Consider the following 53828-nt stretch of genomic DNA (forward strand, 5'->3'; position numbering starts at 1 on the left):
GCCAGGGCCGAACGCCCATAGCCGAAAGTCGGGGGGAACACCACACACTTAACAGGCGTCTCCGCGCACGGAACGCCGCACCCCACCTATTCGGGGAATACTCCATACCTCTCCACATGGGCTGCAAGGCCCAGCGTGTGCTCGCGCACCAGGCGTTCGGCGAGGTCGGCGTCACGCCGTTCCAGCGCCTCGATGATTGCTCCATGCTCGCGCATCGAGGTCTCCAGACGGCGTTCCTGCCTGACGGAAACCGCGCGGATGGCGCGCATGTGGAGGATCAGGTTCTGCGTCATGTCGACGATCAGCTGGCAACCTCCCAGCCGGATCAGTGCGCCATGGAAAGCCAGATTGGCCTGCGAATATTCATGGACATGCGCGCCAGCCTCGGCGCCGTCCTCATGGCCGAACTCGTCGAACAGGCGCCGCAGGGCCTGCAGGTCCTTGGCTCCCGCCCGGCCGCAAGCCAAACGTGCGGCCATGCTCTCGAGAGCGGCCCAGACCGTGATCATGTCGAGGATCTCGGTCTTCTTCTTGCGCACCACGAAAATGCCGCGCCGAGGCACCGACCGAACGAAGCCTTCCTGCTCAAGAAGGGTGATCGCCTCGCGGATGGGCGTGCGGCTGACGCCGAGATCCTGCGACAAGCGACGCTCGTCGAGCCGGATCTCCGTCGGGTGACCGTAGATATCCATCTCCATGATCGCCTTCTTCAAGGCGTCGTAAGCCAGCACGCGAAGGCTGACATTGACGCCCAAGGGTTCGACATGAAGTTTTGGTTGTACGAGCTCTTGCACGGGATTCCCTGGAAGAGTGCGCCGCCTGCAGAACAGGTAGGGGTCCGAAGGCCGCGATGCCAACCGTCTACTGTATGCCACCCGGGCGCGCAACGAACTTCTGGCATGGGATCGGTCGGGCCAGCGGCATCCACGGAGGGAAAGATGTCGATGGGAAGACATAAGCGGGGCGCGAATGAACCGCGCCCCGCCATTGTTATTGATGACGCTCAGGTGCTGGCGCCATGCTCGACGCCGTCGGCATCACTACGCCCGCGAACGCGATCCATAACGTAGCTGTACATCGGCCATACCAGCATGATCAGAGCCAAGGTCACGATCGTGCCGACCAGCCAGTTCGAGTAGAACACGGTCAGGTCGCCCTCGGAGACCAGCATGGCCTGCCGGAAAGCCGCCTCCGCCTGATCGCCGAGCACGAGCGCGAGCACGAGCGGAGCGAGCGGGTAGTTCAGCTTCTTGAACAGGTAGCCGATGACGCCGAAGCCGAGCATGTAGACGATGTCCAGGGATGCGTTGGCGACGGTGTACGCACCGACCGCGCAGATCACGAGAATGACCGGCGCAATGATCGAGAAGGGGATCTTCAGGATCGCCGCGAACCACGGAACGGTCGTCAGCACCACGATCAGTCCGACGAGGTTGGACAGGTACAGCGAGGCGATGAGACCCCAGACGAAGTCCTTCTGCTCGATGAACAGGAGCGGACCCGGCTGCAGACCCCAGATCAGGAGGCCGCCCAGAAGCACCGCCGCAGTGGGCGAGCCCGGAATGCCGAGCGTGAGCATGGGCAGAAGGGCCGCCGTGCCGGCCGCATGTGCCGCCGTCTCGGGAGCCACGACACCCTCCATCTCGCCATTGCCGAAGTTGCGCCCGTTCTTCGAGAACTTCTTGGCCAGGCCATAGCTCATGAAGGATGCGGGCGTTGCGCCGCCGGGCGTAATGCCCATCCAGCAGCCCACGAGGGCACCGCGAAGAGCAGTGGCCCAGTACTTCGGCAGCTGCGCCCAGGTCTGGAACACGACCTTGGCGTTGATCTTCGCCGACTTGCCGCGGAACGCGAGGCCTTCCTCCATGGTCAGAAGGATTTCGCCGACACCGAACAGGCCGATGACCGCAACCAGGAAGTCGAAGCCACGCAGCAGCTCAACGGAGTCAAACGTCAGGCGAAGCTGTCCCGTGACGGTATCGATGCCCACCGTTGCCAGCGCGAAGCCAAGCATCATGGCCGCGATGACCTTCGAGGGCGGCTCCTTGCCCATGCCCACGAAGGAGCAGAACGTCAGGAGGTAGACCGCGAAGAACTCGGCCGGACCGAACCGCAGCGCGAACTGGGCAATGATCGGCGCCATGAACGTGATGAGGAGGACGGCCACGAAGGCGCCAAAGAAGGACGAGGTGAAGGCCGCCGTCAGCGCCTCACCCGCTCTTCCTTTTTGCGCCATTGGATGGCCGTCGAACGTTGTCGCCACCGACCATGGTTCGCCTGGAATGTTGAACAGGATCGACGTGATGGCGCCGCCGAACAGCGCGCCCCAGTAGATCGAGGACAACATGATGATCGCCGACACGGGCGACATCGCAAAGGTCAGCGGCAGCAGGATTGCCACCCCGTTTGCGCCGCCAAGACCCGGAAGAACGCCCACGAATACGCCAAGAATGACGCCGATCACCATGTAGAGAATGTTCATCGGGTCCGCTGCTACCGCGAACCCCCCGAACAGTGACATTAAGCTGTCAACCACTTGCCCCTCCCAACAGGCGCACGCCGATCAGGCGCCGCCCCCTTACTTTCTTGTTCATTAGAAAAGGCAGACCGCGCGCAGCCAGGGCCGCGCGGCGGCTGCCGCGCCCTCAGTAGCCCAGCATGATCTCGAGCGGCCCCTTCGGCAGAGGCAGCAGGAACCAGATCTCGAACATGAAGAACAGGAAGACCGGAACACCGACGGCAACCGGTGCGATGATCATCGGCGAATATTTGCCGAGCCAGTACATGAAGAAGGCGATGAACAGCGCCGAGGACACGTAGATGCCCAGATAGTCGATCAGCAGAACGTAGATGACCGTCGGGATGAAGACCTTGAGCACCGACTTGAAGCCCGTCTTCTCGACGAAGTTCGAGCGGTCGGGTGTCTTGGTTACGATGTTCATCACGAAGGTGATGGCCGACGCGATGAACATCAGCGCGCCGATATAGAACGGGAAGTACCCGGACTCCGGCCCATCTCCTGCCCAGCCAATGCCGATCCGGTGGCTGTCCCACATCACGACCGTGCCAAGCGCCATCAGCGCAAGGGCGACGATCTGGTCGATCAGGCGAACCGACACCGTATACTCGTGCGGATCATGCCCGGCTTCGGGCTGCGCACCTTCCTCATGAACGCTCATTCTAGATCCTCCGTCCGTTGACCGGACTCGTTGTGGGCGCAAACCGCACCGCATGCCGCTTGGAGGTGTGGCCCGGAGCAAGGCGGACACCGCCCCCTGCCCTCTGGCCAGATCCCGCAAGTGGTCCTGCGAGAATCCGCCCAGCCGGATTCCCACATCACGCAGTTCCTCAAATCTTGATCAAAAGGTCCGGACGGCGCGACGCGGCTCCGGACATGCCCCTGTATCCAGGAAGCCGTTTTCCGATCTGCCAGGTATCCCGGCAGCAATTTCTTGTTCTTGGACCCGCACCGGGAGCTTCTCTATTGCAAGCTCCCTTTGCGGATCTGGATGCCCCTTGTCCCTTCGCCTGCAACGGGCGGGAGGGGGTTGTGAGTTGGCGCCCCTTGGAAGGGGCGCCAGCCACGTCTTACTTCTTGGCCATGAAGCCGGCCTTCGTCATCAGGTCGCTGTGCGTGGTTTCGGCCTTCGTCAGCCAAGCCTCGAATTCCGGGCCCTTCAGGCGGGTGGTGTTGAACGCACCACGCTCCATGAACTCTTTCCATTCCGGGGTCGCGACAACCTGCTCGAAGAGGTTGTTGTAGTAGGCAACCTGCTCATCATTCGCCGATTTGGCGGTGAAGATGCCACGAAGCATGGTGTATTCGACGTCCAGGCCGCCCGACTTGCAGGTGGGGATGTCGGACCAGGACTTACCCTCGGCAACCGGCTCCTTGTACGGCATCGGCTGGTGATCGAACACGCAGAGCGGGCGCAGCTGACCTGCGCGCCACTGGGACACGGCCTCGATGGGGTTGTTGACGGTCGAGGTCACGTGGTTGCCGACGAGCTGAGCCGCCACGTCGCCGCCGCCCTTGTAGGGAACGTAGACAAACTTGCCGCCGGTCGCCTGCTCGATCGCAGCCGTGATGATCTGGTCTTCCTGCTTGGAGCCCGTGCCGCCCATCTTGAACTGGGTCTTGCCCTCCTTGAGAGCCGTCACGAAGTCCCCGGTGGTCTGGTACGGCGAGGATCCGTTCACCCACAGCACGAACTGGTCGAGCGCCAGCATGCCGACGGGCTTGATGTCCTTCCAGGAGAAGGGAACGCCGGTTGCCATCGGGGTCGTGAAGACGTTCGAGAGCGTGATGACGATCTTGTGGGGATCCTTCGCGCCCTTCATCTCCAGGAAGCCTTCGGCGCCAGCGCCGCCCGACTTGTTGATGACGACCAGCGACTGCTTCATCAGGCTGTGCTTCTGGATGACACCCTGAAGCATGCGCGCCATCTGGTCGGCGCCGCCGCCGGTGCCTGCAGGCACGACGAACTCGACGGTCTTCGTGGGCTCCCAGGCGGCGGAAGCCGAAATGGGGGACAAGGCCAAGCCCGCGGCGCAAGCAGCCATAAACCCGCGCGCAATCAGCCCGTTGAATGAAATCATAGCGTTTCTCTCCCGGACGGTTCGCGTTTGTTTTGCGTCAAGCGCGGAGCGAACTCGTCGTTAGTGGAGCAGACCCCTTGCTGCTCATTCCGGGAGTATACGAAAGGCCTACTGGAACGCAACAGCTGCGCATGGCTGGTATGCACTATTTCATAGCTGGCATACGGTATATCAGCGCGCTTGAGAGACGAACCTACTCTGAAGCGGGCGTTCTACGGGCGCAAAAATCCGCCCGTAGAACAGTAGGTTAGCGGGCGCGGAGCCTACGCTGCGCCAATCTGACGCATTAAATCATCACTTTGAGGACGATCTTGCCGATGTGGCGATTGCTCTCCATCAACGCATGGGCCTCGGAGGCCTGATCCAGAGCGAAGCTGGCGAAGATCCGGCTTTCGATGCGGCGCTCGGCAAGCAGCGGCCAGACCTTTTCCCGAAGCTGGGCTGCAATGGCAGCCTTGTCCGCGACCGGCCGGGAGCGAAGGGTGGACGCGGTCAGCGTCAGCCGCTTCAGCATGACCGGGAAGAAGTTGAGCGCGATCTTCGGGCTCTGGAGGAAGGCAATGGAGACATGGCGGCCTTCCGTTGCCATGACCGAGATTGTGCGCGGAATGTAATCGCCGCCCACCATGTCGAGAACGACATCGACGCCGCGCCCGCCCGTTTCAGCCTTGATGACCTCGACGAAGTCCTCTTCCTTGTAGTTGATCGCCCGGTCGGCACCGGCTTCGACGCAGGCGGCGCACTTCTCCGCGCTGCCCGCCGTTGTGAAGACGCGCGCCCCGAATGCCTTGGCGAGCGGGATCGCCGTCATGCCGATTCCGGATGACCCTCCATGGACCAGGAAGGTCTCGCCTTCCTTCAATCGACCCCGATCGAAGACATTGCTCCATACCGTGAAGAAGGTTTCGGGCAGGACGGCACCTTCCTCGAACGACAACCCCTCCGGGATGGGCAGCACCTGTGGCACGGGAGCCGTCGCGTATTCAGCATATCCTCCGCCTGCCAGAAGAGCGCAGACCCTGTCGCCGACCGCATATTCGGTGACGCCTTCCCCAAGTGCCGCGATGGTGCCGGCCACTTCCAGGCCCGGAATATCGGTTGCGCCGGGCGGTGGCTCATACTTGCCGAGACGCTGAAGCACGTCGGGCCGGTTGATGCCGGCCGCATGAACCTTGATCAGCACCTCGCCGGAAGCGGGGGTGGGCACCGGCCTCTGCGCAGTGCGCAAGACCTCTGGTCCGCCGGGCTCGGCGATCTCGATGGCCGTCATGGTGGTAGGCAGCGCCATGATGTTGCTCCTTTGTGGTCGTCGCCTCGTCCGCTACAGCGAAAATCGCCGAGAGGAAACCGGACTGAAAGAACCGTGTCGGAGACCAGCAAGCCTGCGCAGCCGTGTCCGGCCAGTCGGATGGCCCGCGATGAAGGTTTCGGTTGCGGTCCGGCTCCGCCCCATCTATATCCCGCACCGCTGGTGACGGAGTGTAGCGCAGTCTGGTAGCGCACCACGTTCGGGACGTGGGGGTCGCAGGTTCAAATCCTGCCACTCCGACCAGCCAAATCTCTGGCCCGACAGAGTTTTTTCTGAGCACCGATCCGGCAGCAAAGATTGGGGGACTGGATCCCTCTCCCCCCACTGTATTTCATGTGCTGAGCTGCTCAGGAAAGTGCGCGAAAGCCTAGTCGTCGTGGCAAGAAACAGGCCGCACCGGGCTCGGCGAGCAGCTATTCATTCCGGATGGTCGGGAACGACGGTCTTGCGCTCACGTTGGCACCTCACACAGTGGAGACCAACAGCATGTTCATGCGCGTCGACAAACTGCAGGCCGAACTGCCTGCACCCAAACGTGCCGACCCCAATGCGGCCGCTGCGCTACAGGAACTGCTGGGCGGGAAATACGGCGAGATGTCCACGCTCGGGAACTACATGTTCCAGAGCTTCAATTTCCGTTCAAAGGAAAAGCTTCGTCCGTTCTACAGCCTGGTGGCCTCCATCACCGCCGAGGAGCTGGGCCACGTCGAGCTCGTCTCAAATGGCGTTGCGATGCTTGCGAACGGGCCGGACAAGAAGAACGGCGACGCAGGTGATGGCGGCGACATCTCCGGTGCGCCTTTCGAGGATATGAAGGACATCCGCAACGCCGCGGCATTCCTGTCCGCCGGGGGCGGAGCCATGCCGGTCAATTCGAACGGCGTGTCGTGGAACAACGACTTCATAACCACGACCGGTAACGTCATCGTCGACCTGTTGCACAACTTCCACCTGGAATGCGGTGCTCGGCTGCACAAGCTGCGCGTCTACGAGACACTGACGGATCCGACCGGACGCGAGGTCTGCGGCTATCTGCTTGTTCGCGGCTCGGTACACGCCCACGCCTATGCGCTTGCCTTGAAGAAGATCACGGGCGTTGACCTCGACAAGTTCCTGCCGACCCCGAATATCCCTCTCAGCAAGATCCCCGAGTGCCAGAAGTACCTGGATGAGGGCTCCCATCGCCGCCTCTACACGTTCAGCCCGAACGACTACAAGGAGATGGCAGGTATCTGGGGCAACGGCGAAGTCGCGCTTCCCGACGATCCGCCGGGCGAACTGGAGGTGATCGATGGCCATCCCGATGGCGGCAAGATCCACCAGCTGACCGGCGTGCCTTCGGCATTCACCCCCGATTATGCTCCCGAGGAGATGTTCGAGATCGCGCAGAAGCTCTACAAAGCTTCTCGCTGATCCAAGGGCTCGTGGCACGCCCCGGTAGACTTGGGCGTGCCACTAAGTCGGGGATCCCCATGGTGCGGCAGCATTCCGAGACGGTGGATCGGACGCCTGAACTGCTGACGTGGGGGCCGTGCCCTGCTGCCCTGGAAGACCTTCAACGCCCGCCGACGGGATGAAGCGCTGATCTGTTCGCACTCGCCCTGCCTCTAGTGACCGCTGAAAACCAGCGTTCGAACAGGAAGTATGAGTGCTTGCATGCGCAAGATCATCGCGTGAACCACAGCGGTGGCATCGACTGCATGCAAGGCAAGTCCCCGGGCGGCGCTGGTTTCGGGTGACGCGATTGTCTCGTGGTTGCTGGAATAGGCGTTGGCGATGCAGCTGCTGCCCGGCGTCACGCCATCCAGCCCTCCCGCATAAAGAGGCTCCAGGAAGACCAGGATGGTTCCCGGCCGCGTGACTTGTTGCGCATCGATCAATTGCTCTCCGCCCCGGAACTGGCCTGCGGCAATGAAGTCCTGGACGACCGTCACGACCATCGGAATGACGGTCCACGGCTTCGAGATGCAGGTGACCTCGGCCAGCATGCCGACCTCCATGACCTGCGCTTCAATCTGGCCGAAGCCGGCTTGTATGGCGGCCCGCCCCGCTCCTTCGGGAATGAGTATGCCGGCCGGTCGCATGAAGGGGTTGACCACGTCGCCAACCCGCAAGGTGAACTGTTCCATTCGTCCGGAAACGCCCGCGCGTACGACGGTCTTCGTCAGCTCGACCTCAGCCTGGGCAAGGGCCGCTTCGGCGCTGGCCTTCTGTGCGGGCAAGAGCGACGAGATCCGGGCTTCTGCGGCGGCCTTTCCGGCAGTTGCGGCGGCGATGGCGCCCTGCCTGCCTTCGACCTGTCGCTGAAGCCGCTCGATGTCGCGCGTCGCAACGATCCCGGAACCTCGGCGCCCGAGCTCCTGCTTGGTTTGCAATTCTTCGAGGTCCTGCGCATAGGCGCTCTGCGCCTCCTGGATCTTGCCGGACGCTGCCAGAACGTCGGTGCGCGCGACCACGAAAGCCGCCTCTGTCTCGGCGATGCGGCGGCGCGCGGTTTCGGCCTCGGCTTCTTGCGTCGTACTGTCGAGACGAAAGATCGGCTGGCCTTGTTGCACGGTGTCGGAGATGCCGACGAACACTTCCGCAACGCGCCCGCTGGCCTCCGGCACAATGGCGACGGTCCTGAAATACAACGTGGCGCTGGTCGTCGAGGGGTGATTGTAGAAGATGACGGTGATGAGCCCGACCGTCAGCATGACACAGGCCGTTATGCCCCACCGCAATTCGAACCAGACCGAGTAGAGCGTGATCTCTCGACCAATGCGCTTGCCCTGCGCAAACCGCCTGTAGAGGAAATCGGGCAGGATCGTCAGGACGGAGCAGAGGAGAAGCTCCAGCATCGCTCAACTCCTTCCGTCAGCGGGCAGATGCACTGGTGCGATATGCCCGTGCGCGACCTCGGGCTGCTGTTCGACCGGGGCGCCGGCGGCGGGCACATCATCCGCGCCCCGGCCGGGAGAAATGCCTGCCAGCCTCTCGAGAGAGCCCGCCATCCGGCTCAGTGCGCCGCCGAAATCCGGAATGTCGATCAGCGCGAGCAACAGGCCGATGACCCAGAAGAGGTGCACGTGAGTGAACAGCGACAACAGGCCCAGTACTGCAACCACTTCGAACTGCAGCTTCTTGGACTTGTGAGCCATCCGTTCAGGAAGCGAGTGCAGCCTCAGAAACAGGAGGCCAGCTGCCATGACGATGAGGAGCAGGCCCACTCCCGCTCCTACCATCAAGGCGTCGGTCTCACCGCTGGGGGTGATGAAGAACGGCAGATGATGTGGCGCGGACGTGTGAAGCGACGCTGCCAAGCTGGCCTCCATAGGAAGACACGAGCATGATCGATCAAGTTCTCTGGCAGCCGCCTACTGGCGAGGCGCAGGCCATATTCACACAATCGACCTAAATTCAGCCAAGCACAAGCTAGTACACGAAGTAATTGAGCATCCTCATCGCGCGCCGCTTTGCCCAAGGCTCTGTTGACTGGCACATCCGCCGCCGGTCGCCGTCACTCACCGAAGCACGGCCCAACAGGCAGGTGATCCCGAGCTCCATGGGAAGTTTGCGGGTCGACTTGGCACTCGCATTGTGAAAACAAAAGGCGAACGACTTCAGGAGTCACCGATGCCCCGCGATACCCTTTTTTTCGCTCAATCCTTCCGCGTGGACGGGCGCAAGCTGTTAGCCAGTACACCGGAGAAGCACAAATCGGCGGAGAAGGCGGTGATCTCGGCGGAAAGGATGTCGGCCTCGAAGATCGGAGCCGTAGCCTTTCAGGTCACCGGCGACCCGGACGGCGAGTTCGACGCCCCCGTCGTCCTGTTCAAGGCTGGGAGGTTGCCGTCAGATCTCGATGAGGCGGAGGTCATCGGGGAACCGTGACGCCGAGCGCGGTTCCGCCAGCACACGCCGTGCTTGTGCTCCGGCAAAGCTTTCCAGCCATTATGCCTGTTCAGTCTGTGCGAACGGCGTCCGCTGTCGTGACCGGCGGAGTTCAGGAAGCAGCAGGTTATGAGCAAAGGTCCGCAGAGGCGGGGTGGTCGTGTGCCGACCGCCTTTCCCTTGCCCTATTTGGTGATGATCCGTCGCGTCCGCACCACCCGATCGGGGTGCGCGTGCTCCACATGGACCTTCACCACTTCGGGTCTCGCGAGACGCCGGCTGTACCATGAGTTCCGCTCGTAATAGGCTGCACCCTTGTAGCCTTCCGAGTGCCTGAACCCGTCCTTGATGTAGGGATCGGGATACGCCCTCTGACCGCAATACGTGTCCGGGCAGAACTCGTCGTAGACTTCCTGGACAACGTAGACTTCATGCGCCTGCGACGCGGTTACACCCATCGCGCCGAACATGAGCGCTGCTCCAAGACCGACAGTGACGTGGCGTGACATTGGCTTTCCCGTGCTGCGTGCAGACAGAAGAAAATAGATCGAGGAGCCGCATGGTTCCAAGCTCTATCTGGCAGCCCGCGCCTATCCATGGCGAGCCACCTGATCCCGTTTGCATAGCCTGCTGCCGCTTCCTCGCAGCGCTGCGCCTCTCCTGCCCACGCGGAACAGCAGGGAACGATCAAGGCGTTCGGATGCTTGATCAGCCTCCTCGTTCATAGTCGCGGGAGCTGATCTTGTTTTTCTTCTTCTCGAACCGAGCAGGATGCCTGCCCTCGCTTCTTGTTTCGCTCGGGGTTACGGCCCTCCTCGTTTTCCTGTTCGCGTGGTAGACTTCAGCAGAAGCTCGAAGACAGGCCTGCCGGACCGAGAGGACAAGGCTCTTGCTGAAGCGTGCCGCCATCCTTCTCGCCGTGCTGTGCTCCTTTGTCAGCCCGGTTCATGCCTCCGCACTTCACGGGTTCACGGTAATCGATGTTCCCGCCGGCGACCGGTTGAACGTCCGGGCAGGACCCGGCACAGGCCATAAAGTTCAGGCGGCCTACCGAAACGGTGCCCTGCTCAGCCTCACCGGTAAATGCACCAGCCTGAAGCTGGACGATCTCGCCGGCATGGATGCAGCCCGAAAATTCAGGAGCATCCGGGCTGCATGGTGCGAGGTCTGGCACGACCCGAAGGGCGACGGGAAGTTCGTGACCGGATGGGCGAAGGGCCGGTTCCTCTACCCGCATTGAAGCGGACGCACCCCCTTTCCAGCCGGTGATCTCTTTAAGTCGAGGTGCGTACACATCCGGATGTATGAAACGCACCACAGTGGCGCCGGAGAATGGGCGAAAGACGGAAGCGTTTTTCGATTTGCCGTAGCGGGCGAGCCTGCAAGCGCCCTATCCTGCTGTCGCGGGTGCGGGAGCGGCAGGATGCACAGGGTTACGGGGCGCAGCCCCAAGGGAAATATTGTGGCGGCTGTCGTGGAGGGTCGCGAGAAGGCTCTTCACAAGGCCGATGAGTTCATCGAGGACGGGTTCTCGGACATCAAGGTCGGTCGCCTCGATGAGACGGAACTCTCGCTGAAAGAGTTCCGCAACATGGCCGACAGCGACAGCCTCGCTGCCGCGCCACCGGAAAGCCGCTGACAGCTCAAAGAGAAGTGATTCCATAAGGCTTCTCGGCTCGCGAGAAGCCTCAAAACCGGCCTTGTCCGTCACCATATCCATGGTCATGGACAAGGCTTTTCTCATTGCGCCAAGCATGGCTGCCGCAGAAGGCAGCGCCTCTGAGTGGGCGTGGACCGAGGATGGCCGTGGATGGCGCGACGCACAGGGCGCCTATGTCGAAGCGCGTTGCAATCTCGGCAACCTGGCCTCCTTGCCTCGCGGCGCGCGGCTTTACCTCGGCCAAGGCTGGAACAGAATACCAGGCTGCGAGGACTTGCGTGACCATGCCCGCGACCTGGGGCTTGTGCTGGTCGACCCAAGCGGCCGCCGTGGGTTGTCTCCCTCCATTCGGCGCGCGCCCGGCCTGACCCGAGTGCCGGCTACCCGGCGCCGTATCGCGAGATAGCCTGAAGGCGGGCTTGCCCCCGAGCAGGTCGGGCACCAGATCTTACCATCGAGGACGACCTCGATCCCAGCAGACAACCCCCAGGGACGACCCTGCCGGACCCAGGAGGTCTGACATGGCATGGCTCGTTCTCGTTGCTGCTGGTCTTCTCGAAATCGGATGGGCCATCGGCCTGAAGCACACCGCCGGTTTTACCCGGCTCCTTCCCACCATGCTTACGCTTCTGAGCATGGTGGCGAGCATCGCACTCCTCGGTCTCGCGCTGAAGACCCTGCCGCTCGGCACAGCCTATGCGATCTGGACGGGGATCGGCGCTCTGGGCACTGTGGTGATCGGCATCCTCTTCTTCGGTGAGGACGCGAGCCCGCCGCGCCTGCTGTGCGTTGCCCTCATCCTGATCGGCTTAGTCGGCCTGAAGGTCACGTCCCCGCATTAGGCGAGCTTGCCGGGGGGTGCGGCGGTCGTTCAGGGTGCAGCCCGGCACCACAAGGCATCCGCCATTCATGACCGACACCATCCCGTTCGACCGCTCCCATCCCGGCCATTACGGATGCTGCATCACGCTTTCGCCCCTGGTGCGCCGGGTGGTGGCGAACAATCCCGGTCCCATGACCTTTACCGGCACCGTGACGCATCTGATCGGGCGCGGAGAGGTCACGGTTCTGGACCCGGGGCCGGATGATCCGGATCATATCTCCGCCCTGCTGGATGCAACGGCCGGGGAGCGGATCACGCGCATCCTGATCACGCACACGCATCGCGACCACATAGACGCCGTGGAAGCACTGCGCGCCTTCACCGGTGCCGAAGTTGCGGGCTGCAGTCCGGACCCGGCGTCTGCGAACGGCGGATACCGTCCCGATCTGATCTTGTCCGACGGAGATATGATCGGGGGAAGAGACTGGACGCTGGAAGCCGTGGCGACGCCCGGCCACGCCCCAAATCACCTCTGCTTCGCGCTTCGGGACGAGAACGCCCTGTTTAGCGGAGACCACGTGATGGCCTGGTCAACCACCGTGGTCATCCCGCCGGCGGGCTCCATGCGCGACTATCGCGCCTCCCTCCTCAGGCTGCTTTCGCGCCCGGAACGGGTCTACTACCCGGCTCACGGGCCGAGCCTCGCAGACGGGCCAGATTTCGTGCATTTGCTGCTCGCTCATCGGGAGCGCCGGGAGGCCCAGATACTTGAAGCGCTAAGCGGCGACGCAGCCAGCGCTGAAGATCTTGTTCTGCAGCTTTATTCCGGCCTGGGTCCGGACCTCAGGGGCGCAGCGGCCCTTTCGGTGCTCGCCCACCTGGAGGAGTTGCACCAGCGCGGCCTTGTCCGGCAAAGCCCCGACGGGGACGGCGTGCGTTACATGCTGGCCTAGCCCAAGGCTGCCGCGAGGTCCTTCAGGAAGCCGAGCACCCGCGACGCATTCGTCTCGAAATCACGATTGCCCCAGCGCGAGGCCGATCTTACGTCCACCCGTGATCCTTCGGGTGCGGAACGGATGCGGATGACGACGTCCTGCGAGATGCGGATGACGGGCGTCGTTGCCACCGCTTCGATGCGCCATCCGTCCGCTGTCGCCCAAGCGCCGAGCACGCGCCAGTGCTTCTTCTGCACAAGATCGAGCGCGACGGAGTAGACCTCCTCGGGCGGATTTGTCACCTGCAGAGGTGCGACGTCTGGATAGGACTGGATCTGGATTGCGGCATTGCCGGCGGGATATTCCACGCTGTTGTCGCGAGGTCCGCGTTCCCCGGCGGCCAGGCCGAAGCGGGGAGGATCGGAGGGGTCCGTCGTGATGTCGGCGATGGCCGGCACCGACCAGTTGACCGCGACGAAGGCCGCAGGACCCGCGAGGACCAACAGCCCTGCCAGCGCCCCGGCGATAGCGGAACCCGCTCCCCGGCTGCCGTGCAGCCAGATCCATGCGAACGCCATCACCGCCAGAAGGATCGCCAGGAACGCGAGGATCCCGCCCGAAGCCAGCGCCGCCATGCTGGCCAGCGGCTCCAGTTTCCCGGAGCGCTGCACAAGGAGTGCGATCACGGCGACGGCGAGCGAAAACACGCCGAGCCGGCGCGACCAGGAGGCAAGGGGCGTATATGGCTCGGTGGACATCATGACCGGGAGGCTTTTCGGCCATCCGCGTTGAACCGGCAAGGGCGTTCCGGGGTTGCGGGCTGCCCTGCCGGATGATTAACCCGACGCACGAACGGCGATGAGGAAGATGCGGATGGAACGGTACGTCACGCTGCCCGGCGGCGAGAAGGTCGCGGCGCTGGGGCAAGGCACCTGGTTCATGGGCGAAAGGCGCGACCGCCATGCAGACGAGGTCGCCGCCATCCGGCTCGGGGTCGAGCTTGGCATGACGCTCGTCGACACCGCCGAGATGTATGGCGACGGCGGCGCGGAGCTGATGCTGGGCGAAGCGCTGGACGGCATCCGCGACGAGGTGTTCCTCGTCAGCAAGGTCTACCCCCAGAACGCAGGCTTCAAGGGCGTGCAGGCCGCATGCGAACGCAGCCTGAAGCGCATGAAGACGGACCGCATCGACCTCTATCTGCTGCATTGGCGCGGCGGCACCCCCTTTGAGGAGACGGTGCGCGGCTTCGAGGCGCTGCAGGAGGACGGTAAGATCCGCAACTGGGGCGTCAGCAATATGGACACCGACGACATGGAGGAATTGCTGGAGGCGCAGGGCGGCGAGAACTGCACCGTCAACCAGATCCTCTACAACCTGACGCGGCGCGGACCCGAATACGATCTCCTGCCCTTCCAGCAGAAGACGGAGATCCCAATCATGGCCTACAGCCCCATCGAGCAGGGCCGCCTGCCGCGCACGGGGGCGCTGGCCGAGATCGGCGCGAAGCACGGCGTCGATCCTTTCACCATCGCGCTCGCCTGGCTGCTTCGCCGCCCGGACGTCATCGCGATCCCCAAGGCTACCAATCCGGACCATGTGCGGACGAACCGCGCGGCGGCCGATATCGTTCTGGACGCCGAGGACCTCGCCGCCCTCGACAAGGCCTTCCCGCCGCCGACGCGCAAGCGTCCGCTCGAGATGCTTTAAGGATGAGCCAGCAGGTCCGCATTCAAAGACTTGGACACCGCGGCGACGGCGTGGCCGAGACGCCCGACGGAGAGCTCTTCATCTTCGGCGCCCTGCCGGGAGAGCTTGTCGAGGCCGAACGGACCGGCCGCGACCGGGCGCAACTTCGCGCGGTTCTCGAAGCTGGCCCGGATCGCGTGGAGGCGTTCGATCCGGACGCTCCGATGTGCGGAGGCTGCGGCCTGCGTCACATGGCGGTGCCTGCGCAGCTGCGCTGGAAGCGTGAGCTTGTGATCGAGAACCTGCGCGGCACGGGCATCACGGCCGAGGTCGAGCCCTGCGTGGATGCACACGGCGAAGGCCGCAGGCGGGCGACCTTCCACGCCCGCGTGGGTGCGGACCGCGTGCTGCGCGTCGGGTTCACGGAGCCCCGCGCCCATGCGGTGGTTGATCTGGCGGAGCATGACTGCCCGGTGATGTCGCCAGCGCTGAAGACCGCCGTGGAGCCGGTGCGCGTGCTCGCGGCGATCCTCACCGAACTCGGCAAGCCGGTGGATGCGCTGGTCACCGCAACCGTTTCGGGATTGGAAATCGACCTGCGCGGCCCGGGGCGCCTGCCGGAGAACCTGCGTCTTGCCCTGACCCGGAAGGCAGGCCAGCTCGGCCTCGCGCGGCTGTCGCTGCACGGCGACACGGTCATCGAGTTCAAGGCGCCCGTTGTGCGCTTCGGCAATGTGGAGGTGGCGATACCCCCCGGCGGCTTCCTGCAGGCCACTTCGGCCGGCGAAGAGGCGATGGTGCAGCGGGTAGTGGAAGGGCTCGGAACGGCTAGCCGGACGGCAGACCTGTTCGCGGGTTCGGGCACCTTCACGCTGCGCATGGCCACGCGCGCCCAAGTGCTGGCCGTGGAAAGCTCCCGCCCCTCCCTTGAGGCTCTGGACCGCGCCGCGCGCCATGCCACGGGGCTGAAGAAGGTGACGGTGGAGCCGAGGGATCTTGTGCGTCGTCCCATGCAGGCCGCGGACCTCAAGGGTCTCGACGCGGTGGTGTTCGATCCGCCGCGTGCCGGTGCTGAGGAGCAGGCCCGCATGATTGCCGGTTCGGCGGTCCGGCGCGTGGTGGCCGTCTCCTGCAATCCGGGAACTCTGGCGCGTGATCTCGCCATCCTGACCGGTGGCGGGTACCGCGTGGACAGCGTGCTGCCGATCGACCAGTTCCGGCATTCCGCCCATGTGGAGGCGGTGGCCCTGCTCTCCCGCTAGATCCAGCTGGCGCGCCCGTCCTCGACCATCAGGGCGCGCCCTTGGGTTATCACGCACGCGGTCAGGTCATCCGGCGCCATGCCGGTCAGGATGCCCAGAAGCGCACGGGCGACGCCGCCATGCGTCACCGCCACAGTGGGCACCTCAAGATCGTCGAGCCAGCCGCGGATCCGCGTCGTCAGATCGGCATAGCTTTCGCCACGTGGCGGCGTGAAAGCCCATTTGTCGGCGTCGCGCGCGCTTGCGCCTTGCGGATCACGTGACTGAACTTCGTTCCAGGTCAGCCCTTCCCAGTCGCCGAAGGTCAGTTCCATCAGCCGGCGATCGGTGGCGTAGCCGGATGCACCGAGGCCCATGGCGCGCCGCATGATCTCCATGGTCTCGCGGGTGCGCCCCAGCGGGCTGGAAACGTAGCGGAAGCCGGCCACCTCGGGCCGCATGCGAAGGAGTTCGCGGCCCACCGCCGCCGCCTGATCGCGCCCGCGGCCGTTTATGGGTATGTCCTTCCGCCCTTGCAGCCGCCCTTCGGCATTCCAGTCCGTCTGGCCGTGGCGCACCACGCAGAGCATGGGGTGCCCGGCCACCGGCGTCGTCCTCAGACGGTGCCGATATCCGGCGCGGCGGGGTTCTTCATGCCGACGATGTGGTAGCCCGAATCGACGTGATGGATCTCGCCCGTCACGCCGCGGCTGAGATCCGACAGCAGATACATCGCGGCGTCGCCCACTTCCTCGATGGTGACCGTCCGGCGCAGGGGGGCGTTCAGCTCGTTCCACTTCAGGATGTAGCGGAAGTCACCGATGCCGGACGCGGCCAGGGTCTTGATGGGCCCCGCCGACACGGCATTGACGCGGATGTTCTTCTCGCCGAGATCGGCCGCCATGTAGCGGACGCTTGCCTCCAGCGCGGCCTTGGCCACGCCCATGACGTTGTAGTGCGGCATCCACTTCTCGGCGCCGAAATAGGTCAGCGTCAGCAGCGAGCCGCCCTTGTCCATCAGCTTCTCGGCGCGCTGCGCAATGGCGGTGAACGAGTAGCAGGAGATGTCGAGCGTGCGGTTGAAGTTGGCCTGCGTGGTGTCGAGGTAGCGCCCGGTCAGTTCGTCCTTATCGGAGAAGGCGATGGCGTGAACCACGAAGTCCAGCCGTCCCCACTGCTTCTCGACCTCGGCGAACACCGCGTCGATGGAGGCGGGATCGGTCACATCGCAATGGCCGGCCAGGATGGCTCCGAGCTCCTGCGCCAGCGGCTCCACCCGCTTCTTCAGCGCATCGCCCTGCCAGGTCAGCGCGATCTCGGCGCCATGCTGCGCACAGGCCTTGGCGATGCCCCACGCGATCGAGCGATTGTTCGCAAGGCCGAGAACCAGCCCCTTCTTGCCGGCCATCAGGCCCTGAACATTGCTCATACCGGTTCCGCTCAATCGTGAAGGCGGCTCGTATGGCATGCGAGGCCTTGAGCTTCAAGCGCAGCGGTCACGCGTTCTTGCGCGGATCGTAGGGCGCGGCCTCCCGCATATTCGCGGCGAATGCCTCCAGATCGGCATCCTGATGCGTGGGCAGGACGATCCTCAAGGACACCAGTAGATCGCCCGGCGCACTCTTCGCGGGCAGTCCACGCCCCTTGAGTCGCATGGTGCGATTGCCCGAGCTGTGCTTCGGCACGTTCATCTCCACCGGCCCATCGAGCGTAGGAACACGCACCTTGCCGCCGAGCACCGCCTCATAAAGCGTGATCGGCACATCCACACGGATGTTGTTGCCGTCGACGCGGAACTGGGGGTGCGGCTCGATCTGCACCGTCACCAGCGCATCGCCGGGGGCGCCGCCCCAAGGCGAGGGCATCCCCTGCCCCTTCAGGCGAACGGATTTCCCTTCGGCAAGAAGGGCGGGAATGGAAACTTCGAGTTCCTTGCCGGTCGGCAGTTCGACGCGCGCCTTTGTGCCCTTGGCCCACTCGACGAAGGGCAGCTTTACCTCGACCGCGATATCCTCGCCGGCCGGCGCCCCGCCTCGGCCGCCGCCCGCGCCGCGGGCCTGCCCGCGTCCTGCCATGCCACTGAAAAGATCGGAGAAGATGTCTTCGGCCGCAAAGCCGCCTGCGCCGGCGCGGCCTCCACCACCTCGGAACGAGAAGTTCTCGAAGCCGCCGGATCCGCCGGGGTTGAACCCGCCGCCACCGCCTCCCCCGAATCCCTGGAAGCGCGGCTTGCCCTCGGCATCGATCTCGCCGCGATCAAACTGGGCCCGCTTGTCCTCGTCGGAAAGCAATTCGTAGGCGCCGCTGATCTCCGAGAACCGCGCCTGTGCCTTCGCGTCACCCGGGTTCCTATCCGGGTGATGCGTCTTGGCAAGCTTGCGGAAGGCCTTCTTGATTTCGGCGGCGGGCGCCGATTTCGGCACGCCGAGAACGTCATATGGATCGCGCATGGACGTCGCTTATCCCCGAAGCCGTGAGTTCACAACCATGCTCCGGGATGTAGGCACCTGTTGCTGAAATGCAACGCCTATGACGTGGTGCGTGTGGTTGGAGCGATGTCCCACTGCCCGTTGGCGTTCAGGCAGGCGCGACCTCCGAGCCGGACTTCCTGTCCGTTCTCCATGCGGGTTGCCACAAAGTCGCGACAGGTCTGGCCGGACGCGGTCACCGCGGGAGCCGCAGGTGCGAAGTTTCCATGGGTGCCCGTGTCAGGATTGGCCCACGGCACGGGGGCGCCGGTTTGCGTGCTGGTGAGAGCGAGCCCAAGCGCGCCACGGGCATAGCCCCAATCGGCCTGGCTGATCGGCCCGGAACTTCCGGTTGCACCGGCGGGAGGGGGAAGCGCTGCCTGCGACACGGCCGCGGAGCGACCCAGCCCGACGCTTCCGGTGGTCTCCGGCGGCTTCTTGCCGCCGCGCGCGTCGCTCGTCAGCGCGCCCATGGGCATGCTGCACGCGCCAAGCGCACCGCACATCAAAGCGAATGCAGCCAGGCGCTTCAGTCTGGGACGCGAAGGATGCGATCGGCTATACATGCGCTCCGCACACTCTCAGGACACCGGCAGGCGATCCGCGCACCATGCACGAACCACATCCGAATGGAACCCCGGAACCGTTAACAAAGGATGACTTCACCGCTGCTAGCGAGCCATTTCGGCTTTTTGAAGAGTGGTTGAAGGAGGCCGTGACGTCCGAGATCAACGATCCCAACGCCATGGCACTCGCCACCACCGGCGCCGATCTCATGCCCAATGTGCGCATGGTGCTGCTGAAGGGCGTGGATGCGGAGGGCTTCGTCTTCTACACCAACTCCGAAAGCGCCAAGGGCGAGGAACTGGCGGCGAACCCTCAAGCCGCGCTTGTGCTGCACTGGAAGAGCCTGCGCCGCCAGGTGCGGGTGCGTGGCAAGGTCAGCATGGTCACGCCGGAAGAGGCGGACGCCTATTTTCTGAGCCGTCCACGCCAGAGCCGCCTCGGTGCCTGGGCCTCCCGGCAGTCACGCGCGTTGGACAGTCGCGCTTTGTTCGAAGCCGCCTACGAGGACGTGAACACCCAGTATCCCGGCGAGGCGATCCCCCGCCCGCAGCACTGGAACGGTTACCGGGTGACGCCCGTTGCCATCGAGTTCTGGCACGACCGGCCGTTCCGGATGCACGACCGCATTGTCTTCACGCGGCCCTCGCCAGAGGACCCCTGGCTGAAGACCCGCCTCTATCCGTGAGAGCCCCCAGATGAGCAACCGGCGCACTTTGCTTCTGACCGGCGCCTCCCGGGGCATCGGCCACGCCACCGTGAAGCGGTTCTCCGCGGCAGGATGGCGCGTGATCACCTGTTCACGTCATGCCTTCCCGGAAAACTGCCCGTGGGCAGCCGGCCCGGAAGATCATTTGCAGGTGGATCTGGCGGATCTGGAGAGCACCAAGGCCGCCATCAACGAGGTCCGCAACCGGCTGGAAGGCGGCATGCTGCACGCGCTGGTCAACAATGCGGCGATCTCCCCGAAGGGCGAGGGCGGCTCGCGCATGAGCACCATGGAAACCAGCTTCCATGACTGGCTGACCGTGTTCCAGGTCAACTTCTTCGCGCCGGTTCTGCTGGCGCGCGGGCTCGTCGAGGAGTTGAAGGCCGCGCAGGGGGCGATCGTGAACGTCAGTTCCATCGCAGGCTCGCGCGTTCACCCATTCGCGGGGGCCGCCTATTCGACCTCCAAGGCAGCGCTCGCCGCGCTGACCCGCGAAATGGCCGCCGATTTCGGGCCGCTGGGCGTGCGTGTCAACGCGATCGCGCCCGGCGAGATCGACACTGCGATCCTGTCACCGGGCACGGAGAAGATCGTGGAGCAGATCCCGCTGCGCCGCCTCGGTCGTCCCGAGGAAGTGGCGAGCGCGATCTACTTCCTGTGCGCGGAACAGTCGACCTACGTCACCGGGGCCGAGTTGCATATCAATGGCGGGCAGCACGTCTAGCGGCCCGTCTCTGCGTCACTTGGAGAAGGCGTTCTTGGTGGCTTCCTTGCCGGTTTTCACCGGCTGATGGTCAGTGCCGCCGGGCTCATTGCTCTGGCCCGCCCAGTTCTTTTCCGTGTCAGTCAGATTGCCGGTGTCGTTCCCACGGCCCGCCGGTCCGCCGGCAACCTCGTCACGCCCGCCCCAAGTGTTGTGCTCCGGCACGGGATTGGCAGGTGCCTCGCCGCCCTGACCGTGGCTGGTGGGGGTCTTCAGGGGATTGTTCATCGCGTGTCTCCTTGCTGAGAGGATTACGCGTGGCGCACCTTCCCGGTTCCTTGGGGCATCACAGCCAGCCCTTCATCCGGAAGATCAGGTACGGCACCACCGCGGACAGCGCCATCGCACCAAGAGCGAGGGGGTAGCCGAAGTGCAGGTGAAGTTCGGGCATGAAGTCGAAGTTCATCCCGTAGGTCGATGCGATGAGGGTCGGTGGCATCAGGATGACGGAAACGACCGAGAACAGCTTCACCAGGTCGTTCTGCTCGATGGTCACCATGCCGACGGTGGCGTCGAGCAGGAAGGTGATCTTGTCGCTGAGGTAGGAGGTGTGGTCGCGCAGGCTTTCTGCATCGGCCGCCAGCACCAGCAGCTGGGAGCGCTGTTCCTTGCCGAAGCCTACGCCCTCGTGCTTGGCAGACAGGAAGCCGACGAGCCGGGAGAGCGAGACAAGGCTCTCGCGGGTCATCGACAGCAGGTCGCCCTTGCGGCCTATCTGCTGGATGATGGCCATGAAGTCCCGCTTCTTGCGCATCCGCGTGCTCTCGCGGGAGAAGATGCGGCGCGAGGTCTCGTCCACCTCCCCACCGACACGTTCCAGGATGTCGGCGGTGCGGTCGATGACCGCGTCGAGCAGGCTGATGAGCATCGCTTGCCCGGACTCCGGGCCATGCGCCAGCTTGCACACCCGATTGCTGAACAAGGTCAGCACCCGCGGCTCACCATGACGCACCGTCACCAGCCGCTCTCCCGCAAGCACGAAGCCCACATTCACGAGGCCGGGACGATCCTGCTGGATGCCGGCCAGAACCGATGCCGTCATGTAGCGAACGCCGTCCTCGACATAGAGGCGGCTCGACACCTCGATCTCGCTGATATCCGCTTCCGTCGGCACCTCCGCACCTATGCAGGCTTCGACAGCCAGCTCCTCCTCGCGCGAGGGCCGCAGCAGGTCGAGCCAGATCGCCTCTGGCGGCAGGGGATCACCCGGCGCCCAGATGCGTGGCACGAGCGCACCCGATGTTACGACATAAACGGTGAGCACTGCCTTAGACGGGGTCGAGCGGCTCGGTCCCCGTGGGGCGCCCCGAGGAATCCGTTGTGATCTTCTCGACGCGGGCTTCCGCTGCCTTCAGCAGGCGGTCGCAATGGCTCTTCAGGGCATTGCCGCGCTCGTAGAGCTCGATGGATTTCTCGAGCGGAACATCGCCGCGCTCGAGTGCCTGTACGATGGTCTCGAGCTCGGCCAATGCCTTCTCGAACGGCATGGCCGTGATGTCGGATGGAGCATCGCTCACCGGATCAGCCCTTCATCAACTCGGTGACGTGAGCGGACACCGACCCGCTCAGTCCCTGCAGGTCGTAGCCGCCCTCCAGCACTGAGACGAGGCGCCCGCCGCACAGCCGCTCGGCGGAATCCATCAGCTTGCGCGTCACCCACGCGAAATCGCTTTCCACCATGCGAAGGCTGGCCAGCGGGTCGCGCTCATGCGCGTCGAAGCCTGCCGACACGATGATCAGCTCCGGCTTGAAGGCATCGAGCGCCGGCAGGATGCGGTTGGAGAAGGCAGCCTGAAGGGCCGATCCGCCGTCGCCGGGTGCGAGCGGCGCGTTGAAGATGTTGCCGGCGCCCGTCTCGCGCTCCGCGCCGGTGCCGGGGTAGAGCGGCATCTGGTGGGTGGAGGCGTAGAGCACGCTGGGATCGTTGTAGAAGATCTCCTGCGTGCCGTTGCCGTGGTGCACGTCGAAATCGACGATGGCGACGCGTTCCAGTCCATGCACCTTCTGCGCGTGGCGGGCGGCGATGCCGATATTGTTGAAGAGGCAGAAGCCCATGGCCTTCTCGCTCTCCGCGTGATGGCCCGGCGGGCGGCAGGCCACGAAGGCGTTCTGCACATCGCCGTCCAGCACCCGGTCCACAGCCTGCAGTGAGCCGCCGACGCCGCGCAGCACCACCTCCCAGGTGGAAGGCTCCATCATGGTGTCGCCGTCGAGATAGACGAAGCCCTGGTTCGGGCGCGCGTTTTCCAGCGCGTCCACATAGGCATTGGTGTGCACGTAGCGTGTCACATCCACGGCTGCGACCTCCGCCTGCTCGCGCATCAGGTCGCGGAACGCATCACCCGCCAGCACCGCCTCGACAGCCCGGTAACGGTCCGGCCGCTCGGGATGGCCGGCGGAGGTCTGATGAAGGGCAAAGCTCGGATGCTGCAGCACAAGTGTCGTCACGGATTGGTCCTGCGTTTCTGTTGCGGCGGAGGAGACACCGTCACGCGCGCGATGGCAACCGGCATTAGCGCCCCAGCATGGCAAGCGCGCGACGGAGCCCGCGCGGACCACTGCTTGCCTCTGCCCCGGCCTTCTCATAATTGGAATGGATCACAAGACCCGCATGAAGGCGGGCCATGCGGGAGAAAACCAGATGTACGACATCCATCCGGTACCTGACGATTGGGCACGGCGCGCCTGGGTGGATGAGGAGCGGTACAACGAGCTGTACACGCAGTCGGTAGAGAACCCCGACGCCTTCTGGGGCGAGATCGGCCAGCGGCTGGACTGGACGACGCCTTATACGAGGGTGAAGAACACCTCGTTCGCCCCCGGTGCGGTCTCCATCAAGTGGTACGAGGACGGCGCGCTCAACGTCTCGGCCAATTGCGTGGACCGCCATCTCGCCACGCGCGGCGAGCAGGTCGCCATCATTTTTGAGCCGGACGATCCGAACGGCACCGTCCGCCGCATCACCTATCGCCAACTGCATGAAGAGGTCTGCCGTTTCGCCAACGTGCTGAAGGCGCAGGGCGTCGGTAAGGGTGACCGCGTCACGATCTACATGCCGATGATCCCCGAAGCGGCCTATGCCATGCTGGCCTGCACCCGCATCGGCGCCGTGCATTCGGTGGTGTTCGGCGGTTTCTCCCCCGACTCCATCGCAGGCCGCATCACGGACTGCACCTCGCAGTTCGTCATCACGGCGGATGAAGGTGTGCGCGGCGGGCGCAAGATCCCGCTGAAAGCCAATATCGATGCGGCTCTTGCGAAATGCGAGGGCGTGAAGAGCGTCCTCGTCGTGCGCCATACCGGCGGCGATGTCGCCATGCAGGACGGACGCGATGTCTGGTACGCGGAGGCCGCAGCAAAGGTCGGCACGGACTGCGCACCCGAGCCGATGAACGCGGAGGACCCGCTGTTCATCCTCTACACGTCGGGTTCGACCGGCACGCCGAAGGGCGTGCTGCACACCACCGGCGGCTATCTCGTCTACGCCAGCTACACCCACCAGATGTCGTTCGACTATCAGGACGGCGACATCTACTGGTGCACCGCCGATGTCGGCTGGGTCACCGGCCATTCCTACGTGGTCTACGGCCCGCTGGCGAACGGCGCGACGACCCTGATGTTCGAGGGCGTGCCCACCTACCCCACCGTCTCGCGCTGCTGGGAGGTCGTGGATAAGCACGGGGTCAACACCTTCTACACGGCGCCCACGGCCATCCGCGCCCTGATGGCGGCCGGCGAGGAGCCGGTGAAGCGCACCTCGCGCAAGAGCCTGCGCCTGCTGGCGACAGTGGGCGAGCCGATCAACCCGGAAGCCTGGGAGTGGTATTACCGCGTGGTGGGCGACAGCCGCTGCCCCGTCATCGACACCTGGTGGCAGACCGAGACGGGGGGCCACATGATCACCCCCCTGCCCGGCGCGACGGCGCTGAAGCCCGGCTCCGCCTGCCGCCCCTTCTTCGGCGTGAAGCCCGAGATCGTGGACGCCGAGGGCGCCGTGCTGGAGGGCGAATGCTCCGGCAATCTGGTCATCGCCGATTCATGGCCGGGCCAGATGCGCACCGTCTATGGCGACCACCAGCGCTTCATGGACACCTATTTCTCGGCCTATAAAGGCAAGTACTTTTCGGGCGACGGCTGCCGCCGCGATGCCGACGGCTATTACTGGATCACCGGCCGCGTGGACGACGTGCTGAACGTGTCCGGCCACCGCCTTGGCACCGCCGAGGTGGAGAGCGCGCTGGTCTCCCACGCCAAGGTCGCCGAGGCTGCGGTGGTGGGCTATCCCCACGCCATGAAGGGTCAGGGCATCTATGCCTATGTGACCCTGATGTCCGGCGAGGAAGGCTCCGATGAGCTCCGCAAGGAACTGGTTCAATGGGTGCGCCGCGAGATCGGCCCCATCGCGCAGCCGGACATGATCCACTTCGCGCCGGGCCTGCCGAAGACGCGCTCCGGCAAGATCATGCGCCGCATCCTGCGCAAGATCGCGGAGGATGATTTCGGCAATCTCGGAGACATCTCGACGCTGGCCGATCCCGGCGTCGTCAGCGACCTCGTGGACAATCGCCAGAACCGAGCGTCCGGGGGCTGATCCCGTGTGGGGGCGTCTCGTCAGATGGGCGAAAGCCCTCCGGCGCGACGCCGTGGCCCTGTGGCTGGCGGGACGCGATCCGCGCATCCCCCTGCTCGTGAAGACGCTTGCCGTACTGGTTGCGGGCTATGCGTTGTCGCCCATAGATCTCATCCCCGATTTCATCCCGGTGCTGGGCTATCTGGACGAGGTGCTGCTCCTGCCGCTGGCCATCGCCGGCATTGTGAGGCTGATCGACCCCGCCCTTTGGGCGGAACATCGGCTCGCCGCCGGGGCGCTGCTCGAGCGGCCTGCAAGCCGTGTCGCCGCGGTCCTGATCGTCAGCGTCTGGATCTGTTCGACGGCGCTGCTGGCATGGTGGCTCTGGCCGCGCAGTTCCGCGGCCCCTTGATCACGGCGTGTTGAGTGCGGCAGCGAAGCCAACGGGCGGGAGCGGTCGTATCTCTGGAGTTCATGATCGAGGACACGCTTATGCCGTCAATCGCCCGCATCGCCTTTACCTCTGCCGCCGTGATTGCAGGCAGCATGACCGCCGCGCAGGCCCAGCAGAAGGCCGTCGCCACCTTTGCCGGCGGCTGCTTCTGGTCCATCGAGAAGGCCTTCGATGGAAGACCGGGCGTCGTCTCCGCAGTGTCCGGTTTCATGGGCGGCACAACACCCGATCCCACCTATCAGGAGGTGGTGCGCGGCCGCACGGGCCATCTTGAAGCCGTGCAGGTGGTCTATGACCCGGCGAAGATCAGTTATGGGCAATTGCTCGACATCTTCTGGCACGACATCGATCCCACCAACGCCTACGGCCAGTTCTGCGACATGGGCTCGCAATACGAGACGGCTGTGTTCGTAAACGGTGCCGAGCAGAAGCGGCAGGCCGAAGCCTCGAAGAGCGAAGTGGCGCGCGAGATGAAGGCCGAGGTGGCGACGAAGATCCTGGTGGCGTCGGCCTTCACCGCCGCCGGTCCGGAACATCAAGACTTCGCAACCACGAACCCCGGACACTATGCCAGCTATCTGCGCGGCTGCGGCCGGGAGTCCAAGCTGCGCGCGGTGTGGGGCAGCAAGGCGCACGCCAAGTTGTAGGCGCCGCTCACCGGCATACGGACCATGCCGCCATGTCCAGGTGCAGGTGGTCGGCATGTGCGGCGTTGTAGTCCGGCGAGAGCACCGTGCCGAACAGACCGCACGCGCCGTTGCGCATACGGCGCAGCAAGATGCCCTTCGCGCCGTCGTCCTTCCAGTCGCGCAACACGCTGATGGTCTGGCCGCCGGCGACGGTCACGCCCGCCACGTCCACGGCATTCGCCAGCGCGTGCTGGCTGCGGCGCGCATTCGTGCGGTGGTAGATATTGCGGCAGGCATAGGTGCCGAAGGTCTGCACGGCGGTCGCCGGCCTGCCGAACGCCTCCTGCGCCGCCGGCTGAAGCACATTGCGTTCCCACATCACGAGCGCGACCGCTGCAGGGCAGCGCAGCAGCACCGGCCCGCCATAGTTCACAGCGTCCGAGCGCAGCCGCACGCCATCGGGATAACCGCAGCCATCCTGCATCGGACGCGGCGCGGGCGTGAAGCTGACACCGGCGGCCCGGCCGAGCGCCGCCGTGCAGCGCCCCGGCGCGAGCCGCATCAGCGAAAGCTGCAGGCCTGTGAAGAGATGCGGCTTGGCGGAGGGATCAAGCGGGGCATAGCGCTCCACCGCCGCGAATCCGGTGAAGCCCACAGCCAGCAAGGCCAGCAGCACCCGCGCGATCAGGCGCCCTGCAACCGGCGTCCGCGCCCGCTTCGTCGAGCCCGCTCCGGTCAAGGCAGGGCCACGCCGGCCTGCGTCTCGAACAGCCGGCGATAATGACCCTCGGGCAGGCGCACCAGATCCTCGTGCCGTCCCTGCTCCACCACCTCGCCGCTCGCGAAGACGAGGATGCGGTCCATGGCGCGCACCGTGGACAGCCGGTGGGCGATGATGATGGAGGTGCGGCCCTGCATCAGCCGCTCGACCGCCTGCTGGATCAGTGCCTCGGATTCCGGGTCGAGGCTGGATGTCGCCTCGTCGAGGATGAGAATCGGCGTATCGGCCAGGAACGCGCGGGCCAGCGCGATGCGCTGACGTTCGCCGCCGGACAGCTTCACGCCGCGCTCGCCCACCAGCGTCTGGTAGCCCTTCGGCAGCCGAGCGATGAAGTCCTCGGCATTGGCGAGGCGCGCGGCGTTCTCGATCTGGGCCATGCTGGCACCCGGCCGCGCATAGGCGATGTTCTCCGCAAGCGTGCGGTGGAACAGCACCGGCTCCTGCTGAACGATGGCGATCTGCCGCCGCAGGGAGGTCTGCGTCACCGTCGCGATGTCCTGCCCGTCGATCAGGATACGCCCGCCGGTTACGTCATGGAGGCGCTGGATCAGCTTCACGAAGGTGGTCTTGCCCGAGCCTGACCGGCCCACGAGGCCCACGCGCTCGCCGGCCCGGATCCTCACGTCCATGTCCGTGTAGAGCGGGGTGTCGTGGCCCTGATAGTGGAAGCCGACATGCTCGAACCGGATTTCGCCGGCGCGGATCACGATGGGCGGTGCACCGGGCCGGTCTTCAAGGCCGAGCGGCGCCGCATGCAGGTCCACCAGTTCCTCCATCTCGTTGATCGAGCGCTGGAGGTGATTGATGTGCATGCCGATGTCGCGGAGATAGCCGTGCACCACAAAATAGGTGGTCAGCACATAGGTCACGTCGCCCGGCGTGGCGCGGCCCTGCCACCACAGGAGGATGGCCACGCCGGTGATGCACAGCCTGAGCACCAGCAGCACCGCAATCTGGCCAGTGGCGCTGCGCGTGTGCCGCGTCCAGGTCCGCCATGTGCGGTTCCGCCAGCGCGAGACGACGTGCGCGAAGCGGGCATCCTCGCGATCCTCGGCGCCGAAGCTCTTCACCACGGCGTTGCACGTCACGGCATCGGCAAGCGTGCCGCCCATGCGCGTGTCCCACTGGTTCGACAGGCGTGACGCCGGAGCGATGTAGCGGGTCGCCAGCACAGCCGTGAGGGCGACATAGGCGATGCTGCCGAGAGCCATGACGAGGCCCAGCACGGGCCAGGACGCGCCGAGAAGCAGCACCGTCCCCAACAGCACCACGCTTGAGGGCAGCAAGGCCAGCAGCAGCGTGTCGTGCAGCGTGTCGAGCGCATTCATGCCGCGCGTGATCTTGCGCACCGTCGAACCGGCGAAGCTATTGGCGTGCCAATCGGATGAGAAACGCTGCACCCGGTGGAAGGAATTGGCGCCGACATCGGACATGATGCGGAGCGTGAAGGGGATGATGCCGCTCCACGCGATGTGGCGCAGGACCAGCATGGCAAGGCCGAGGCCGGCCATGCCGCAAAACGCGCGGAAAGCAGCCCACAGCGCAGCGTCGCGGTCGAGCCCCGGCGCAGTCAGGGCGTCGATCAGCCGGCCGGCGAAGACGGGGATGAAGATATCGGCGAGGGTCGCGGCCGTGATGGTGACGGCGATCAGCGAGAGCCAGCCGGGCTGGCGGCTCCAGTGGCGAAAGGTAAAGCCCAGCACCGGGGCAATGGCGCCGGAGCGACGGCGAGAAGATCGGGGCATCGGTTCCTGCCGGGGCAGGCCGGCCTCAAACACCGCATGGGCGGCAGTGCAAAGAATATAGGATCGCCGGCCGCGTTGCGCAGGCCAACGCGGCGCGAAAACGCGCGCTGTTGGAAAGGTCTGGAAGCTGGGGCGCGAGTTCGATCAGAAGTCCGTCGCCAGCCCCTTCACTTCCCAATCGCCATACCGCACGGGCTCCGGCCCTTTGCGGCCGCTGATCTCCCGCTCCCTGGCCTCGGCCTCCACCGCGGCTTCTCGCCGGGCTTTCGCCTCGGCCAGCGCGCGTTCCGCCTCGGGCGTCAGGCCGGGTCGCTCGGTACCCGGTTTGGCTGTTTTGTCGCTCTCCATCGCCATGTCACGTCTCCTTGCGTCAGGACCACGCATCTCCAACATTACACCAAGCTGGGGCATGATCTTGTCCGCTTGGAGACCAGAATGAATCATTTGAGAACCGCCATCCTGCTTGCTGGCATGACGGCTCTTTTCATGGCTGTGGGCTATGTCATCGGCGGCAGCGGCGGCATGGCAATCGCCTTTGCCGTGGCTCTGGCCATGAATGCCTTCAGCTACTGGAATTCCGGCTCCATGGTGCTGAGCATGTATGGCGCCCGCGAGGTGGACGCCCGCAGCGCTCCGGAGTTCTACGGAATGGTGCAGCAGCTTGCGCAGCGCGCCAACCTGCCCATGCCGCGCGTCTACATCATCGACAATCCGCAGCCCAACGCCTTCGCCACCGGACGCAACCCGCAGAACGCGGCCGTCGCGGCCTCCACCGGCCTGCTCGACACGCTGACCCGCGAGGAAGTTGCGGGCGTGATGGCGCATGAACTGGCGCATGTGAAGAACTACGACACGCTGACCATGACAGTGACGGCCACCCTTGCCGGCGCCATCGGCATGCTGGCGAACTTCGCGTTCCTGTTCGGCGGCAATCGCGACAACAACAATGGCGGCTTCGGCGTCATCGGCACCATCGCCATCATGATCCTCGCACCCATCGGTGCGATGATCGTGCAGATGGCGATCTCCCGTTCGCGCGAATATGTGGCAGACCGCGAAGGCGCCGAAATCTGCGGCGAGCCGATGTGGCTGGCATCCGCGCTGGCGAAGATCGCGGGTTCGGCGCAGCGCATCCCCAACAATGCGGCCGAGCACAACCCGGCCACCGCGCACATGTTCATCATCAACCCGCTCTCTGGTGAGCGCATGGACAATCTGTTCTCGACACACCCGGATACCGGCAACCGCATCGCCGCGCTGCAACAGCTTGCCACGAGCATGGGCCGCTCCGGCGGCGGCTTCGCGCCTCGTCCGCAGCCTGCAGAACGTGCTGCCGGACCGTGGGGCGGCACGCGGCGCGGCCCGTGGGGCTGATTTCCGCAGCGGTTCGGCCCATAAGGGCGTCATGAACCTCTCCGCTACCACCGGCTTCGCGTCCCGTCGCGCGGCCACCCAGCTTGTCCACGCCGTCCTGCAGCGCGGTCGTCCCCTCGACGAAGCGCTCGATGACCCGCGCGGTCTCATGGTCGATCTCGATGCGCGGGACCGTGCGCTCGCACGCGCCATCGCCGGCGCGACCCTGCGGCGCCTGGGTTCCCTGCGCGCTGCGCTCGCGGGGTTCCTTCGCAAGCCGCTCGATCCGCGCGGCGCCCTCGAGAGCATCCTCCTGACCGGAGCGGCCCAGATCCTGCTGATGGACGTGCCGGACCATGCGGCGGTGGGCGTGGCGGTCGACCAGGCCAATGCGGACCGTGCCGCGCGCCCGTTCGCGCCGCTGGTGAACGCCGTTCTCCGCAATGTGGCAAGGGAACGCGAGGAACTGCTGGCCCGCATGCCTGCTTCCGCCGACATCCCCGAATGGCTGATGCGGCGCCGCATCGCGTCGTGGGGCGAAGCCGAGGCACTCGCCATCACCCATGCGGAACGCTCCGAGCCGGGGCTCGACCTCACGGTCAAGTCCGATCCGGAAAGTTGGGCCGCGCGCCTGGGCGGCATCGTGCTGCCGACCGGGACGGTACGTCTCGTGCCGCATGGACCCATTATCGAGTTGGAGGGCTTCGGTGGTGGCGAATGGTGGGTGCAGGACGCCGCTGCCGCGATCCCTGCCCGGCTGCTCGGCGCCCACAGCGGCATGCGTGTCGCGGACCTGTGCGCCGCACCCGGCGGGAAGACTGCCCAACTGGCTGCTTCCGGTGCCGAGGTGACAGCGATCGACAGGTCGGCTCCACGCCTGCGCCGCCTGACGGAGAACCTGAAGCGGCTGGGCCTGTCGGCCAACACCGTTACGGCGGACGCCACGACGCTGGAGGCGCCGCCGTTCGATGCCGTTCTGCTGGATGCCCCCTGCTCTGCCACCGGCACCATCCGCCGCCATCCCGACGTGGCATGGCTGAAGACACCGGAGGATGTAGGGAAGCTTGCCGACCTTCAGGCGCGACTGATCGATGCCTCGGTGCGCATGCTCAAGCCCGGCGGTCTGCTTGTCTATTCAACCTGCTCGCTTGAGCCGGAAGAGGGCGAGCGGCAGATCGAGGCGCTGCTGGAACGGACCGCGGGCCTTGAGCGCGTGCCCGTGGATGCAGCCGAGATCGGTGGCTGCTCGGAGATGCTGACCCCGGCCGGGGAACTCCGCACCCTCCCTCATCACCTGCCGAACGACGAACCCCGTCTTGCAGGCCTCGACGGCTTCTTCGCAGCCCGACTGCGGCGCACCGCCTGACGTGCGATTTGGCTGTTCGTCAAGCCCCGCTCTATCCTTGTGTTTTCCACCGAATCGTCGGGAGCGAGGCCGTTGGCGATTGACGCCCTGGCGAATGGAGCGCGGAATCTGGGCCGTCTTGGACGGCTGCTGACCACGCGCGCCGTCGCCGGCTTCAGCCCTCGAAGGCTGATGCGGCTGGCGCCTTCGATGTCGGTGCCGGCCGAACTCGTCTCCGTCCCCCGGCCCATACTTCCGGGCAGTGGACCGCGCGGCGCAGAGCTCTACAGCGGCGTGTTCAGCTTCGCCGGCCATAGGGTGGACGCAGGCCCGGGCTCCATCTTCACGGCTCGCGCACCCTCGCGTGAATGGGAGGAAGGGCTTCACGGCTTCGGCTGGCTTGCGGACCTCGCGGCTGCCGACAACGCGCTGTCACGTGCCTACGCCCGCTCTCTTGTCGAGGAATGGGCCGCTCATGTCCGGATGAAGCGCCTGCCGCGCCAGCCCGACATCGCCGCACGCCGCCTGATCAACCTGCTGACCTACTCTGCCCTTCTGCTGAACGGTGCGGATACCGAGTTCCGCCGGTTGCTGCTGCGGCTCATCGCGCGGCACGCTGCGTCCCTGCGCCGTGACCTGCGCCGCCTGCCGGCGGGGCTGCCGCGCCTGCTGCCGGCCATCGCGCTGGCATCCGCCGGCCTGTCGCTGCCTGACGGGTCCCGCATGCTCAAGGCGGCGACCGATGCACTGAACACCGAGCTTCGTCGCCTCGTCCTGACGGATGGCGGCCCGGCAACGCGCAATCCTGATGACCTGCTCAGCTGGGCGGCCGATCTGTTGCCCCTGCGCGAGGCCTTTGCCGCGCGCGCACTGGAAGCTCCGCGAGAACTGTTGCCTGCTCTCGACCGCATGTGGCCCATGCTGCGCTTCTTCCGGCATCCGGAAGGAAGCCTCGCTTTGTTCAACGGCATGGGGCCCACCCGGCGCGACCTTCTGGAAGCGGTGCTGGCCCGCGACGATGTTCGCGGCAAGCCCGTGCTGAACACGCCCTTCTCTGGCTATCAGCGGCTGGAAGCGGTCAATGCCGTCATCGTCGCGGACGCTGGTCCGCCACCGTCGCTCGAACTCAGCAGCCGTGTGCATGCCGGCACATTGTCCTTCGAGTTCTCCAGCGGCACCGACAAGATCGTGATGAATTGCGGCTCATCGCTGGCGGAAGCCTACCGCCACGCAGCTCGCAGGACGGCGGCACATTCTACACTCACGGTGAACGAGACATCGTCGAGCCGCTTCCTTCGCGGCTGGGCGGCCCGGCTTACCGGGCCCGTGCTCCGCCACGGGCCGCAGCACGTCGAGGCGAAGCGCGAAGATCGGCGCGACGGCACGGCGCTGCGCATGAGCCATGACGGATATGCCTCGCGGTTTGGCGTCATCCACCAGCGCATGCTGCGGCTCGACGCAGGCGGGGGCCGGCTCGATGGCCTCGACGTGCTGAAACCGGTCCGCTCCGGCACGACGGAAGCGGTGCTGCGCTTCCATCTGCATCCCGATGTGCGGGCCACCGCACTGAAGGACAAGGGCACCGTACTGCTCGTCCCTTCTTCGGGGGATGTCTGGCTCTTCTCATGCGACGGGCACCCGGCCAGCATCGAGGAAAGCGTCTATTTCGCTGCCCCCGAAGGCCCCCGTGGGGCGGAACAGATCGTGGTGCGCCTTGGCAGGACTGCAGGCGTGCGCGCTCAATGGACCTTCGAGCGGACCGGCAGCGAAATGGGCGCCTCCGCGCTCGAGCTCGGCTGATTTTGCAGGCGGCGCAGCCCCGTGCTAAGCGCCGCGAACCCTAGAACAGGCAGCAAAGACATGGACCGCCCCATCCGCCGCGCCCTCCTTTCGGTGTCCGACAAGACGGGACTGGTCGAATTCGCGCGGGCCCTTGCCGAACGCGGCGTGGAGCTGGTTTCGACCGGCGGCACCGCAGCGGCCTTGAAGAGCGCCGGACTGGCCGTGCGCGATGTGTCGGAACTGACGGGCTTCCCTGAGATGATGGACGGACGGGTGAAGACGCTTCACCCCTCGGTTCATGGCGGGCTGCTCGCGATCCGCGGCAATGCCGAGCATGACGCTTCCGCGCAGGAGCACGGCATCGTGCCGATCGACCTCTTGCTTGTGAACCTCTACCCATTCGAACAGGCGCTGGCGCGTGGTGCCGGGCATGACGAGATGGTCGAGAACGTGGATGTAGGAGGACCGGCCATGATCCGCGGCGCGGCCAAGAACTACGCGGACGTGACGGCGATCGTCGATCCCACCGATTACCCGTTCGTGCTGCGAGCCATGGACGAGAACGGTGGGGCCACCACGCTGAGCTTGCGTGAAGCGCTGGCTGCCAAGGCATTCGCCCGCACCTCCGCCTATGACGCGGCCATCGCCAGTTACATGGCGCGCCATGTCGGCGAGAGTTCCCTGTCCTGGGGCGCTCTGTCCGGCAGCATGAAGCAGGTACTGCGCTACGGCGAAAACCCGCACCAGACCGGCAGCCTCTGGGCCACCGGAGACAGCCGCCCGGGCGTCGTCGGTGCGCGGCAGGTGGGCGGCAAGGAACTGTCCTACAACAACATCAACGACACGGACGCCGCCTATGAACTGGTGGCCGAATTCGACCCGGCGCGCAGCCCTGCCTGCGTCATCGTCAAGCACGCCAACCCCTGCGGGGTCGCCGAAGGTGCGGATCTCGCGGACGCCTACAGGAGGGCACTGGCCTGCGATCCCGTCTCCGCGTTCGGCGGCATCATCGCGGTCAACGGCACCCTGACGGCGGAAGCCGCGGCGGAGATGGTGAAGATCTTCACGGAGGTCATCATCGCGCCCGACGCGACCGAGGAGGCCATCCGCATCATCAATGGCAAGAAGAACCTGCGCCTCCTGCTGGCTGGCGCGGTTCCGGACCCGCGCATCGGGACGTTGACGGTCAAGACCGTGACCGGCGGCCTGATCATGCAGAGCCGCGACAATGCGGTGGTGGATGATGCCGAGTTGAAGGTGGTCACCAAGAGACAGCCCACCGAGAGCGAGATGGCCGATCTGCTGTTCGGCTATCGGGTCGTCAAGCACGTGAAGTCGAACGCCATCGTCTATGCGCGGGGCCTCGCCACCGTCGGCATCGGAGCGGGGCAGATGAGCCGGGTGGATGCTTCGGTGGTCGCCGTGCGCAAGGCGGCCGAGATCGCCGCAGCGGCGGGACTGCCCGAATCGCTCGTGCGGGGCAGCGTCGTCGCATCGGACGCCTTCTTCCCCTTCGCCGACGGGCTGATCGCGGCGGCCGATGCCGGCGCCACTGCGGCGATCCAGCCGGGCGGAAGCGTCAGGGATCAGGAGGTTATCGAGGCGGCGGACGCGCGGGGCATGGCCATGGTGTTCACCGGCGTGCGGCATTTTCGGCACTGACGCCGCGTCGATCACGAAGCGCGTGACTTCAGCGGTTCCGCAGGCTAAAAGACCCGTGCTTCGGCCCGGTGCGGTGCCGTTCAACGGGGGTCAGATGAAGGTCATCGTCTCGCGAGTTCCGCGTAGCCTGACGTGCGCACTTCTTCTGGGCTTGGCCCTGACTCCGCTTTCGCCCGACACCGGATCGGTTTCGGCAACACCGCAGATTCCCAATCGTGTTGAGACGGCGCACGCCGTGATCGACGCCGCCGCCTCCAAGGTTCATACCGCCGGCTTCTTCCGCTGAGCGCAGCCCCTTAGGGCTTTCACCCTGCCTTGATCAGTAATCCGGCCGCAGGACGCGTTCGCCCCTGGCCTTCTGGTCGCGGATGCGAACAAGCTCGTCATAGTCGTAGACGTGCCCTGCGGTGTTGATGCGGGCGGTGGATTGCTGATCCACGGGAATACCTGAGAAGACGAATTCCAGCGCCTCCGAGACGTGCTCGAACCGCCGCGTGCCGCCTTCAGTCCCGTTGTTCATGTCGCCGATCAAAGGCTTCGGATTCCACACCACCGTGGCTGGCTCTTCGAAGTTCACGTCCATTGCTGGTCTCCCTTACTTCGGAAGAACAACGCACGGACGGGCAGCCTGTTTCCGAACAAGCAGCTTCAGAGCTGGATGATGGTATTCGGCAGCTCGTTGCGGTTGCGGGCGCCGGCCGGGAAATGCCCGCGCAGCAGCCGTCCGGCATGATCCACCGCCTCCACCAGGCCACTGGAGAGTTGGCCCTGCCGCGTGTGGCGAACGACGTCCGCTGCAATGTCGTCCCACTCGTTCTGGCCGACGCGGGCTGCAATGCCATCGTCGGCGACGATCTCGACCCGGTGCTCCGCAATCGAGACGAAGATCAGGACCCCTGTGCGCTCATCCGTCAGGTGCACGCCGTGTGAGAGGAACTGGTCCCGCGCCGCGCGGGCCACCTCCTCATCGACCAGCCAGGGCGGCGCGAGCCTCGTGCGCACGGAAACGGGCGAGACCGCCAGGGCGACAAGTATGAAGATGGCGGCCTGCAGACCGAGAACGGCATTGATGCTGAGGCTTGTGAACAGATGCAGGGGCCACACCGCCAGCAAGGCCGCTGCCGCTGCCCAGAGCACCGGCACGAGCCCGTAATCGTCCGAGGACCGGGCGACCGCTACGAAGATTTCTCCGGATGTGCCTGTTTCGGCCGCCTCGATGGCTTCGCAGACGCGCCGGGCTTCGGCCGGATTCAAGCTCTGCACACCCATCACCAACTCCCCGAGGATCCGCCGCCGCCGAAAGAGCCGCCGCCCCCGCCGAAGCCTCCTCCACCACCAAAGCCTCCACCACCAAAGCCACCGCCGCCCCCGAAGCCTCCCGGAAAGGGCAGGATGACCGGCAATCCTCCCCGTCGTCCTCGTCCGCCCCGGCGCCCGAACATCATGCTGAGCAGCCAGAAACCGATGAACAGCGTGATGATGAAGGGCAGTCCGAATCCGTCTTCGCTGGCGCGTGCGCCCTCGGCCGCCTCCTGCGCCTTGCGCACAAGTTCCTTGTCACCCTTCATGATCTGCACGAGATCGTCGACGCCACGGGAGATGCCACCGGGAAAGTCCCCGGCCCGGAAGCGCGGCAAGATGGCGTTCTCGATGATCATTCGGGAGACGGCGTCAGTGACGTCGCCCTCAAGGCCGTAGCCGACCTCGATGCGCACCTTTCGCTCGTTAGGAGCCACGATCAGAAGAGCGCCATTGTTGCGCTCCTTCTGCCCGATGCCCCAATTGCGGCCCAGCCGGTAGCCGTAATCGGCGATGTCGTAGCCCTGAAGGGACTTCAGCGTGACCACGACGAGCTGGTTCGTCGTGGCGGCCTCCAGTTCGGCCAGCTTGCGATCGATTTCAGCCTGCGTCGGTATGTCGATGATGCCAGCCTCATCGACGACACGGCTGGTCAAGGCCGGGAAGCTCGGCTCGGCGGCATATGCCCCCGGCAGGAAAGCCAGCAGCGCGAGGCAGGCGAGCACGAGCCGCGTCATGGCCTGTCTCCTGCCCGCCGCCGACTCAGAACTGGACCTTGGGGGCCGTCTGGTTCTGCTCGGACGTGGCGAAGGCGGCCTTCGGCTCCGCACCGTAGATCCAGGCCCAAAGGCGGCCGGGGAAGGTGCGGACCTCCGTGTTGTAGGTCTGAACGGTCTGGATATAGTCGCGTCGAGCCACGGCAATGCGGTTCTCGGTGCCTTCGAGCTGGGACTGCAGGGCAAGGAAGTTCTGGTTGGACTTCAACTCCGGATAGTTCTCCGTCACGGCCAGCAGCCGCCCGAGTGCGCCGGACAATTGCTCCTGCGCCTGCTGGAAGCGTTCGATGGCCGCGGGATCGCTGAGCTGGTCCGTGTTGACGTTGATGGACGTCGCCTTTGCCCGCGCCTCCACGACGGCGGTCAGGGTCTCGCGCTCCTGCGCGGCAAAGCCCTTCACCGTCTCGACAAGATTGGGGATCAGTTCCGCCCGGCGCTGGTACTGGTTCTGCACCTCGCTCCACGAGCCCTTCACCTGCTCGTCCAGCGTCGGGATGGTGTTGACGCCGCAGCCGGCGACAAGGCTGCCGAGAAGGAGCGCCGCCAGTACGGCGCGCAGGCGAGAGAAGACAGTGACCACGGCTGGACCTCCGGCAGGCTGATTGCTTCCCCAATTGCGGAAGCATGGCACTAACCGTTCAGCGCGTCACTGGTTCCGCACGTCGCAATCCCGACCAGCGGCCGGAGGATATCCAGTAGGCGAGGCCGGCCACCACTCCGGCTGCGGCGATCACGCCGGGTTCGGTCGGAAGCGCCGGGTAGTCGTCGACTCCGAGGAAGCGCGTGAGAAGGGCCGCGATGCCAAGCCCGGTCGCCACGAAGAAGAACACGCTGCGCAAGGACAGGATTTCGGCGATGCCGATGGCAACCAGAGCCGGACCCAAAGCCGTGTAGCCGATGATCGCGCTCATCACGAGCGCATCGGTGATCACCGCAAAGGCCGTCATGGTCACGAGGTCGGGCGCGCCGGCGACGGGAGGATATGCCCTCGCCCACTCCACGGCCCCGAGAACCGTCACGGCGGCGAAGATCGCGGCCAGATATCCGATGGGTATCAGGATGATGCGCAGAAGCAGGTTCACTCGGCGGCGATGCCTGCCGCTGCCATGCGCTCGTTGGCGCGCAGGCGCTCGGTCGCGGATTTCAGCTGGCCACACGCCGCCAGGATGTCGCGCCCCCGCGGCGTGCGAACTGGAGAGGCATAGCCTGCCCGGAATACGATCTCGGAGAACTCCTCGATCCTGTCCCAGTCCGAACACTCGTAACCCGTTCCCGGCCACGGATTGAACGGGATCAGGTTGATCTTGGCCGGAATGCCCTTCAGCAGCCGTACCAATTCACGTGCCTCGGCATTGCTGTCGTTGATGCCCTTGAGCATGACGTATTCGAAGGTGATGCGCCGGGCGTTCGAGGCCCCGGGATAATTTCGGCACGCCTCCAGAAGCTGCGCGATGGGGTACTTCTTGTTGAGAGGCACCAGCTTGTTGCGCAGTTCATCATTGGTGGCATGCAGCGAGATTGCCAGCATGGAGCCGACTTCGCCGCCAAGCTGCTCGATAACCGGAACCACGCCGGAGGTGGAGACGGTGATGCGGCGGCGTGACAGGGACAGCCCCTCGCCATCGGACATCACCTCGATCGCCGCTTTCACACCATCGAAATTGTAGAGCGGCTCGCCCATGCCCATGAACACGATATTGGTCACGGCGCGTTCGCCATCCGGGACAAGACCGTCGGTCGCGCGGGCCATGCCCGGCCAGTCGCCAATGCGGTCGCGGGCGATGATGAGTTGCGCGACGATCTCGGCGGAGCTGAGATTGCGGACAAGCGTCTGCGTGCCGGTGTGGCAGAAGGTACAGGCGAGGGTGCAGCCGACCTGGCTGGATACGCACAAGGTGCCGCGGTCCGCCTCGGGGATATAGACCGCCTCGACCTCGTGCGCGCGGCGATCCTTGCCGCTGGGCGGCAGGCGGATCAGCCATTTGCGGGTGCCGTCGACCGAAATCTGCTCGGAGACGACCGCTGGACGCTCCAGCGTGAAGACCTCTTCCAGCGCTGCACGCAGCCCCTTGGAGACATTGGTCATCAAGGCGAAGTCGGCGACCCCGCGATGATAGATCCAGTGCCACAGCTGGGAAACGCGCATCCGGCGCTCACGCTCCGGAACGCCAGCTTGGCCCAGCGCATCGGACAGCTCCGCGCGCGTGAGGCCTACAAGCGAGCTTCGGAACGCAGCCCCAACGGGCGCGACAGGTTCGGAGAGAGCGAGCATAGGCCTTTATATAGCAAAATAGCCCCGTTTTACACGGGGCTATTTCTTAACTTGATGCTTTGAACGGTTTACTGGGAACCGCCGCCCGAGCCGCCGGAGCCGCCACCGGCACCACCGCCGCCGGCACCACCGCCAGCACCGCCGCCGCCAGCACCGCCACCCGTACCACCAGTGCCGCCACCAGCACCACCCGTGCCGCTACCCGCGCCGCCAGCACCAGTGCTGCCGCCCGTGGAGCCGGTGCCCTGGTTGGTGTTGCTGTTGCTGCCGGTCTCCGAGGAGCCGCCTGCCTCACCCTTGCTCACGCAACCGGCAGTTCCGGCGGTGCAGTTCGGGGTCTCGGGGGTCGGGTTGCTGCCGCCGGGCGTCTGGGCGGTTGCTGCCGTCGCTGCGAAAAGCGCTGCGGCGATGGCCGGAAGAAGAACTGTCTTGCGCATGAATAACGCTCCTTTGAGTGTTTCCACGTCCTCAACGAGCAGGCGCACTACAGGTTCCAGTCCGGCAGGATCAGCGGCATTCCGAATTGATGCGGTCCAGAGCAGCCGAGATGCCGCGAAGCGAATAGGTGTCGGTCGTGACGTTTCCACGTCCCGAGGTCGATGCCAGCTTAGCCTCCCCGGCGCTACGCAGCGCCGCGACGAGCCGGGCATCGTCCTGCCCGTTGGACCAGCCGCGCTGATCCTGCGTGAGGAGCTGGAACGTCGAGGAGCCGATCGTCATGTCGACGGTGGAACCCGGCCGAAGGGGGAAGCCGACCTGGACGCTGACTTCGTCGCGGACGCGTTCCCCGGGGCGGTGCGACACGAACAGATAGGCCGGATCGCGATTGAGGCCTTCCGGCGCGCGCGATTTGGGCTGTGAGATGGCGAAGCACACCTTCCCGCCACCGCCAGTCGCGGTGTAGGCCGCCCAGTCGTTGAACTGACCCAGCAATTGCTGGCCGGTCTGCGCGGAGGAAACATCGGGCGCGAAACCGATAAGGAGCACGGCAAGTAGAATACGGCGGGCGAACATCTTTATCGCATCCTGATCTCGGCAGCGGCTGCTACCTGCAAATTGGCGCGGTGTGGGCTGGAAGCCCTTGAGGGATAGTGGGCCGCGAATTCCTGACAACAGGTAAAAATTGGCGGAATTTAGAAAAGAAGGATTCACAGTGACACGGAAGGATCAGCTCTGCTCCGCCTTGAGACGGCCGAGCGCGTCCTGAGCGGCATGCCTGTGGCTGTCCGTGATGTGGCTGCCGACCGCCAGCAGAGCGGCGGAAAGAACGCCGGCATCGTCCGCGAGACCGAACAGGGGCAGAAAATCGGCGACCGCGTCAAAAGGCACCACGAAATACACCAGCGCCCCAAGCAGGGTCAGGCGCACGGTGTGCGGCGTCTGCCGGTCGAACGCGCAGTAATAGGCGGTCAGCGCCTGTTCGGCAAAAGGGAGCCGCGCCGCAAGGCGACGAAGCTTCGGCCAGAAGCCTTTGCGAACCAGCCGTTCCTGTTCCGCAAGATCGAGTTCCTGCGCTTCGGTATGCGTCATCACATCAATTCCTGCTGGAGGTCGAGTGATCGCCGGCTATGCGGTCGATCCTGTTGGCGAGGTCTACATCGCGGCTGGTCAGGCCGCCGGCATCATGGCTGGTGAGCGAGATGAGCACCCGATCATAGCTGTTGCTCCAGTCCGGGTGATGGTTCATGCGCTCCGCCGCCATGGCGACCCGGGTCATGAAGGCAAATGCTGCCGGGAAATCGGCGAATCGGAATGCCTTGCTGAGGCGCTTCCCGTCCTCGATCAGTGTCCACCCGGACGTGGTCGCGAGGGCGTCATCGAGGTCCTTGCCAATCAGCTTCGTCATCGGCCTCTCCGCCATCATCGCAGCCGCTGAACGGGTAGAACTGCTCGCATATATAGGGCCCGCCGCCCGTAGACGCACGGGAAGAGAACAATGCGAAGCCCTTGGGCTCGAAAACCTCGCCGCTGGCCGCCGCGGCATTTGCAGACAGCCAGGAAGCGACCGCTTCCGCACTGACTCCCCGCAGACGCGCCAAAGTGACGTGCGGGGTGTACTTCCGCGTCTCGGGCGGGAGGCCCAGACGGCGCATCAGCCGCTCCTGCGCCTCTTGAAGCTCGAACAGGGCGTCGCCCCCGTCCACCCTCGCATAGATGGACCGAGGCCGTGAGCCGCCGAAGGCGTCCACACCGATGAGGCGCAAGGCGAACGGCGCCACGTGGCTGCTATCCAGCAGCGCTGAGGCCTCCTCGGCGACACGATCGTCGACATCGCCCAGAAAGCGCAAGGTGACGTGGTAGTTCTCGGGCTCACCCCAGCGCGCGCCGGGCAGGCCGCCCCGCAGCAGGGACAGCCTCAATGGAAGCGGTCCGGGCAGCTTCAGCGCGGTGAACAGGCGCGGCAAGACCAATCCTCCCTAGGAGCCGCGCTCGACACGGTCGAGAAATCTCTCCACCGTCGGCATTATCCGTTCGACGATGACCTGCACGCCCTCGGCGGTGGGATGAAGCCCGTCCGGGAGGTTCAGGCGCGCCTGTCCCACCACCCCGTCAAGGAAGAAGGGGTACAGCACGAGGCCGTATTGCTTCGCGAGATCGGGGTAGATGGCATCGAATGTCTCGTAATAGCCGGGCCCCAGATTGCGCGGCGCGTACATGCCTGCCAGCAACACGGGGATGTTGCGCGCCTTCAGCCGGTCAAGGATGCTTGCCAGGTATTTCCGGGCGGCGGCGGGATCGAGGCCGCGCAGCGCATCGTTGGCGCCGAGTTCCAGGATGACACCATCCGTCCCCTCGGGAACCGCCCAGTCCAGGCGCTGCGCACCGCCCGCTGTCGTGTCGCCGGAGACGCCGGCATCCGCCACGGAGACATCGCGCCCCTTGGCCTGCAGGGCCTTCTGAAGCACGGCCGGAAAACCCTGCCCGGGCTGCAACCCGTAGCCGGCCGTGAGGCTATCTCCCAGCGCCACCAGCTTGATCGTACGAGCCATTGCAACCTCTGGTGAAATGAACAGGCACATGCAAAGCGCCACCAAAACCCCAGCCATCCGGCTGAGGCGTCCACCGGATCGTGACTGGCCGGTCGGCGTTCCGTTCTCCATATGGCAGGCTCCAGATGCGGGATTTCGGGTGATTGATGGCCATCGACATCGAGGGCGTGAATTTGAGCCTTGGCCGCGGAGCGGGCCGCGTCCACATTCTCAAGGATGTTTCGCTGCACATAGATAGGGGCCAGACCCTTGGCCTCACAGGCCCCTCGGGATCGGGAAAATCATCCCTTTTGATGGTGCTCGCCGGGCTGGAAAAGCCCGACAGCGGCAGCGTTTCGGTGCTCGGCACCGAAATCACCGCGCAGGACGAGGACAGCCTTGCCCGATTCCGCGGCCGTCACATCGGCGTGGTGTTCCAGAGTTTCCACCTGATCCCTACCATGACCGCCCTCGAAAACGTGGCCGTGCCGCTCGAACTCGCCGGCGTGGGCGACGCCCGGGAACGCGCGATCATCGAACTCGAAGCCGTGGGCCTTTCGGCTCGCGCAGGGCATTACCCGGCCCAGATGTCGGGCGGCGAGCAACAGCGCGTGGCCCTTGCTCGTGCCCTTGCGCCCGGTGCCGAGATCCTCGTTGCCGACGAGCCCACCGGCAATCTTGATGAAACGACCGGCGGGACCATCGCGGACCTCATCTTCTCCACGACCCGCAAGCGCGGGGCCACACTGGTCCTCGTGACGCACGACCCGGCGCTCGCACGCCGGTGCGACCGCGTTGTTCGCATGCGCAGCGGCGTCATCGAGCCGGCCACCTCGGTGGCCGCGTGACGGCATTGCCCTTGTCGCTCCGCCTGGCGCTGCGCGAACTGCGCGGCGGCCTCACCGGATTTCGCATCTTCGTCGCGTGTCTCGCGCTTGGCGTGGCCGCCATTGCCGGCATCGGCTCGGTGGCGCGCGGCCTGAACGACGGGCTCTCCCGCGAAGGGCGCGCCATCCTGGGCGGCGACGCATCCTTCTCGCTCGTCCATAGGGAAGCGTCGCCGGACGAGCTTCTCTTTCTCAAGGGGCAAGGCACCGTCTCCACCGTGGCCACGCTGCGGTCCATGGTGCGCGCAGAGAGCGGCGAAGCGGCCTTGGCCGAACTCAAGGCGGTCGACGACGTCTACCCGCTCGCGGGATCGCTGGTGACCAACCCGCCCCGTCCGCTGGCCGAACTTCTGGGTGAGCGCAATGGCTTCTATGGCGCCGTCGTGGACAGCGCCATGCTCGGACGGCTCAACATCGAGCCCGGTGCCAGGATCCGGCTCGGCAGCATCGACATCGAGATTCGCGCGGAACTGTCCACCGAACCTGATGCGCTGTCGGACGGCATCGGCCTCGGGCCCCGCGTCTTCGTCTCGCGGGATGCGCTCGCCGCGAGCGGCCTGATCACGCCGGGCAGCCTTGTGCGCTGGAACTACCGCGTGGCCGTGCCTGAAGATGTCGATCCGGATGGCGTGGTGGAGCGCGCGAACGAGCAGTTTCCGCAGGCCGGCTGGCGCGCCCGCACCCGCGACAATGCGTCGGAACGGCTGACCCGCAACATCGCCCTGTTCAGCCAGTTCCTGACCCTTGTCGGCCTGACCGCGCTGCTGGTCGGCGGCGTTGGCGTCGCGAATTCGGTCAGCGCCTATGTGGAACGCAAACGCGAGACCATCGCGGTGCTGAAATGCATGGGGGCACCGGGCCGGCAGGTGTTCGGCATCTACCTTGCCCAGATCCTGCTGATCTCGGTGCTCGGCATTACCATCGGCCTCCTGATCGGCGCCGCCCTGCCCTTCGTGGTGGACTGGGCGTTCGCGGCCTTTGTTCCCCTTCCTTTCGAGCCGGGTCTTGAGGTCGGCCAGCTTGGCATCGCCGCAGCGTTCGGCCTTCTGGTCGCGATGCTGTTCGCGGTCTGGCCTCTTGGCCGGGCGCATGAACTGCCGGTCTCCGCGCTGTTCCGCGACCATGTGGCGGAGGGCGGCTCCCGCTGGCCGAAGCCGCTTTATATTGTGCTGACCGGGACCATCCTGGTGGCGCTGCTCGTGCTGACGGTCGCCGCCTCCTTCGACCGCAGGGTCGCGATCGCGTTTCTCGTGGCCGCTGCCGGCACGTTGGCCCTCCTGCGCGTGGTCGCGTTCGGCCTGGCCGCCTTGGCAAGGCGGGCTCCACGTCCGCGCACCGCGACGGCGCGCCTCGCTTTGGCGAACATCCACCGACCCGGGGCGCTGACCCCTTCCGTGGTGCTGTCGCTCGGGCTCGGCATCGCCCTGCTGGTGACGGTCACGTTAATCGACTCCAGCATCCGCCACCAGCTGGCCTCCAGCCTTCCCGAGCGAGCGCCCAGCTTCTTCTTCATCGACATTCCCAACACCGACGCCCCGGCCTTCACCGCCTTCCTTCGAGATCAGGCACCCAAGGGCGAGATCACCGAAGTGCCCATGCTTCGCGGGCGGATCACTCAACTGAAGGGGCAGAGCACGGAGAACTACCCCGCCGGCGAGGCGGAATGGGTGCTGCGCGGCGACCGCGGGCTTACCTTCTCCGACACGCTCCCCGAGGGTTCGCAGATCACTGCCGGCACCTGGTGGGACGCGGGGCACACAGGCGACAATCTCGTCTCGTTCGAGACCGATCTCGGCCGCGAGCTTGGCCTCCAGGTCGGCGACACGATGGTCGTCAACGTCCTCGGACGCGAGATCACGGCGCGGATTGCGAACTTCCGCACGGTGGATTGGGAAAACCTTGGGATCAACTTCGTGATGGTGTTCTCGCCGAACTCCTTCGCGGGAGCACCCTACCAGACGCTTGCCACGCTCACCCTCGCGGACGGCGCGGAAACTGCGGAACGTGCCCTATTGCGCGAGGCCGCCGCGCAGTTCCCCAACATCATCTCTGTCCGCGTCAAGGATGCGCTGGCCACCATCGCGGATCTGGCCGGCAAGCTGGTCCTCGGCATCCGCGCTGCCAGCGGCATCACGATCCTCGCAAGCGTCCTCGTCCTGGCCGGCGCGCTTGCGGCAGGCCATCGCTACCGGCTCTACGACGCCATGATCCTGAAAACGCTGGGCGGGACGCGTCGCCAGATCCTCACGGCCTTCACGCTGGAATACCTGCTGATCGGCGCCGCCTCCGGCCTGGTAGGCCTTTTGGCGGGTGCGCTGTCGGCATGGGTCGTGGTGACCCGACTGATGAAGATGGAGTTCCACGCAGACCCGCTGGCAACCGGGCTCGTCACGCTGCTCGCGGTCGTGGTCACGGTAGCGCTCGGCCTGGCCGGAACGTGGCGGCTCGCGCGGCTGAAACCCGCCCGTGTTCTGCGAGATCTTTAGCTAAGTCGCGTGCTCGTGAGAGAAAACCGGGACGCTTCCCGTAGAATTACGCTTGTTGCACCTGAACCGATCACCCATATTCACGACTGAGATCCCGCGCCCATGAAATGCGGGGTAACAAAGGGACGATAAATCTATGGCTAACTTCGACCGCTATGGGAATGCCCGCCTCGGCGCAGGCGCCCGCACGGAGGCCGGGGTCATCGATCAGGGCCTCCGGTCCTATATGGGTTCCGTCTATAATTACATGACGATCGGCCTGGCCATCACCGGCCTGGTCGCCATCGGCGCCTTCATGGCTGCCGTGACGGACAATCCGGCCGGCGCCGCCGCGCAGTACCGCGATGGCGTGTACCTGACGAGCATCGGCTACGCGCTTTTCGTGAGCCCGCTGAAGTGGGTCATCATGCTGGCGCCCCTGGGCATGGTCTTCTTCCTGTCGGCACGCCTCAACAGCATGTCGGTCGGCGCAGCACAGGCCGCGTTCTGGACGTTCGCCGGCCTCATGGGTCTCTCGCTTTCGACGATCTTCCTCGTCTACACGGGTGAGTCGATCGCGCGGGTGTTCTTCATCACGGCCGCTGCCTTCGGTGCGCTGAGCCTGTTCGGCTACACGACGAAGCGGGACCTCTCGGCATTCGGCACCTTCCTGGTGATGGGCCTGTTCGGCCTGATCATCGCCATGCTGGTGAACATCTTCCTGCAGAGCTCGATGATGCAGTTCATCATCTCTGTGGCAGGCGTGCTCGTGTTCTCGGGTCTCACGGCCTATGACACGCAGCGCATCAAGGAGATGTACTACGCCGAGGCTGACGGCACCTCGCTGGGCCGCATGGCCATCAGCGGCGCGCTCGCCCTGTACCTCGACTTCATCAACCTCTTCACCATGCTGCTGTCGCTGTTCGGCAATCGCGAGTGATGCAGGTCCGCTGAAAAGAACAGAAAGCCCCGGCACAGTCCGGGGCTTTTTTGTATGCTGAGGCATGATCCGTGCCTCGTCTCCCGCCGACATTTCACACATCACCCGCATCTACGCGGAGGCCGTTCTGCACGGCACCGCGACATTCGAGCTTGTACCCCCGGATGACGCGGAGATGGCACGGCGGCGCGCCTCGCTCCTGGAGAGCGGTTTTCCCTTCCTCGTCGCGGATCTCAGCGGCGAGATTGCGGGATACGCCTACGCCGCCTCCTTCCGCTCCCGGCCTGCCTACGCCTTCACGGTCGAGAATTCGATCTATGTCGCCCGGGCCTGGCAGGGGAAGGGCATCGGCGGCGCGCTGCTGAACGCGCTGATCGCCGCGTGCGAGATGCGCGGTTTCCGGCAGATGATCGCCGTCATCGGGGACAGCGCCAATGAGGGATCGGTCGCGCTCCACGCGCGGGCCGGTTTCGAGATGATCGGCACGGCGCGTGCGGTCGGCCGCAAGCACGGCCAGTGGCTGGATACCCCGATGATGCAGCGGTCGCTGGGCACCGGGGCCCATCAGCCGCCGGAGGATGAACCGACCGGCTGAGCGGGTTCGACGGAACTCAAAGCTCGGTGCTGGGCTTCTTCTGGTCTGTACTCTTTCAGACCGGAGAAGCTCATGGACCTCGGAAAGATCCTCCAAAGCGTGCTCGGTGGGCAGCTTTCGCAGGGTGGCGGCGGATTCGGCAGCGGAAGCGCCGGACGCAGCACATCTGGAAACGACTTGGGCAGCCTCGGCGAAGGCCTCGGCGGCGGCGGCTATCAGAGCCAGCCGGATCCACGTTCATCCGGAGGCGGCCTCGGGGGGCTTGGTGGCCTCGGCGGGCTCGGCGGCCTTGGGGGACTTGGAGGCATGGGGTCCGGCGGGCTCGGTGGCGGGCTCGGAGATCTAGCCTCGCGAGTCCCGGGCGGCCTCGGTGGTCTCGCGGCCGGTGGCGGCCTCCTGTCGATCCTGCTGGCGGGGCGCAAGGGACGCAGCGGCGGTGGGCTCCGTGATGGCGGGGGCCTCATCCGCGCTGGCGGCCTCGCCGTGCTCGGCACGCTTGCCTACAAGGCCTACAAGAACTGGGAAGCGCAGCAAGGCGCTGTCACCACCCCGCCCCCGGCAAGCCTCCCGACCGAAGCTCCTCCCCGGGGCAGCGGCTTCCACATCGAGGAAGAAAAGGACGGCGAGGGCCGCGAGCTCGGCGTTGCGCTCGTGCAGGCCATGATCTCCGCCTCGAAGGCCGATGGCCATCTCGATGGCGAGGAAGGCGTCAAGATCCAGCAGCAGATCGCAGAACTCGGCCTGACCGGCGAGGAGAAGGGTTTCCTGATGGACGCCATCGGCAAGCCTTCCGATGCTGCGGCCATCGCCCGCCTGTCGCGCAGCCGTGAGCAGGGCTCAGAGCTCTACGTGGCCTCGCGTGCCGCCATCGGCACGCCCGACACGCCGGAAGAGATCGCGTATCTCGACCGTCTCGTGGCCCTTCTGGACCTTCCCCCGGATCTCGTCTCGCACCTCGACGCACAGGTTGATGCAGCGAGCCGCAGCCTTCCCTCTGCCTGAACATTCAAGCGAACAAAGGATCTTCGAAATGGGTATTCTCGGAAAAATCATGAGCTCGATCTTCGGCGGCCCGGCGACGGCCGCACCTGCACAACCGGCTCCCGGCTCCACGCAAGCCGGAGCATCGACGTCCACCACCACCAGCCCCAGCGGCGGCGTCGCGCAGCCGGGGATGGCAGCAGGTTCCGCAGGAAGCGCGGCAACGCCCTCCGCGACCTCGGGCACCGGCAGCCCGGCCTCCATTCCCGGCGGCGGCCAGAACGTCGATGTCGAAGCCATCATGGAGGAGAAGGTGAAGGCGAAGGGCCAGCAGCTGAACTGGCGCACCTCCATCGTGGACCTGATGAAGGCGCTCGATCTCGATTCCAGCCTGGCAGCGCGCAAGGAACTGGCGCAGGACCTGAACTACACCGGCGATACCGATGACTCTGCCACGATGAATATCTGGCTGCACAAGCAGGTCATGGCGAAGCTGGCGGCGAACGGCGGCAAGGTGCCTGCCGACCTCCAGGGTTGATGCCCTTGGCCCGCGGCGTCGTTCGCGGGCCATCCACCCCCGGAATACACTGGAAAAACGCGACCATCGGCGTTAAGCCGTCATCATGAGCGAAACGACGAAGAACAAGCTGGCCGCGCTTCAGGAGCGGCTTATCGAGGCCCAGAAGATTCTGGTGATGCAGGCGGCGGAGGCCGACGTGCTGCCCTCGGACAATGCGCTGCGCAAGATCGCGGATCTTGAGCTGACCATCAGCGCTGTGGAAGCCCTCTCTGACGAGAGCTAGGCTCTAGCCTGCGACAAGGCGGACCTTCCGGTCCAGCACGGCGAGCACCCGATCCAGTTCGTTGCCGCGCTTCAGGATAAGACCTGTCGCGGCCACCACCGAATACATGCCCTGCCGCTGGCGAAGCGCAGGGTTTTTCTCGATCCTGTACAGCGGCATCTCGCCCATGTGCCGGAACAGCGAGAACACGGCCCGCTCCTTCAGCATGTCGATGGCGTAATCGCGCATCTCTCCGGACGCGACCAGACGGCCGTAGACGTTGAGAATGTCGCGCAATTCGTGGCGATTGAAGGAGACCGTGAGGGGAGCCGCCGCCGTTGCCGCAGTGTCCGTCTGCTGCCCGTTCCGGCGGTCGCGGAAACTGTCCAGCGCTTCGATATCACCCATGCGCACCTCGTTTTCATCCCGCTGTCATGATCGTACCGGGAGGGGTCGGGTTCAAGGGGTATGGGCGCGCACGGGCACTTGAGCGTGCTCTTCGTTCTCAAAGGAAGTCACGCCCTCAACACGCCGCCAACTTTCTTATTTCCGCCGCGATGCAGCCCTTCGGCCGCCGCACCCGTTGGGCACATTGTGGATGTTGCCTCGGTGCCCGGTCATCCAGATCGTCCGTTTCCAGCCCCCCAGCCCCAAGGCGGTTAGGGTGGCCGGGTCTACCGATCCCTGCCATCGTCAGATAGGCAGATCCTGAGAGGGCCGGTTCGCCGGCCCCTTTTTTTGTCCGGAGCTCAATGCGCGGCGAAGCCGAGGATGGCGCCCGGCATGCTGCCGGAGCCTTCCTGCACCACGACGACGAAGTGGTCGGCATCGGCCGGCACCACTTCTTCCCGCGCGATGGCGAAATGCGCGGACTTGCCGGTCCAGGAGCCGAGGCGCGTCATCTTCCGCACCACGTTCGTGTATGTCAGCGTGTGGTGCGCATTCTGGCCGCGCTCCACCGTCACGCTCTTGCTGCGCGATACGGCGAACAGCCACACCTCCGCTTCACCGGCAGGTGCATGGTCACCGACCTCGACATCTATCTGGCCGTCGGCGTCCTGCACCCGGATCGCGGCAGGATGCTCCGGCCGGGCGGACGCGTGCTGGATCGCCTGTTCGAGCCCCGCCTTGTCGCTTCCGATGATGGATTGCGTGCCGTTTACGACAATCTGCGGCGTGTAGACCTTGCGCTCGCTGCGGGCGAGCGCGTAGGCGCGCTGGCGGGCCGTATGCGCCGAACTGCCGAGCGTGTCCTTCCAGCCCAGATAATCCCAGTAATCCACCGGGAAGGTCAGGAGCAGCACATCGCCCTTGACCGCCTTCTCCGCCGCCAGGCGATCCCCCTTCGGGCTCACGGCGCAGCCCTGGCTGGTGAACAGCTCAAGCAGGACCGGCTCCGCCGCGCAGGGCGCGGCAGCCAAGGTCACGAGGAACGGCAGAGCCGAGAAGCTGGGAAGGGAAAAGGACATGCGGGATAAATAAGCCAGCCTCGCGCCCGTGGTGGTCACGAGCGCGAGAGAGGCATGATTCAAGCGGCGAGCGAGCGCAGCACGTAGTGCAGGATGCCGCCGTTGCGGAAATATTCGAGCTCCTCATAGGTGTCGATCCGGCAAACGACCGGCACCTCCTTCACCTCGCCAGACTCGTATGTGATGCGGGCCAGAAGCACATCGCGCGGCTTCAGGCCTTCGGCGAGGCCGTGGATCGTGACCGTTTCCTTGCCGGTTAGGCCAAGCGAGGTCCAGCTCGTGCCCGCGTCGAATACCAGGGGCACCACGCCCATGCCAACGAGATTGGAGCGGTGGATGCGCTCGAAACTTTCCGCGATGACGGCGCGAATGCCGAGGAGCACGGTGCCCTTGGCCGCCCAGTCGCGCGAGGAGCCGGTGCCGTATTCCTTGCCGGCGAAGACGACGAGCGGCACGCCCTCCCCCTTGTAGCGCATGGCGGCGTCGAAGATCGGCATCTGCTCGCCCGACGGCTCATGCACCGTGACGCCACCCTCCACGCCCGGAACCATCTGGTTCTTGATACGGATATTGGCGAACGTACCGCGCATCATGACCTGATGATTACCGCGCCGCGTGCCGTACTGGTTGAAGTCCTGCGGCCGCACCTGATGATCGCGCAGATAGGTGCCGGCGGGGCTGCCTTGCTTAATCGAGCCTGCCGGCGAGATGTGGTCCGTCGTGATGGAATCGAGGAACAGGCCCAGGATGCGCGCGTCGTCGATGTCCTCGACCGGCACCGGCGTCTTCGTCATGCCCTCGAAATAAGGCGGGTTCTGCACATAGGTCGAGCGACTGTCCCACGGGAAGGTCAGCCCGCTGGAGATTTCGATCGCCTGCCAGTTCTCGTCGCCCTTGAAGACATCGGCATAGCGCGTGGCAAAGATCTCCTTCGTCACGTTTTCGCGGATGTACTCGGCCACTTCCTGCGAGCTTGGCCAGATGTCGCGCAGATAGACCGGCTGGCCGTCCGAACCGGTGCCGAGGGGATCGTTGACGAGGTCAATCTGCAGCGAGCCGGCCAGCGCATAGGCAACGACCAGCGGCGGCGAGGCCAGGTAGTTGGCGCGTACGTCCGGATTCACGCGGCCTTCGAAGTTGCGATTGCCCGAGAGCACCGCCGCGGCAACCACGTCGTTTGCGTTGATGGCCTCCGAGATCGGCTCGGGCAGAGGGCCGGAATTTCCGATGCAGGTGGTGCAGCCGAACCCGACGAGGTTGAAGCCGAGCGCGTCGAGATCCTTCTGCAGGTCGGCCTTCTTGAAATAGTCCGCCGCCACCTGCGAGCCCGGTGCCAGCGAGGTCTTGACCCAAGGCTTGCGGGTCAGGCCCTTGGCCACGGCGTTGCGGGCCAGCAGGCCGGCGCCGATCATGACGCTGGGGTTCGAGGTGTTGGTGCAGGAAGTGATGGCCGCGATGACCACGTCGCCATGGCCGATCGTGTAGTCCTCGCCCTCCACGGGGAAGCGCTGCCCGGCCTGCCCGTCCTTCTTGAATTCGGAAGCCATCGAGCCGAGGAAGCCGGCTTTCGTCTCCGAAAGCAGCACCCGGTCCTGCGGGCGCTTCGGGCCCGCGAGCGAGGGCTCGACGCTGTCGAGATCGAGTTCCAGCAGGTCGGTGAACACCGGGTCCGGCGTCTCGGGCGTCCAGAACATGCCCTGCGCCTTCATATACGCCTCGACCAGCGCCACGCGATCCTGCGTGCGGCCGGTCTGGGAGAGGTAGCGCAGGGTTTCCACGTCCACGGGGAAGAAGCCGCAGGTGGCGCCGTATTCCGGCGCCATGTTCCCGATGGTGGCGCGGTCCTCGAGCGCCAGCGCACCAATGCCGGGGCCGAAGAACTCCACGAACTTGCCGACCACTCCCTTCTTGCGCAGCATCTGCGTGACGGTGAGCACGAGGTCGGTCGCGGTGACACCCTCGCGCAGCTTGCCGGTGACGCGGAAGCCGACGACCTGCGGGATCACCATGGACAGCGGCTGGCCGAGCATGGCCGCCTCGGCCTCGATGCCGCCGACGCCCCAGCCGAGCACGGCAAGGCCATTTACCATGGTGGTGTGGCTGTCGGTGCCGACCAGCGTGTCGGGATAAGCGAGCGTCTCGCCGTTCTCGTCCTTCGTCCAGACCGTCTGGGCGAGATATTCCAGATTCACCTGATGGCAGATGCCGGTGCCCGGCGGCACGACGCGGAAATTGTCGAAGCTCTGCTGCGCCCACTTCAAGAAGCGATAGCGTTCTCCATTGCGCTGGTATTCGAGCTCCACATTGTGCGCGAAGGCGGTGGGCGAACCGAACTCGTCCACGATTACCGAATGGTCGATCACGAGATCCACCGGCACCAGCGGATTGATGAGGCGCGGATTGCCGCCCAGGGCGTTCATGGCGTCGCGCATGGCGGCAAGGTCCACCACCGCCGGCACGCCGGTGAAGTCCTGCATCAGCACGCGCGCCGGACGGAAGGCGATCTCGGCATTGCTGGAGCGTTCGGCCAGCCAGCCGGCGATGGCGCGGATGTCGTCCGCCTTCACCGTGCGCCCGTCCTCGAAGCGCAAGAGGTTCTCCAGCAGCACCTTCATGGAGACGGGAAGCTGCGAAATCCCCGCGAGCCCGTTTCGCTCCGCCTCGACAAGGCTGTAATAGACGTAGGTCTTGTCACCGGCCGTGAGCGTCTTGCGGCATTTGAAACTGTCGAGGGAAGACGTGGTCACGATGGCTGGCCCTTTCGCCGGACGGCTCGCCGAGGTGTGCTCCCGGCTTGAAAATCACTGGCCCGGACGGTGCGGAACCCGCACCGGGGCCAACTCTGCATTCAGTATAGGCACCGCCTTCGAATCCTTCCAGACAAAGGCGCGCCCCGTGCGGTGTGATCTGGCATGCGCCTGAAGGCAGAGCGTCTTTCTATCGAGCGTGGCGAGCGTCTGGTCCTGCGCGGGGTCTCGTTCGATCTCGGCCCCGGCGATGCGCTGGTGGTGACGGGACCGAACGGCGCCGGCAAATCCACTCTGCTGCGAGCTCTGGCCTATCTCCTGCCGGCAGACGAGGGACGCGTAGTTCTGGAGGGTATGCCGGAAGAGACACTGCCCGCCGAGCACGTCCATCTGCTCGGTCATGCCGACGCGGTGAAGGGAGCGCTGACGGCGCTGGAAAACCTCGATCTATGGGCGGGCCTGCTGGGCGGCTCAGGCAGCGAACCCTCCGATGCCCTGGAGGCCGTAGGCCTTGGCCATGCCGGCGATCTCCCGGCCAGCGTCCTGTCCGCTGGTCAGCGGCGCCGCCTCTCCATGGCTCGCCTTCTCGTCGCCCGCCGCGCCGTCTGGCTGCTCGACGAACCCGCCACCGCGCTCGACACCGATGGCTTGTCGCGCCTTGCCCACCTTGTTGCCGGTCATCGCTCCGAGGG

Annotated in this window: 61 protein-coding genes and 1 tRNA gene (1 of these 62 running past the window's edge); 27 read left to right on the plus strand and 35 right to left on the minus strand. The window is 65.4% G+C overall.

Going from position 1 to position 53828, the window contains the following annotated elements; genetic code table 11:
* Positions 1-86: 86 nt before the first annotated feature.
* The 5 genes from SCD90_RS08010 to SCD90_RS08030 all read right to left on the minus strand — a co-directional run bounded on the left by SCD90_RS08010 (position 87) and on the right by SCD90_RS08030 (position 5890).
* Positions 87-794 carry a GntR family transcriptional regulator gene (locus SCD90_RS08010; RefSeq protein ID WP_319844141.1) on the minus strand — a complete coding sequence of 236 codons (708 nt, stop codon included), beginning with the start codon at positions 792-794 and terminating at the stop codon, positions 87-89.
* A 209-nt stretch (positions 795-1003) separates the two neighbouring features.
* Positions 1004-2482, minus strand: a complete 1479-nt coding sequence (locus SCD90_RS08015) for a tripartite tricarboxylate transporter permease (protein WP_319844142.1) — start codon at positions 2480-2482, stop codon at positions 1004-1006.
* Between the two features lie 163 nt (positions 2483-2645).
* A complete protein-coding gene (locus SCD90_RS08020; protein ID WP_319844143.1) occupies positions 2646-3179 on the minus strand; it encodes a tripartite tricarboxylate transporter TctB family protein in 534 nt (177 codons plus the stop codon).
* Between the two features lie 409 nt (positions 3180-3588).
* On the minus strand, positions 3589-4599 hold the full coding sequence (locus tag SCD90_RS08025; RefSeq protein WP_425265661.1) for a Bug family tripartite tricarboxylate transporter substrate binding protein: 1011 nt from the start codon (positions 4597-4599) through the stop codon (positions 3589-3591).
* Positions 4600-4885: 286 nt separating this feature from the next.
* Positions 4886-5890 carry an NAD(P)H-quinone oxidoreductase gene (locus tag SCD90_RS08030; RefSeq protein WP_319844393.1) on the minus strand — a complete coding sequence of 335 codons (1005 nt, stop codon included), beginning with the start codon at positions 5888-5890 and terminating at the stop codon, positions 4886-4888.
* 184 nt (positions 5891-6074) lie between these two features.
* On the opposite strand from SCD90_RS08030, the gene SCD90_RS08035 reads away from it, so the two are divergent.
* Positions 6075-6151, plus strand: a tRNA-Pro gene (locus tag SCD90_RS08035).
* A 243-nt stretch (positions 6152-6394) separates the two neighbouring features.
* Positions 6395-7321: a manganese catalase family protein gene (locus SCD90_RS08040; RefSeq protein ID WP_319844144.1), complete on the plus strand. Its 927-nt coding sequence runs from the start codon at positions 6395-6397 to the stop codon at positions 7319-7321.
* A 194-nt stretch (positions 7322-7515) separates the two neighbouring features.
* Here the strand turns inward: SCD90_RS08040 and SCD90_RS08045 are convergent, their stop codons facing one another.
* Both SCD90_RS08045 and SCD90_RS08050 read right to left on the minus strand, forming a co-directional pair.
* Positions 7516-8748: an HlyD family secretion protein gene (locus SCD90_RS08045; RefSeq protein WP_319844145.1), complete on the minus strand. Its 1233-nt coding sequence runs from the start codon at positions 8746-8748 to the stop codon at positions 7516-7518.
* A 3-nt stretch (positions 8749-8751) separates the two neighbouring features.
* Positions 8752-9210, minus strand: a complete 459-nt coding sequence (locus SCD90_RS08050) for a hypothetical protein (protein ID WP_319844146.1) — start codon at positions 9208-9210, stop codon at positions 8752-8754.
* 313 nt (positions 9211-9523) lie between these two features.
* Between SCD90_RS08050 and SCD90_RS08055 the strand changes: the two genes are divergently transcribed.
* The gene (locus SCD90_RS08055) at positions 9524-9781 is read left to right on the plus strand and encodes a hypothetical protein (RefSeq protein ID WP_319844147.1); all 258 of its coding nucleotides are present in this window, start codon (positions 9524-9526) and stop codon (positions 9779-9781) included.
* A 185-nt stretch (positions 9782-9966) separates the two neighbouring features.
* Here the strand turns inward: SCD90_RS08055 and SCD90_RS08060 are convergent, their stop codons facing one another.
* Positions 9967-10290 (minus strand): hypothetical protein, encoded by a 324-nt coding sequence (locus tag SCD90_RS08060; protein ID WP_319844148.1) that lies wholly within the window; start codon positions 10288-10290, stop codon positions 9967-9969.
* Positions 10291-10670: 380 nt separating this feature from the next.
* Here SCD90_RS08060 and SCD90_RS08065 point away from each other — a divergent pair, with 380 nt between their 5' ends.
* The 4 genes from SCD90_RS08065 (at position 10671) to SCD90_RS08080 (ending at position 13217) form a co-directional block, all read left to right on the plus strand.
* Positions 10671-11021, plus strand: a complete 351-nt coding sequence (locus SCD90_RS08065; RefSeq protein ID WP_319844149.1) for an SH3 domain-containing protein — start codon at positions 10671-10673, stop codon at positions 11019-11021.
* Positions 11022-11204: 183 nt separating this feature from the next.
* Entirely contained in the window at positions 11205-11420 is a 216-nt protein-coding gene (locus tag SCD90_RS08070; RefSeq protein ID WP_319844151.1) for a hypothetical protein, read from the plus strand.
* Positions 11421-11962: 542 nt separating this feature from the next.
* Positions 11963-12283 carry a quaternary ammonium compound efflux SMR transporter SugE gene (gene sugE / locus SCD90_RS08075; protein WP_319844152.1) on the plus strand — a complete coding sequence of 107 codons (321 nt, stop codon included), beginning with the start codon at positions 11963-11965 and terminating at the stop codon, positions 12281-12283.
* Between the two features lie 67 nt (positions 12284-12350).
* Positions 12351-13217, plus strand: coding sequence for an MBL fold metallo-hydrolase (locus tag SCD90_RS08080; protein WP_319844153.1), 867 nt, complete (start codon positions 12351-12353; stop codon positions 13215-13217).
* On the opposite strand, the gene SCD90_RS08085 is transcribed toward SCD90_RS08080, so the two are convergent.
* On the minus strand, positions 13214-13960 hold the full coding sequence (locus tag SCD90_RS08085; RefSeq protein ID WP_319844154.1) for a DUF1499 domain-containing protein: 747 nt from the start codon (positions 13958-13960) through the stop codon (positions 13214-13216). The two genes, SCD90_RS08080 and SCD90_RS08085, sit on opposite strands and share 4 nt — an antisense overlap.
* Before the next feature lie 112 nt (positions 13961-14072).
* Between SCD90_RS08085 and SCD90_RS08090 the strand changes: the two genes are divergently transcribed.
* Together SCD90_RS08090 and SCD90_RS08095 are read left to right on the plus strand one after the other, a co-directional pair.
* Positions 14073-14909 carry an aldo/keto reductase gene (locus tag SCD90_RS08090; RefSeq protein WP_319844155.1) on the plus strand — a complete coding sequence of 279 codons (837 nt, stop codon included), beginning with the start codon at positions 14073-14075 and terminating at the stop codon, positions 14907-14909.
* A gap of 2 nt (positions 14910-14911) precedes the next feature.
* A complete protein-coding gene (locus SCD90_RS08095) occupies positions 14912-16150 on the plus strand; it encodes a class I SAM-dependent RNA methyltransferase (RefSeq protein ID WP_319844156.1) in 1239 nt (412 codons plus the stop codon).
* Here the strand turns inward: SCD90_RS08095 and SCD90_RS08100 are convergent.
* The 4 genes from SCD90_RS08100 to SCD90_RS08115 form a co-directional block, all read right to left on the minus strand.
* Positions 16147-16734, minus strand: a complete 588-nt coding sequence (locus SCD90_RS08100) for a histidine phosphatase family protein (RefSeq protein ID WP_319844157.1) — start codon at positions 16732-16734, stop codon at positions 16147-16149. The genes SCD90_RS08095 and SCD90_RS08100 overlap by 4 nt on opposite strands.
* A gap of 11 nt (positions 16735-16745) precedes the next feature.
* Positions 16746-17558 carry an enoyl-ACP reductase FabI gene (fabI, locus tag SCD90_RS08105; RefSeq protein WP_319844158.1) on the minus strand — a complete coding sequence of 271 codons (813 nt, stop codon included), beginning with the start codon at positions 17556-17558 and terminating at the stop codon, positions 16746-16748.
* Between the two features lie 67 nt (positions 17559-17625).
* Positions 17626-18579: a J domain-containing protein gene (locus SCD90_RS08110; RefSeq protein WP_319844159.1), complete on the minus strand. Its 954-nt coding sequence runs from the start codon at positions 18577-18579 to the stop codon at positions 17626-17628.
* Positions 18580-18656: 77 nt separating this feature from the next.
* Positions 18657-19070 (minus strand): RT0821/Lpp0805 family surface protein, encoded by a 414-nt coding sequence (locus SCD90_RS08115; protein WP_319844160.1) that lies wholly within the window; start codon positions 19068-19070, stop codon positions 18657-18659.
* Between the two features lie 137 nt (positions 19071-19207).
* Between SCD90_RS08115 and pdxH the strand changes: the two genes are divergently transcribed.
* Both pdxH and SCD90_RS08125 read left to right on the plus strand, forming a co-directional pair.
* Positions 19208-19849 (plus strand): pyridoxamine 5'-phosphate oxidase, encoded by a 642-nt coding sequence (pdxH, locus tag SCD90_RS08120; protein ID WP_319844161.1) that lies wholly within the window; start codon positions 19208-19210, stop codon positions 19847-19849.
* A 10-nt stretch (positions 19850-19859) separates the two neighbouring features.
* Positions 19860-20594, plus strand: coding sequence for an SDR family NAD(P)-dependent oxidoreductase (locus SCD90_RS08125; protein WP_319844162.1), 735 nt, complete (start codon positions 19860-19862; stop codon positions 20592-20594).
* Positions 20595-20609: 15 nt separating this feature from the next.
* Here the strand turns inward: SCD90_RS08125 and SCD90_RS08130 are convergent, their stop codons facing one another.
* Genes SCD90_RS08130 through SCD90_RS08145 form a run of 4 tightly spaced genes read right to left on the minus strand, consistent with a single transcriptional unit; the run spans position 20610 to position 23081 of the window.
* Positions 20610-20861, minus strand: a complete 252-nt coding sequence (locus tag SCD90_RS08130) for a hypothetical protein (RefSeq protein ID WP_319844163.1) — start codon at positions 20859-20861, stop codon at positions 20610-20612.
* 58 nt (positions 20862-20919) lie between these two features.
* Positions 20920-21861, minus strand: coding sequence for a magnesium transporter CorA family protein (locus SCD90_RS08135; RefSeq protein ID WP_319844164.1), 942 nt, complete (start codon positions 21859-21861; stop codon positions 20920-20922).
* A 40-nt stretch (positions 21862-21901) separates the two neighbouring features.
* Positions 21902-22150, minus strand: coding sequence for an exodeoxyribonuclease VII small subunit (locus tag SCD90_RS08140; RefSeq protein ID WP_319844165.1), 249 nt, complete (start codon positions 22148-22150; stop codon positions 21902-21904).
* A gap of 4 nt (positions 22151-22154) precedes the next feature.
* Positions 22155-23081, minus strand: coding sequence for a histone deacetylase family protein (locus tag SCD90_RS08145; RefSeq protein ID WP_319844166.1), 927 nt, complete (start codon positions 23079-23081; stop codon positions 22155-22157).
* Between the two features lie 145 nt (positions 23082-23226).
* Here SCD90_RS08145 and acs point away from each other — a divergent pair, with 145 nt between their 5' ends.
* The 3 genes from acs (at position 23227) to msrA (ending at position 26304) form a co-directional block, all read left to right on the plus strand.
* On the plus strand, positions 23227-25224 hold the full coding sequence (gene acs / locus SCD90_RS08150; RefSeq protein ID WP_425265662.1) for an acetate--CoA ligase: 1998 nt from the start codon (positions 23227-23229) through the stop codon (positions 25222-25224).
* Positions 25225-25276: 52 nt separating this feature from the next.
* On the plus strand, positions 25277-25615 hold the full coding sequence (locus SCD90_RS08155) for a YkvA family protein (RefSeq protein ID WP_319844167.1): 339 nt from the start codon (positions 25277-25279) through the stop codon (positions 25613-25615).
* A gap of 62 nt (positions 25616-25677) precedes the next feature.
* A complete protein-coding gene (msrA, locus tag SCD90_RS08160; protein ID WP_319844168.1) occupies positions 25678-26304 on the plus strand; it encodes a peptide-methionine (S)-S-oxide reductase MsrA in 627 nt (208 codons plus the stop codon).
* 7 nt (positions 26305-26311) lie between these two features.
* Here the strand turns inward: msrA and SCD90_RS08165 are convergent, their stop codons facing one another.
* From SCD90_RS08165 to SCD90_RS08175, 3 genes are all read right to left on the minus strand, one after another.
* Positions 26312-27025 (minus strand): extensin-like domain-containing protein, encoded by a 714-nt coding sequence (locus SCD90_RS08165; RefSeq protein WP_319844169.1) that lies wholly within the window; start codon positions 27023-27025, stop codon positions 26312-26314.
* Positions 27022-28812, minus strand: coding sequence for an ABC transporter ATP-binding protein (locus SCD90_RS08170; protein WP_319844170.1), 1791 nt, complete (start codon positions 28810-28812; stop codon positions 27022-27024). Before SCD90_RS08170 ends, SCD90_RS08165 begins: the two co-directional genes overlap by 4 nt.
* Positions 28813-28956: 144 nt before the next feature.
* Positions 28957-29166, minus strand: a complete 210-nt coding sequence (locus tag SCD90_RS08175; protein ID WP_425265663.1) for a DUF1674 domain-containing protein — start codon at positions 29164-29166, stop codon at positions 28957-28959.
* Positions 29167-29247: 81 nt separating this feature from the next.
* On the opposite strand from SCD90_RS08175, the gene htpX reads away from it, so the two are divergent.
* The 5 genes from htpX to SCD90_RS08200 all read left to right on the plus strand — a co-directional run bounded on the left by htpX (position 29248) and on the right by SCD90_RS08200 (position 35240).
* Positions 29248-30186 carry a zinc metalloprotease HtpX gene (htpX, locus tag SCD90_RS08180; RefSeq protein WP_319844171.1) on the plus strand — a complete coding sequence of 313 codons (939 nt, stop codon included), beginning with the start codon at positions 29248-29250 and terminating at the stop codon, positions 30184-30186.
* Positions 30187-30217: 31 nt separating this feature from the next.
* Complete coding sequence (locus SCD90_RS08185; protein WP_319844172.1) at positions 30218-31531, plus strand: RsmB/NOP family class I SAM-dependent RNA methyltransferase; 1314 nt, start codon at positions 30218-30220, stop codon at positions 31529-31531.
* A 72-nt stretch (positions 31532-31603) separates the two neighbouring features.
* Positions 31604-33310 carry a heparinase II/III family protein gene (locus tag SCD90_RS08190; RefSeq protein ID WP_319844173.1) on the plus strand — a complete coding sequence of 569 codons (1707 nt, stop codon included), beginning with the start codon at positions 31604-31606 and terminating at the stop codon, positions 33308-33310.
* 60 nt (positions 33311-33370) lie between these two features.
* Positions 33371-34954, plus strand: a complete 1584-nt coding sequence (gene purH, locus SCD90_RS08195) for a bifunctional phosphoribosylaminoimidazolecarboxamide formyltransferase/IMP cyclohydrolase (protein ID WP_319844174.1) — start codon at positions 33371-33373, stop codon at positions 34952-34954.
* Positions 34955-35048: 94 nt separating this feature from the next.
* Positions 35049-35240, plus strand: a complete 192-nt coding sequence (locus tag SCD90_RS08200; protein WP_319844175.1) for a hypothetical protein — start codon at positions 35049-35051, stop codon at positions 35238-35240.
* A 33-nt stretch (positions 35241-35273) separates the two neighbouring features.
* Here the strand turns inward: SCD90_RS08200 and SCD90_RS08205 are convergent, their stop codons facing one another.
* From SCD90_RS08205 to SCD90_RS08260, 12 genes are all read right to left on the minus strand, one after another.
* Complete coding sequence (locus tag SCD90_RS08205; RefSeq protein ID WP_319844176.1) at positions 35274-35537, minus strand: hypothetical protein; 264 nt, start codon at positions 35535-35537, stop codon at positions 35274-35276.
* Between the two features lie 65 nt (positions 35538-35602).
* A complete protein-coding gene (locus SCD90_RS08210; RefSeq protein ID WP_319844177.1) occupies positions 35603-36223 on the minus strand; it encodes a TPM domain-containing protein in 621 nt (206 codons plus the stop codon).
* The gene (locus SCD90_RS08215) at positions 36223-36990 is read right to left on the minus strand and encodes a TPM domain-containing protein (RefSeq protein WP_319844178.1); all 768 of its coding nucleotides are present in this window, start codon (positions 36988-36990) and stop codon (positions 36223-36225) included. Before SCD90_RS08215 ends, SCD90_RS08210 begins: the two co-directional genes overlap by 1 nt.
* A gap of 25 nt (positions 36991-37015) precedes the next feature.
* Positions 37016-37609 carry a LemA family protein gene (locus SCD90_RS08220; RefSeq protein WP_319844179.1) on the minus strand — a complete coding sequence of 198 codons (594 nt, stop codon included), beginning with the start codon at positions 37607-37609 and terminating at the stop codon, positions 37016-37018.
* A gap of 58 nt (positions 37610-37667) precedes the next feature.
* The gene (locus SCD90_RS08225; protein WP_319844180.1) at positions 37668-38111 is read right to left on the minus strand and encodes a hypothetical protein; all 444 of its coding nucleotides are present in this window, start codon (positions 38109-38111) and stop codon (positions 37668-37670) included.
* Positions 38108-39301 carry a dual-specificity RNA methyltransferase RlmN gene (gene rlmN / locus SCD90_RS08230; RefSeq protein ID WP_319844181.1) on the minus strand — a complete coding sequence of 398 codons (1194 nt, stop codon included), beginning with the start codon at positions 39299-39301 and terminating at the stop codon, positions 38108-38110. The genes SCD90_RS08225 and rlmN overlap by 4 nt, the downstream gene beginning before the upstream one ends.
* Positions 39302-39369: 68 nt before the next feature.
* Positions 39370-39738 (minus strand): hypothetical protein, encoded by a 369-nt coding sequence (locus SCD90_RS08235; protein ID WP_319844182.1) that lies wholly within the window; start codon positions 39736-39738, stop codon positions 39370-39372.
* A gap of 70 nt (positions 39739-39808) precedes the next feature.
* Entirely contained in the window at positions 39809-40315 is a 507-nt protein-coding gene (locus SCD90_RS08240; RefSeq protein WP_319844183.1) for an invasion associated locus B family protein, read from the minus strand.
* Positions 40316-40468: 153 nt separating this feature from the next.
* Positions 40469-40831 carry a YkvA family protein gene (locus SCD90_RS08245; RefSeq protein WP_319844184.1) on the minus strand — a complete coding sequence of 121 codons (363 nt, stop codon included), beginning with the start codon at positions 40829-40831 and terminating at the stop codon, positions 40469-40471.
* A 4-nt stretch (positions 40832-40835) separates the two neighbouring features.
* The gene (locus SCD90_RS08250; protein ID WP_319844185.1) at positions 40836-41147 is read right to left on the minus strand and encodes a 4a-hydroxytetrahydrobiopterin dehydratase; all 312 of its coding nucleotides are present in this window, start codon (positions 41145-41147) and stop codon (positions 40836-40838) included.
* On the minus strand, positions 41116-41706 hold the full coding sequence (gene thpR, locus SCD90_RS08255; RefSeq protein ID WP_319844186.1) for an RNA 2',3'-cyclic phosphodiesterase: 591 nt from the start codon (positions 41704-41706) through the stop codon (positions 41116-41118). Before thpR ends, SCD90_RS08250 begins: the two co-directional genes overlap by 32 nt.
* Before the next feature lie 12 nt (positions 41707-41718).
* Positions 41719-42321, minus strand: a complete 603-nt coding sequence (locus tag SCD90_RS08260) for an arylesterase (protein WP_319844396.1) — start codon at positions 42319-42321, stop codon at positions 41719-41721.
* A 116-nt stretch (positions 42322-42437) separates the two neighbouring features.
* Between SCD90_RS08260 and SCD90_RS08265 the strand changes: the two genes are divergently transcribed.
* The 7 genes from SCD90_RS08265 (at position 42438) to SCD90_RS08295 (ending at position 48941) form a co-directional block, all read left to right on the plus strand.
* Positions 42438-43118, plus strand: coding sequence for an ABC transporter ATP-binding protein (locus SCD90_RS08265; protein WP_319844187.1), 681 nt, complete (start codon positions 42438-42440; stop codon positions 43116-43118).
* Positions 43115-45643, plus strand: a complete 2529-nt coding sequence (locus SCD90_RS08270; protein WP_319844188.1) for an ABC transporter permease — start codon at positions 43115-43117, stop codon at positions 45641-45643. The genes SCD90_RS08265 and SCD90_RS08270 overlap by 4 nt, the downstream gene beginning before the upstream one ends.
* Before the next feature lie 136 nt (positions 45644-45779).
* Complete coding sequence (locus tag SCD90_RS08275; RefSeq protein ID WP_319844189.1) at positions 45780-46562, plus strand: Bax inhibitor-1/YccA family protein; 783 nt, start codon at positions 45780-45782, stop codon at positions 46560-46562.
* Positions 46563-46626: 64 nt separating this feature from the next.
* The gene (locus SCD90_RS08280; RefSeq protein WP_319844190.1) at positions 46627-47157 is read left to right on the plus strand and encodes a GNAT family N-acetyltransferase; all 531 of its coding nucleotides are present in this window, start codon (positions 46627-46629) and stop codon (positions 47155-47157) included.
* Positions 47158-47229: 72 nt separating this feature from the next.
* Positions 47230-48159, plus strand: a complete 930-nt coding sequence (locus SCD90_RS08285; RefSeq protein ID WP_319844191.1) for a tellurite resistance TerB family protein — start codon at positions 47230-47232, stop codon at positions 48157-48159.
* Between the two features lie 28 nt (positions 48160-48187).
* Positions 48188-48676 carry a DUF3597 domain-containing protein gene (locus SCD90_RS08290; RefSeq protein ID WP_319844192.1) on the plus strand — a complete coding sequence of 163 codons (489 nt, stop codon included), beginning with the start codon at positions 48188-48190 and terminating at the stop codon, positions 48674-48676.
* A gap of 85 nt (positions 48677-48761) precedes the next feature.
* Positions 48762-48941 carry a hypothetical protein gene (locus SCD90_RS08295; RefSeq protein ID WP_319844193.1) on the plus strand — a complete coding sequence of 60 codons (180 nt, stop codon included), beginning with the start codon at positions 48762-48764 and terminating at the stop codon, positions 48939-48941.
* 3 nt (positions 48942-48944) lie between these two features.
* Here SCD90_RS08295 and SCD90_RS08300 read toward each other — a convergent pair whose 3' ends face one another.
* The 3 genes from SCD90_RS08300 to acnA form a co-directional block, all read right to left on the minus strand.
* Positions 48945-49328, minus strand: a complete 384-nt coding sequence (locus SCD90_RS08300; RefSeq protein ID WP_319844194.1) for a DUF2794 domain-containing protein — start codon at positions 49326-49328, stop codon at positions 48945-48947.
* A gap of 341 nt (positions 49329-49669) precedes the next feature.
* On the minus strand, positions 49670-50389 hold the full coding sequence (locus SCD90_RS08305) for a DUF1223 domain-containing protein (RefSeq protein WP_319844195.1): 720 nt from the start codon (positions 50387-50389) through the stop codon (positions 49670-49672).
* Positions 50390-50448: 59 nt separating this feature from the next.
* On the minus strand, positions 50449-53136 hold the full coding sequence (gene acnA / locus SCD90_RS08310; protein ID WP_319844196.1) for an aconitate hydratase AcnA: 2688 nt from the start codon (positions 53134-53136) through the stop codon (positions 50449-50451).
* A 165-nt stretch (positions 53137-53301) separates the two neighbouring features.
* On the opposite strand from acnA, the gene ccmA reads away from it, so the two are divergent.
* A protein-coding gene (gene ccmA / locus SCD90_RS08315) for a heme ABC exporter ATP-binding protein CcmA (RefSeq protein ID WP_319844197.1) crosses the window boundary here: on the plus strand, positions 53302-53828 show its 5' portion. 79 nt of this gene lie beyond the right edge of the window; the window shows 527 of its 606 coding nt (coding positions 1-527); the start codon lies at positions 53302-53304; the stop codon falls past the right edge of the window.

Origin of the sequence: Terrihabitans rhizophilus (assembly GCF_033898525.1) — a bacterium.
GTDB classification, from domain to species: Bacteria; Pseudomonadota; Alphaproteobacteria; order Rhizobiales; family Methylopilaceae; genus Flaviflagellibacter; species Flaviflagellibacter rhizophilus.

Excerpts from the sequence above, each read along its gene's own strand:
- SCD90_RS08015 (WP_319844142.1), bottom strand. The coding sequence starts at position 2,482 with ATGAACATTCTCTACATGGTGATCGGCGTCATTCTTGGCGTATTCGTG.
- SCD90_RS08020 (WP_319844143.1), bottom strand. The coding sequence starts at position 3,179 with ATGAGCGTTCATGAGGAAGGTGCGCAGCCCGAAGCCGGGCATGATCCG.
- SCD90_RS08025 (WP_425265661.1), bottom strand. The coding sequence starts at position 4,599 with ATGATTTCATTCAACGGGCTGATTGCGCGCGGGTTTATGGCTGCTTGC.
- SCD90_RS08040 (WP_319844144.1), top strand. The coding sequence starts at position 6,395 with ATGTTCATGCGCGTCGACAAACTGCAGGCCGAACTGCCTGCACCCAAA.
- SCD90_RS08045 (WP_319844145.1), bottom strand. The coding sequence starts at position 8,748 with ATGCTGGAGCTTCTCCTCTGCTCCGTCCTGACGATCCTGCCCGATTTC.
- SCD90_RS08055 (WP_319844147.1), top strand. The coding sequence starts at position 9,524 with ATGCCCCGCGATACCCTTTTTTTCGCTCAATCCTTCCGCGTGGACGGG.
- SCD90_RS08060 (WP_319844148.1), bottom strand. The coding sequence starts at position 10,290 with ATGTCACGCCACGTCACTGTCGGTCTTGGAGCAGCGCTCATGTTCGGC.
- SCD90_RS08070 (WP_319844151.1), top strand. The coding sequence starts at position 11,205 with ATGCACAGGGTTACGGGGCGCAGCCCCAAGGGAAATATTGTGGCGGCT.
- sugE (WP_319844152.1), top strand. The coding sequence starts at position 11,963 with ATGGCATGGCTCGTTCTCGTTGCTGCTGGTCTTCTCGAAATCGGATGG.
- SCD90_RS08080 (WP_319844153.1), top strand. The coding sequence starts at position 12,351 with ATGACCGACACCATCCCGTTCGACCGCTCCCATCCCGGCCATTACGGA.
- SCD90_RS08085 (WP_319844154.1), bottom strand. The coding sequence starts at position 13,960 with ATGATGTCCACCGAGCCATATACGCCCCTTGCCTCCTGGTCGCGCCGG.
- SCD90_RS08090 (WP_319844155.1), top strand. The coding sequence starts at position 14,073 with ATGGAACGGTACGTCACGCTGCCCGGCGGCGAGAAGGTCGCGGCGCTG.
- SCD90_RS08095 (WP_319844156.1), top strand. The coding sequence starts at position 14,912 with ATGAGCCAGCAGGTCCGCATTCAAAGACTTGGACACCGCGGCGACGGC.
- fabI (WP_319844158.1), bottom strand. The coding sequence starts at position 17,558 with ATGAGCAATGTTCAGGGCCTGATGGCCGGCAAGAAGGGGCTGGTTCTC.
- SCD90_RS08110 (WP_319844159.1), bottom strand. The coding sequence starts at position 18,579 with ATGCGCGATCCATATGACGTTCTCGGCGTGCCGAAATCGGCGCCCGCC.
- SCD90_RS08115 (WP_319844160.1), bottom strand. The coding sequence starts at position 19,070 with ATGGGCGCGCTGACGAGCGACGCGCGCGGCGGCAAGAAGCCGCCGGAG.
- pdxH (WP_319844161.1), top strand. The coding sequence starts at position 19,208 with ATGCACGAACCACATCCGAATGGAACCCCGGAACCGTTAACAAAGGAT.
- SCD90_RS08125 (WP_319844162.1), top strand. The coding sequence starts at position 19,860 with ATGAGCAACCGGCGCACTTTGCTTCTGACCGGCGCCTCCCGGGGCATC.
- SCD90_RS08130 (WP_319844163.1), bottom strand. The coding sequence starts at position 20,861 with ATGAACAATCCCCTGAAGACCCCCACCAGCCACGGTCAGGGCGGCGAG.
- acs (WP_425265662.1), top strand. The coding sequence starts at position 23,227 with ATGGATCACAAGACCCGCATGAAGGCGGGCCATGCGGGAGAAAACCAG.
- msrA (WP_319844168.1), top strand. The coding sequence starts at position 25,678 with ATGATCGAGGACACGCTTATGCCGTCAATCGCCCGCATCGCCTTTACC.
- SCD90_RS08170 (WP_319844170.1), bottom strand. The coding sequence starts at position 28,812 with ATGCCCCGATCTTCTCGCCGTCGCTCCGGCGCCATTGCCCCGGTGCTG.
- SCD90_RS08175 (WP_425265663.1), bottom strand. The coding sequence starts at position 29,166 with ATGGCGATGGAGAGCGACAAAACAGCCAAACCGGGTACCGAGCGACCC.
- htpX (WP_319844171.1), top strand. The coding sequence starts at position 29,248 with ATGAATCATTTGAGAACCGCCATCCTGCTTGCTGGCATGACGGCTCTT.
- SCD90_RS08185 (WP_319844172.1), top strand. The coding sequence starts at position 30,218 with ATGAACCTCTCCGCTACCACCGGCTTCGCGTCCCGTCGCGCGGCCACC.
- purH (WP_319844174.1), top strand. The coding sequence starts at position 33,371 with ATGGACCGCCCCATCCGCCGCGCCCTCCTTTCGGTGTCCGACAAGACG.
- SCD90_RS08200 (WP_319844175.1), top strand. The coding sequence starts at position 35,049 with ATGAAGGTCATCGTCTCGCGAGTTCCGCGTAGCCTGACGTGCGCACTT.
- SCD90_RS08205 (WP_319844176.1), bottom strand. The coding sequence starts at position 35,537 with ATGGACGTGAACTTCGAAGAGCCAGCCACGGTGGTGTGGAATCCGAAG.
- SCD90_RS08210 (WP_319844177.1), bottom strand. The coding sequence starts at position 36,223 with ATGGGTGTGCAGAGCTTGAATCCGGCCGAAGCCCGGCGCGTCTGCGAA.
- SCD90_RS08215 (WP_319844178.1), bottom strand. The coding sequence starts at position 36,990 with ATGACGCGGCTCGTGCTCGCCTGCCTCGCGCTGCTGGCTTTCCTGCCG.
- rlmN (WP_319844181.1), bottom strand. The coding sequence starts at position 39,301 with ATGCTCGCTCTCTCCGAACCTGTCGCGCCCGTTGGGGCTGCGTTCCGA.
- SCD90_RS08235 (WP_319844182.1), bottom strand. The coding sequence starts at position 39,738 with ATGCGCAAGACAGTTCTTCTTCCGGCCATCGCCGCAGCGCTTTTCGCA.
- SCD90_RS08240 (WP_319844183.1), bottom strand. The coding sequence starts at position 40,315 with ATGTTCGCCCGCCGTATTCTACTTGCCGTGCTCCTTATCGGTTTCGCG.
- SCD90_RS08245 (WP_319844184.1), bottom strand. The coding sequence starts at position 40,831 with ATGACGCATACCGAAGCGCAGGAACTCGATCTTGCGGAACAGGAACGG.
- SCD90_RS08250 (WP_319844185.1), bottom strand. The coding sequence starts at position 41,147 with ATGACGAAGCTGATTGGCAAGGACCTCGATGACGCCCTCGCGACCACG.
- SCD90_RS08260 (WP_319844396.1), bottom strand. The coding sequence starts at position 42,321 with ATGTGCCTGTTCATTTCACCAGAGGTTGCAATGGCTCGTACGATCAAG.
- SCD90_RS08265 (WP_319844187.1), top strand. The coding sequence starts at position 42,438 with ATGGCCATCGACATCGAGGGCGTGAATTTGAGCCTTGGCCGCGGAGCG.
- SCD90_RS08275 (WP_319844189.1), top strand. The coding sequence starts at position 45,780 with ATGGCTAACTTCGACCGCTATGGGAATGCCCGCCTCGGCGCAGGCGCC.
- SCD90_RS08280 (WP_319844190.1), top strand. The coding sequence starts at position 46,627 with ATGATCCGTGCCTCGTCTCCCGCCGACATTTCACACATCACCCGCATC.
- SCD90_RS08285 (WP_319844191.1), top strand. The coding sequence starts at position 47,230 with ATGGACCTCGGAAAGATCCTCCAAAGCGTGCTCGGTGGGCAGCTTTCG.
- SCD90_RS08290 (WP_319844192.1), top strand. The coding sequence starts at position 48,188 with ATGGGTATTCTCGGAAAAATCATGAGCTCGATCTTCGGCGGCCCGGCG.
- SCD90_RS08295 (WP_319844193.1), top strand. The coding sequence starts at position 48,762 with ATGAGCGAAACGACGAAGAACAAGCTGGCCGCGCTTCAGGAGCGGCTT.
- SCD90_RS08300 (WP_319844194.1), bottom strand. The coding sequence starts at position 49,328 with ATGGGTGATATCGAAGCGCTGGACAGTTTCCGCGACCGCCGGAACGGG.
- SCD90_RS08305 (WP_319844195.1), bottom strand. The coding sequence starts at position 50,389 with ATGTCCTTTTCCCTTCCCAGCTTCTCGGCTCTGCCGTTCCTCGTGACC.